The organism is Streptomyces sp. NPDC048419, assembly GCF_043200415.1.
GTDB lineage: Bacteria > Actinomycetota > Actinomycetes > Streptomycetales > Streptomycetaceae > Streptomyces.
Window position 1 is genome coordinate 387303 of record NZ_JBICXT010000005.1, and the last position, 56557, is coordinate 443859.

At 70.9% G+C, this 56557-nt stretch carries 51 protein-coding genes and 1 tRNA gene (2 of these 52 only partly in view); 15 read left to right on the forward strand and 37 right to left on the reverse strand.

The annotated features are described in order from the left end of the window. Positions 1-1250: the 3' portion of a tetratricopeptide repeat protein gene (locus ACGFYN_RS14590; RefSeq protein ID WP_393866158.1), read on the forward strand. It extends 211 nt beyond the left edge of the window; 1250 of the gene's 1461 nt are visible here — the last part of the coding sequence; its start codon lies beyond the left edge, outside the window; the stop codon is at positions 1248-1250. 1 nt (position 1251) lies between these two features. Here the strand turns inward: ACGFYN_RS14590 and nthA are convergent, their stop codons facing one another. The 5 genes from nthA to hppD all read right to left on the reverse strand — a co-directional run bounded on the left by nthA (position 1252) and on the right by hppD (position 4537). Next, a complete protein-coding gene (gene nthA / locus ACGFYN_RS14595) occupies positions 1252-1833 on the reverse strand; it encodes a nitrile hydratase subunit alpha (RefSeq protein WP_393866159.1) in 582 nt (193 codons plus the stop codon). Next, the gene (locus ACGFYN_RS14600; protein WP_393866160.1) at positions 1823-2119 is read right to left on the reverse strand and encodes an SH3-like domain-containing protein; all 297 of its coding nucleotides are present in this window, start codon (positions 2117-2119) and stop codon (positions 1823-1825) included. The genes nthA and ACGFYN_RS14600 overlap by 11 nt, the downstream gene beginning before the upstream one ends. Continuing rightward, positions 2112-2393 carry a hypothetical protein gene (locus ACGFYN_RS14605; RefSeq protein WP_393866161.1) on the reverse strand — a complete coding sequence of 94 codons (282 nt, stop codon included), beginning with the start codon at positions 2391-2393 and terminating at the stop codon, positions 2112-2114. The genes ACGFYN_RS14600 and ACGFYN_RS14605 overlap by 8 nt, the downstream gene beginning before the upstream one ends. Positions 2394-2402: 9 nt before the next feature. Then, complete coding sequence (locus ACGFYN_RS14610; protein WP_393866162.1) at positions 2403-3281, reverse strand: Teichoic acid biosynthesis protein C (Precursor); 879 nt, start codon at positions 3279-3281, stop codon at positions 2403-2405. A gap of 110 nt (positions 3282-3391) precedes the next feature. Then, on the reverse strand, positions 3392-4537 hold the full coding sequence (gene hppD / locus ACGFYN_RS14615) for a 4-hydroxyphenylpyruvate dioxygenase (RefSeq protein WP_393866163.1): 1146 nt from the start codon (positions 4535-4537) through the stop codon (positions 3392-3394). Between the two features lie 126 nt (positions 4538-4663). Here hppD and ACGFYN_RS14620 point away from each other — a divergent pair, with 126 nt between their 5' ends. Genes ACGFYN_RS14620 through ACGFYN_RS14640 form a run of 5 tightly spaced genes read left to right on the forward strand, consistent with a single transcriptional unit; the run spans position 4664 to position 8832 of the window. Next, complete coding sequence (locus ACGFYN_RS14620) at positions 4664-5143, forward strand: Lrp/AsnC family transcriptional regulator (protein WP_384250063.1); 480 nt, start codon at positions 4664-4666, stop codon at positions 5141-5143. 21 nt (positions 5144-5164) lie between these two features. Beyond that, a complete protein-coding gene (locus ACGFYN_RS14625) occupies positions 5165-5812 on the forward strand; it encodes an ABC transporter permease (RefSeq protein ID WP_393866164.1) in 648 nt (215 codons plus the stop codon). Then, complete coding sequence (locus tag ACGFYN_RS14630) at positions 5805-7055, forward strand: betaine/proline/choline family ABC transporter ATP-binding protein (protein WP_393866165.1); 1251 nt, start codon at positions 5805-5807, stop codon at positions 7053-7055. Before ACGFYN_RS14625 ends, ACGFYN_RS14630 begins: the two co-directional genes overlap by 8 nt. Beyond that, complete coding sequence (locus ACGFYN_RS14635; protein ID WP_393866166.1) at positions 7052-7870, forward strand: ABC transporter permease; 819 nt, start codon at positions 7052-7054, stop codon at positions 7868-7870. Before ACGFYN_RS14630 ends, ACGFYN_RS14635 begins: the two co-directional genes overlap by 4 nt. Further along, positions 7867-8832, forward strand: a complete 966-nt coding sequence (locus tag ACGFYN_RS14640; protein WP_393866167.1) for a glycine betaine ABC transporter substrate-binding protein — start codon at positions 7867-7869, stop codon at positions 8830-8832. Before ACGFYN_RS14635 ends, ACGFYN_RS14640 begins: the two co-directional genes overlap by 4 nt. 1 nt (position 8833) lies before the next feature. Here ACGFYN_RS14640 and ACGFYN_RS14645 read toward each other — a convergent pair whose 3' ends face one another. Genes ACGFYN_RS14645 through ACGFYN_RS14655 form a run of 3 tightly spaced genes read right to left on the reverse strand, consistent with a single transcriptional unit; the run spans position 8834 to position 11535 of the window. Further along, positions 8834-9625 (reverse strand): PDZ domain-containing protein, encoded by a 792-nt coding sequence (locus ACGFYN_RS14645; RefSeq protein ID WP_393866168.1) that lies wholly within the window; start codon positions 9623-9625, stop codon positions 8834-8836. Between the two features lie 9 nt (positions 9626-9634). Next, positions 9635-10777 carry an o-succinylbenzoate synthase gene (menC, locus tag ACGFYN_RS14650; RefSeq protein ID WP_393866169.1) on the reverse strand — a complete coding sequence of 381 codons (1143 nt, stop codon included), beginning with the start codon at positions 10775-10777 and terminating at the stop codon, positions 9635-9637. After that, complete coding sequence (locus tag ACGFYN_RS14655; protein WP_393866170.1) at positions 10774-11535, reverse strand: chorismate synthase; 762 nt, start codon at positions 11533-11535, stop codon at positions 10774-10776. Before ACGFYN_RS14655 ends, menC begins: the two co-directional genes overlap by 4 nt. Positions 11536-11640: 105 nt before the next feature. On the opposite strand from ACGFYN_RS14655, the gene ACGFYN_RS14660 reads away from it, so the two are divergent. Continuing rightward, the gene (locus ACGFYN_RS14660; protein WP_393866171.1) at positions 11641-13182 is read left to right on the forward strand and encodes a PucR family transcriptional regulator; all 1542 of its coding nucleotides are present in this window, start codon (positions 11641-11643) and stop codon (positions 13180-13182) included. Here the strand turns inward: ACGFYN_RS14660 and dapE are convergent. The 4 genes from dapE to ACGFYN_RS14680 all read right to left on the reverse strand — a co-directional run bounded on the left by dapE (position 13163) and on the right by ACGFYN_RS14680 (position 18682). Continuing rightward, complete coding sequence (gene dapE, locus ACGFYN_RS14665) at positions 13163-14218, reverse strand: succinyl-diaminopimelate desuccinylase (protein WP_393866172.1); 1056 nt, start codon at positions 14216-14218, stop codon at positions 13163-13165. The two genes, ACGFYN_RS14660 and dapE, sit on opposite strands and share 20 nt — an antisense overlap. Next, positions 14215-15675 carry an amino acid permease gene (locus tag ACGFYN_RS14670; RefSeq protein WP_393866173.1) on the reverse strand — a complete coding sequence of 487 codons (1461 nt, stop codon included), beginning with the start codon at positions 15673-15675 and terminating at the stop codon, positions 14215-14217. Before ACGFYN_RS14670 ends, dapE begins: the two co-directional genes overlap by 4 nt. A 233-nt stretch (positions 15676-15908) precedes the next feature. Next, complete coding sequence (locus ACGFYN_RS14675) at positions 15909-16550, reverse strand: IclR family transcriptional regulator (RefSeq protein ID WP_393866174.1); 642 nt, start codon at positions 16548-16550, stop codon at positions 15909-15911. A gap of 329 nt (positions 16551-16879) precedes the next feature. Then, positions 16880-18682, reverse strand: coding sequence for a DEAD/DEAH box helicase (locus tag ACGFYN_RS14680; RefSeq protein ID WP_393866175.1), 1803 nt, complete (start codon positions 18680-18682; stop codon positions 16880-16882). Between the two features lie 303 nt (positions 18683-18985). Here ACGFYN_RS14680 and ACGFYN_RS14685 point away from each other — a divergent pair. Next, a tRNA-Cys gene (locus ACGFYN_RS14685) sits at positions 18986-19057 on the forward strand. Between the two features lie 355 nt (positions 19058-19412). Here ACGFYN_RS14685 and ACGFYN_RS14690 read toward each other — a convergent pair. Further along, positions 19413-19652, reverse strand: a complete 240-nt coding sequence (locus ACGFYN_RS14690) for a hypothetical protein (RefSeq protein ID WP_393866176.1) — start codon at positions 19650-19652, stop codon at positions 19413-19415. 480 nt (positions 19653-20132) lie between these two features. On the opposite strand from ACGFYN_RS14690, the gene ACGFYN_RS14695 reads away from it, so the two are divergent. The 3 genes from ACGFYN_RS14695 to ACGFYN_RS14705 all read left to right on the forward strand — a co-directional run bounded on the left by ACGFYN_RS14695 (position 20133) and on the right by ACGFYN_RS14705 (position 22508). After that, positions 20133-20504 carry a hypothetical protein gene (locus ACGFYN_RS14695; RefSeq protein WP_393866177.1) on the forward strand — a complete coding sequence of 124 codons (372 nt, stop codon included), beginning with the start codon at positions 20133-20135 and terminating at the stop codon, positions 20502-20504. A gap of 1291 nt (positions 20505-21795) precedes the next feature. Continuing rightward, entirely contained in the window at positions 21796-22287 is a 492-nt protein-coding gene (locus tag ACGFYN_RS14700) for a DUF2975 domain-containing protein (protein WP_393866178.1), read from the forward strand. After that, positions 22287-22508, forward strand: a complete 222-nt coding sequence (locus tag ACGFYN_RS14705; RefSeq protein WP_393866179.1) for a helix-turn-helix domain-containing protein — start codon at positions 22287-22289, stop codon at positions 22506-22508. Before ACGFYN_RS14700 ends, ACGFYN_RS14705 begins: the two co-directional genes overlap by 1 nt. 49 nt (positions 22509-22557) lie before the next feature. On the opposite strand, the gene ACGFYN_RS14710 is transcribed toward ACGFYN_RS14705, so the two are convergent. The 11 genes from ACGFYN_RS14710 to ACGFYN_RS14760 all read right to left on the reverse strand — a co-directional run bounded on the left by ACGFYN_RS14710 (position 22558) and on the right by ACGFYN_RS14760 (position 35141). Beyond that, positions 22558-23733 carry an SUKH-4 family immunity protein gene (locus ACGFYN_RS14710; RefSeq protein ID WP_393866180.1) on the reverse strand — a complete coding sequence of 392 codons (1176 nt, stop codon included), beginning with the start codon at positions 23731-23733 and terminating at the stop codon, positions 22558-22560. Between the two features lie 202 nt (positions 23734-23935). Continuing rightward, entirely contained in the window at positions 23936-24076 is a 141-nt protein-coding gene (locus ACGFYN_RS14715; RefSeq protein WP_393866181.1) for a hypothetical protein, read from the reverse strand. After that, on the reverse strand, positions 24073-26382 hold the full coding sequence (locus tag ACGFYN_RS14720) for a xanthine dehydrogenase family protein molybdopterin-binding subunit (RefSeq protein WP_393866182.1): 2310 nt from the start codon (positions 26380-26382) through the stop codon (positions 24073-24075). Before ACGFYN_RS14720 ends, ACGFYN_RS14715 begins: the two co-directional genes overlap by 4 nt. Further along, positions 26379-28160, reverse strand: a complete 1782-nt coding sequence (locus ACGFYN_RS14725) for a 2Fe-2S iron-sulfur cluster-binding protein (protein ID WP_393866183.1) — start codon at positions 28158-28160, stop codon at positions 26379-26381. Before ACGFYN_RS14725 ends, ACGFYN_RS14720 begins: the two co-directional genes overlap by 4 nt. Beyond that, positions 28157-29050 carry an FAD binding domain-containing protein gene (locus tag ACGFYN_RS14730; protein WP_393866184.1) on the reverse strand — a complete coding sequence of 298 codons (894 nt, stop codon included), beginning with the start codon at positions 29048-29050 and terminating at the stop codon, positions 28157-28159. The genes ACGFYN_RS14725 and ACGFYN_RS14730 overlap by 4 nt, the downstream gene beginning before the upstream one ends. A 244-nt stretch (positions 29051-29294) precedes the next feature. Beyond that, entirely contained in the window at positions 29295-30908 is a 1614-nt protein-coding gene (locus ACGFYN_RS14735; protein ID WP_393866268.1) for a beta-N-acetylhexosaminidase, read from the reverse strand. Between the two features lie 13 nt (positions 30909-30921). After that, complete coding sequence (locus ACGFYN_RS14740) at positions 30922-31767, reverse strand: carbohydrate ABC transporter permease (RefSeq protein ID WP_393866185.1); 846 nt, start codon at positions 31765-31767, stop codon at positions 30922-30924. Beyond that, a complete protein-coding gene (locus tag ACGFYN_RS14745) occupies positions 31764-32732 on the reverse strand; it encodes a carbohydrate ABC transporter permease (protein ID WP_393866186.1) in 969 nt (322 codons plus the stop codon). The genes ACGFYN_RS14740 and ACGFYN_RS14745 overlap by 4 nt, the downstream gene beginning before the upstream one ends. Before the next feature lie 8 nt (positions 32733-32740). Further along, positions 32741-34033, reverse strand: a complete 1293-nt coding sequence (locus ACGFYN_RS14750) for an extracellular solute-binding protein (RefSeq protein ID WP_393866187.1) — start codon at positions 34031-34033, stop codon at positions 32741-32743. A 220-nt stretch (positions 34034-34253) separates the two neighbouring features. Then, positions 34254-34538, reverse strand: coding sequence for a DUF3039 domain-containing protein (locus ACGFYN_RS14755; RefSeq protein ID WP_393866188.1), 285 nt, complete (start codon positions 34536-34538; stop codon positions 34254-34256). A 30-nt stretch (positions 34539-34568) separates the two neighbouring features. After that, positions 34569-35141 (reverse strand): YqgE/AlgH family protein, encoded by a 573-nt coding sequence (locus ACGFYN_RS14760; RefSeq protein WP_393866269.1) that lies wholly within the window; start codon positions 35139-35141, stop codon positions 34569-34571. 254 nt (positions 35142-35395) lie between these two features. Between ACGFYN_RS14760 and murA the strand changes: the two genes are divergently transcribed. Continuing rightward, positions 35396-36742, forward strand: a complete 1347-nt coding sequence (gene murA / locus ACGFYN_RS14765; protein WP_393866189.1) for a UDP-N-acetylglucosamine 1-carboxyvinyltransferase — start codon at positions 35396-35398, stop codon at positions 36740-36742. A 129-nt stretch (positions 36743-36871) separates the two neighbouring features. Here the strand turns inward: murA and ACGFYN_RS14770 are convergent, their stop codons facing one another. The 6 genes from ACGFYN_RS14770 to ACGFYN_RS14795 form a co-directional block, all read right to left on the reverse strand. Beyond that, on the reverse strand, positions 36872-37153 hold the full coding sequence (locus ACGFYN_RS14770; RefSeq protein ID WP_007382399.1) for an HU family DNA-binding protein: 282 nt from the start codon (positions 37151-37153) through the stop codon (positions 36872-36874). 345 nt (positions 37154-37498) lie between these two features. Continuing rightward, complete coding sequence (locus ACGFYN_RS14775; RefSeq protein WP_393866190.1) at positions 37499-38911, reverse strand: NAD-dependent malic enzyme; 1413 nt, start codon at positions 38909-38911, stop codon at positions 37499-37501. A 297-nt stretch (positions 38912-39208) separates the two neighbouring features. Beyond that, positions 39209-41533, reverse strand: coding sequence for a HelD family protein (locus ACGFYN_RS14780; RefSeq protein WP_393866191.1), 2325 nt, complete (start codon positions 41531-41533; stop codon positions 39209-39211). A gap of 70 nt (positions 41534-41603) precedes the next feature. Further along, positions 41604-42425 (reverse strand): anti-sigma factor family protein, encoded by an 822-nt coding sequence (locus tag ACGFYN_RS14785; protein ID WP_393866192.1) that lies wholly within the window; start codon positions 42423-42425, stop codon positions 41604-41606. Then, positions 42425-42946 (reverse strand): sigma-70 family RNA polymerase sigma factor, encoded by a 522-nt coding sequence (locus tag ACGFYN_RS14790; RefSeq protein WP_010039908.1) that lies wholly within the window; start codon positions 42944-42946, stop codon positions 42425-42427. Before ACGFYN_RS14790 ends, ACGFYN_RS14785 begins: the two co-directional genes overlap by 1 nt. A 329-nt stretch (positions 42947-43275) precedes the next feature. Next, positions 43276-43872, reverse strand: a complete 597-nt coding sequence (locus ACGFYN_RS14795; RefSeq protein ID WP_393866193.1) for a CGNR zinc finger domain-containing protein — start codon at positions 43870-43872, stop codon at positions 43276-43278. Between the two features lie 189 nt (positions 43873-44061). Here ACGFYN_RS14795 and ACGFYN_RS14800 point away from each other — a divergent pair, with 189 nt between their 5' ends. After that, positions 44062-44589: a DUF1772 domain-containing protein gene (locus tag ACGFYN_RS14800; RefSeq protein ID WP_393866194.1), complete on the forward strand. Its 528-nt coding sequence runs from the start codon at positions 44062-44064 to the stop codon at positions 44587-44589. Positions 44590-44601: 12 nt separating this feature from the next. On the opposite strand, the gene ACGFYN_RS14805 is transcribed toward ACGFYN_RS14800, so the two are convergent. From ACGFYN_RS14805 to ACGFYN_RS14835, 7 genes are all read right to left on the reverse strand, one after another. Beyond that, positions 44602-45762 (reverse strand): uroporphyrinogen-III synthase, encoded by a 1161-nt coding sequence (locus ACGFYN_RS14805; RefSeq protein WP_393866195.1) that lies wholly within the window; start codon positions 45760-45762, stop codon positions 44602-44604. 116 nt (positions 45763-45878) lie between these two features. After that, positions 45879-47231, reverse strand: coding sequence for a nitrate/nitrite transporter (locus ACGFYN_RS14810; RefSeq protein ID WP_393866196.1), 1353 nt, complete (start codon positions 47229-47231; stop codon positions 45879-45881). Positions 47232-47379: 148 nt separating this feature from the next. Next, on the reverse strand, positions 47380-48279 hold the full coding sequence (locus tag ACGFYN_RS14815; protein WP_393866197.1) for a hypothetical protein: 900 nt from the start codon (positions 48277-48279) through the stop codon (positions 47380-47382). 111 nt (positions 48280-48390) lie between these two features. Further along, positions 48391-49707 carry an acyltransferase gene (locus tag ACGFYN_RS14820; protein ID WP_393866198.1) on the reverse strand — a complete coding sequence of 439 codons (1317 nt, stop codon included), beginning with the start codon at positions 49705-49707 and terminating at the stop codon, positions 48391-48393. Beyond that, positions 49704-51899 carry a bifunctional polysaccharide deacetylase/glycosyltransferase family 2 protein gene (locus ACGFYN_RS14825; RefSeq protein ID WP_393866199.1) on the reverse strand — a complete coding sequence of 732 codons (2196 nt, stop codon included), beginning with the start codon at positions 51897-51899 and terminating at the stop codon, positions 49704-49706. The genes ACGFYN_RS14820 and ACGFYN_RS14825 overlap by 4 nt, the downstream gene beginning before the upstream one ends. After that, positions 51899-52729, reverse strand: a complete 831-nt coding sequence (locus ACGFYN_RS14830) for a hypothetical protein (RefSeq protein WP_393866200.1) — start codon at positions 52727-52729, stop codon at positions 51899-51901. Before ACGFYN_RS14830 ends, ACGFYN_RS14825 begins: the two co-directional genes overlap by 1 nt. A 351-nt stretch (positions 52730-53080) precedes the next feature. Then, positions 53081-54052 carry a LysR family transcriptional regulator gene (locus ACGFYN_RS14835; RefSeq protein WP_393866201.1) on the reverse strand — a complete coding sequence of 324 codons (972 nt, stop codon included), beginning with the start codon at positions 54050-54052 and terminating at the stop codon, positions 53081-53083. 84 nt (positions 54053-54136) lie between these two features. On the opposite strand from ACGFYN_RS14835, the gene ACGFYN_RS14840 reads away from it, so the two are divergent. Then, complete coding sequence (locus ACGFYN_RS14840; protein ID WP_393866202.1) at positions 54137-55438, forward strand: MFS transporter; 1302 nt, start codon at positions 54137-54139, stop codon at positions 55436-55438. Between the two features lie 128 nt (positions 55439-55566). Next, positions 55567-56557, forward strand: the 5' portion of a protein-coding gene (locus tag ACGFYN_RS14845) for an ABC transporter substrate-binding protein (protein WP_393866203.1). It continues 308 nt past the right edge of the window; the window shows 991 of its 1299 coding nt (coding positions 1-991); it begins with the start codon at positions 55567-55569; its stop codon lies off the right edge, out of view.

A 56557-nucleotide genomic window follows, 5' to 3' on the forward strand; every position in this document is an offset into this window, starting at 1 on the left:
TGGCGACGCTGATCGGTCAGTGCGAGGCCCTGCTGCGCACGCATCCCGAGGACGCCCGGTCCTGGGCGGTGCTCGGGTCGGCCTACGTCGAGCAGGGGCGGCGCACGGCGGACGCCGGGAACTACCCGCGGGCCGAGAAGGCCCTGCGCACCTCGCTGAAGGTGCTGCCGCAGAAGAACGCCGTGGCGCTGGACGGCATGGCGGCACTGGCGAACGCCCGCCGGGACTTCCGGTCGGCGCGGACCTGGGGCGAGGCGGCGCTGAAGCTCGACGCGAAGCGCTGGACGGCGTATCCGCCGCTGATCGACGCCTACACCGGGCTCGGGGACTACAAGGCGGCCAAGCGGACGCTGGACCGGCTGCTGGAACTGCGCACCGGGGCGGCCGTACAGGGGGTCGCCGCGGCCGTCTACCGCGACCGGGGCTATCGCGAGGACGCGGCGGCGTCCCTGTCCGACGCGGCGGCGGCCGCGGCCCAGCCTGCCGAGCAGGCCGCGTATCTGGAGCGGGCCGGGGAGCTGGCCTTCGAGCGCGGGGACCTGGACGAGGCCCTGCGGCGCTTCCAGGCGGCGGTCCGGCTGGACCCCGACCAGCGGGCGGCGCAGGCCGGGCAGGGGCGGACGCTGGCCGCACTGGGCCGCACGACGGAGGCGCTGAACGCCTACCGGGTGGCGCTCGACAAGCAGCCGTGCCCCCAATACGCGCTGGAGCTGGGCGAGTTGTACGAGTCGCTGGGGCTGGCGCAGGCGGCCCGGGTGGAGTACGACCTGCTGCGCACCCGGGCGGCGGACGACGCCGCGGGCGGGGTGGACGACGAGCTGGTGCTCGGGATCTTCGAGGCCGACCACGGCGACCCGCAGGCAGCCGTGCGCCGGCTGCGCGCGGAGTGGCAACGGCAGCCGGGGATCGAGGTGGCCGACGCGCTGGGGTGGGCCCTGCACCGGGCCGGTGACGACAAGGAGGCCCTGAAGTTCGCCACGGTCGCCACGGACCGGGCGCACGGGGGCGGCGTCCGCAGCGCGCCGTACTCCTACCACCGGGGCATGATCGAGCAGGAGATGGACCTGTCCGCGCCCGCGCGACGGCATCTTCAGGAGGCGCTGCGGATCAACCCGCACTTCTCGCCGCTCGCCGTGCCGCTTGCCCGGCAGGCGCTCGCGGCGCTGGGCGAACCGCCCGACGAGCCGGTGCCCACGGGCACGCCGAGCGAGGACGACGTGGACAACAAGGCGCATGGGCAGGCCCGTTGACTCAGACCGCGGCGGTGCCGATCAGGGCGTTGCGGGTGACGAGGGCGGCCAGCTGCTCCTCCCCGAGGCCGTCCGTGCCCTCCGGGCGGCGCGGCAGCACCATGTAGCGGGTCTCGGCGCTGGAGTCCCACACCGTGATCTCCGTGCCGGCGGGCAGCTCGACGCCGAACTCGGCCAGCACGGCCCGGGGTTCGCGCACCACGCGGGAGCGGTAGGCCTCCGACTTGTACCAGCTCGGGGAGGGTCCGAGCAGCCGCAGCGGATAGCAGGAGCAGAGGGTGCAGACGATGACGTTGTGCGTCGTCCGCGTGTTCTCGACGACCCGCAGGCGCTGGTACGAGCCCTCCATGAAGCCGAGTTCGCGCACGGCCGCGGTGCCGTCCGCCAGCAGCCGCGCCCTGAAATCCGCGTCGGTCCAGGCCCGGGCGACGACCCGCGCGCCGTTCGCGGGCGACGCCCCGGACAGCGACGCGTCGATGATCTCGTCCAGCCGGGCGCCGGAGAGCACGCCCTTCTCCTCCAGCAGGGTCTCAAGGCGCCGCACCCGCTGCGCGATCGTCGCGTCCCCGTGGTCACCGCTCATCGGCTGCATCCTCTTCGTACGCTTCCAGGTAGCTTTCCCACAGGTCCAGTACGACGTGGTGGTCGCCCTCGCCCCACAGGTCGCGGGCCGCGAACCGGACCGCGTAGATCTGCTCGACCGGCGCCTCCCCGCGGCCCTGCGCGCTGACGTCGGCGAGTTCGGCCGGACCCTCCGGCTCGACGACGACGCCCCGCTTGCCGCGGGCGTAGCGCGGCAGGCGGGTGTGGTGCGGCGGGTCGTGGCGGTAGGTGCGCACGGGCGTGCCCGGTGGGAAGCGGTCAGTCATCGAGCTCACCGGGCTTGATCACGCCCTTCTGCTCCAGCAGGGTGCGGACCGCGAGGAACCAGCGCTCGTAGTACGACGTCGACAGGTACTCCGCCGGCGGCATCGACTCGATCGCGTCCCGGAACTCGTTGGTGTTGAAGATCCCCTGGGCGCGCAGGGCGTTGACGAGCCCGACCACGCGCGCCTCCCAGTCCGCGTGGAAGGGCTCCGCGTCGTCGCTGATGTCGATCGCGCCGAAGTTCTGGACGCCGCCCACGTCGTTGATCCTGGCCATGCGGCAAGCCTACGGCCGGGCGGCCGCCGCGTCGTCCTTGACGAGGATCGAGAAGCGGCGCGCCCCCACCGCCCCCGAGGCGAGGCCGAAGTAGACCTTCGGGTCCGCGCCGCCGCGCACGGCCACGCCCTCCGGCTCGCGGTGGCTGAGCTGGTACCCGGCCACCGTGCGCGCCTGCTGGAGGAGCTTGCCGCTGGTGAGGGAGAGACTGGAGAGGTACGCGTTGCCGCGCCCCGCCACCGGGTTGGTCCTCGCGTCGTAGGCGGAGCCCGCGACCTGGTAGATGACGTCACCGTGCAGGGCGTACCCCTGGAACGGGACCGCCGCGTCGGGGTGCGCGCCCACCTGGGCGATGTCCGCGACCGGACCGGCGTAGCGGCCGGCCACGAAGGCGTCCAGGTCCCAGACGCGGTAGCGCGGCCTGTCGGCCCCGTCCCGGTAGCGGACGGCGATGCGTTTCGACGTCATGCACACCGACGGCTGGTTGTTGATCGAATCCGGCACCGGTCGGCGGACGGCGACCTGCGAACGGGTGCGCACGGCGCCGTTCTTGAAGTGGAAGCGGGCGACGCCCTGGCCGAAGCCCCTCTCGGCGTCGGCTTCGGTCCAGATCCAGGTGCTGCCGTCCTTGGCGTCACGCTGGACGCCCATGCTGACGCCGTGCCCGAACCGCCGGAGGTACATGTGGCCGAGCAACGCGCCCTTGTAGTCGAGCCGGTTGAGGCACAGATCGCCGGCCGCGTGACCGGTGGCGGTGATCTGCAGGACGTAGAGGTGCCTGTTCGGCTCGTCGAAGGCGAACGACTGGAGCACCGTCGGCTCCCTCAGCGTGGCCTTCTGCCACAGCCGGCGCTCGGACGGTACGGCGAGATTGATCGCAGCGGACACCGGTCCCCCCACTGTCCCGTGGATGCCACCGCGGCACCCACAGGACAAGAGGTTGTCAATGTCCGTTCAGCGGTTGCAAGTTCTGCGAACTCACAGGTTCCCCACCGGCCTCACAGGTTGCCGCGCTTCTCCTGCTCCCGCTCGATCGCCTCGAACAGGGCCTTGAAGTTGCCCTTGCCGAAGCCCATCGAGCCGTGCCGCTCGATGATCTCGAAGAAGACGGTCGGCCGGTCCTGGACCGGCTTGGTGAAGATCTGCAGCAGATAGCCGTCCTCGTCGCGGTCGGCCAGGATCTTCAGCTCGCGCAGCGTCTCCACGGGCACGCGGGTGTCGCCGACCCACTCGCCGAGGGTGTCGTAGTAGGAGTCCGGGGTGTTGAGGAACTCCACGCCGGCCGCGCGCATCGTGCGGACCGTCTGCACGATGTCGCCCGTGTTGAGCGCGATGTGCTGCACGCCCGCGCCGCCGTAGAACTCCAGGTACTCGTCGATCTGGGACTTCTTCTTGGCGACGGCGGGCTCGTTGATCGGGAATTTCACCTTGAGCGTGCCGTCGGCCACCACCTTCGACATCAGCGCGCTGTACTCGGTGGCGATGTCGTCGCCCACGAACTCCTTCATGTTCGTGAAGCCCATGACCTTGTTGTAGAAGCCGACCCACTCGTTCATCTTCCCGAGCTCGACGTTGCCGACGCAGTGGTCGACCGCCTGGAAGGTGCGGTGGGCGGGCGGCTCGACGATCGTCGCCGCGGCGACGAAGCCGGGGAGGTAGGGGCCGTCGTAGCCGGAGCGCTCGACGAGGGTGTGGCGGGTCTCGCCGTAGGTGGCGATCGCGGCCAGGACGACCGTGCCGTGCTCGTCCTTCATCTCGTACGGCTCGGCCACCGAGCGGGCGCCGTGCTCGATCGCGTAGGCGTAGGCGGCCCGGGCGTCCGGGACCTCGATGGCGAGGTCGACGACGCCGTCACCGTGCTCGGCCACGTGCTGCGCGAGGAAGGTGCCCCAGGTGGTGTGGGGCTTGATGACGGAGGTGAGGACGAAGCGCGCCGAGCCGTTCTCCAGCACGTAGCTCGCGGTCTCGCGGCTGCCGTTCTCCGGTCCGGAGTAGGCGACCAGCTGCATGCCGAAGGCGCTGGAGTAGTAGTGCGCCGCCTGCTTGGCGTTGCCCACGGCGAAGACGACCGCGTCCATTCCCTTGACCGGGAAGGGGTCGGCCTGCCGGGCGGTGTCGGGAGTGTGGTGTGTGGTCTGCGTCATAGCGGCAGCCTGGCCCCCGTACGCAAGGTGCGCAATAGTTTGCGGAATTGCTGGGCAATGTGCTCAGCGAAAGGCCTGCAGCAGCGGCCCTTCTGTACAGGATGCCCACTCGATCGGGAGGCTGATGTGGCGATCGACCAGCTGGACGGCCGGATCATCGTGCTGCTGGCGCGGGAGCCGCGGATCGGGGTGCTGGAGATGTCCCGGCGGCTCGGGGTGGCGCGCGGGACGGTGCAGGCCCGGCTGGACCGCCTTCAGTCGAATGGCGTCATCCGCGGGTTCGGGCCCCAGGTGGATCCGGCCGCCCTCGGATACCCCGTCACCGCCTTCGCCACCCTGCAGATCCGGCAGGGCCAAGGGCCGGACGTACGGGCCCACTTGGCGACCGTGCCCGAGGTGCTGGAACTGCACACCACCACCGGCAGCGGGGACATGCTCTGCCGTCTGGTGGCCCGCTCCAACGCCGATCTCCAGCGGGTCATCGACCGGGTTGTCGGATTTGATGGCATTGTCCGGGCCGCCACCGCTATCGTCATGGAAAATCCCGTTCCGCTGCGGATCATCCCGCTGGTGGAGCAAGCGGCCGAGGAACCGGAGCGGACCTAGCCGATCCTGGGGTGAGCGCACGTGAGCTTCTGGGAGTATCTGAGCAGCCGTCACCAGCAGCTGCTCGCGGACGCCTACCAGCACGCCAGCGCCGTCTTCCAGTGCATGGTCGTGGCGACCCTCATCGGAGTGCTGATCGGGATCGTCACCTACCACACCGAGTGGGCCGCGAGCCTCGCGACCATGACCACCTCGACCATCCTGACCATCCCGTCGCTCGCCATGATCGGTCTGCTCATCCCGCTCGTGGGCCTGGGCGTGGCACCCACGGTCATCGCACTGACCCTGTACGGGCTGCTGCCCATCGTGCGCAACGCGATCGTCGGACTGCGCGGGGTCGACCCCTCCCTGGTGGACGCGGCGCGGGGCATCGGGATGTCGCGGCTGACGCGGCTGATGCGCATCGAGCTGCCGCTGGCCTGGCCGCCCATCCTGACCGGCATCCGGATCGCCACGCAGATGCTGATGGGCATCGCCGCGATCGCCGCCTACGCCTCCGGGCCCGGCCTCGGCAACGAGATCTTCCGCGGCATCGGCTCACTGGGCAGCAAGAACGCTCTCAACCAGGTCCTCGCGGGCACGCTGGGGATCGTCATCCTTGCGCTGCTGTTCGACGCCGCGTACGTCCTGATCGGACGACTGACCATCTCCAGGGGGATCCGTGCCTGATACCTCCGCCGGCCAGGCGGCCACCGGGGCGACCATCGAGCTCGACAGCCTCACCAAGCAGTACCCGGGCAGCCCCGCACCCGCGGTCGACAACGTGTCCCTGGAGATCAAGGCGGGCGAGATCGTCATCTTCGTCGGCCCCTCAGGCTGCGGGAAGTCCACCACCCTTAAGATGATCAACCGGCTGATCGAGCCGACCGGCGGCCGCATCCGCATCGGCGGCGAGGACGTCACCGACATGGACCCGGTGAAGCTGCGCCGCAAGATCGGGTACGCCATCCAGTCCGCCGGTCTCTTCCCGCACATGACCGTCGCCCAGAACATCGGCCTCGTACCGAAGATGGTCGGCTGGCCGAAGGCCCGCATCAAGGCGCGGGTCGAGGAGCTGCTGGACCTGGTCGGCCTCGACCCGGGCGAGTTCCACGGGCGCTATCCGCGCCAGCTGTCGGGCGGCCAGCAGCAGCGCGTGGGCGTGGCGCGGGCACTGTCCGCCGATCCGCCGGTGCTGCTGATGGACGAGCCGTTCGGCGCGGTCGACCCCATCACCCGTGACCACCTCCAGGACGAGCTGATCCGGCTCCAGCACGAGCTGCACAAGACGATCGTGTTCGTCACGCACGACTTCGACGAGGCGATCAAGCTCGGCGACCGGATCGCCGTCCTGCGCGAACGCTCGCACATCGCACAGTTCGACACCCCGGAGGCGATCCTCACCAACCCGGCCGACGACTTCGTGTCCGGGTTCGTGGGCGCGGGGGCCGCCCTGAAGCGGCTCAACCTCACCCGCGTACGGGACGTCGGGATCACCGACTACCCGACCGTCACCCTCGACGACCCGCTCCAGGAGATCTTCAACCGGCTCCGCGGCAGCGGCACCAACGAGATCCTGCTGCTCGACAAGCGCCGCCGCCCCTACAAGTGGCTCAGACGCGGCGATCTGATGCGCGCCCGCGGCTCGCTCGCCCGGGCGGGCACGCTGGTCAGCGACACGGTGACCCGGGACGCGACCCTGCGCGACGCGCTGGAGGCGGTGCTGACCGACAACGCCGGGCGGGTCGCGGTCACCGGGCGGCGCGGCGAGTACGAGGGCGTCGTCGACATGGAGACCCTGATGAACTCCGTGCACGAGCTGCTGGAGGCCGACCGGCTCGAGGCGATGGAGCACCAGCACGAGCTGCAGGAGATCCGCTCCGCCCAGACGCACGCCGAGCAGGAGGGCCCCGGAGGGGTGGTGAAGGCGTGAGTACCCCCGAGCTGGACGAACCGGAGGTGCGGGAGGAGACCGGCACGGCCCCGCCGGCCTCCCCGAGCCGCCCGAAGGCGCGCATCACCTGGCGGAAGCTGACCTTCCTGCCCGCAGTGATCGTCGCCGTCCTGCTCGCCACCTGGCTGTGGTTCCGCCAGGCCGACCTCGACTCCATCTCCGAGAACGCCCTGTCGAACGGCCAGGTCTCCAAGGCCCTGTGGCAGTCGGTCAAGCTGACCGTGATCTCCACCTTCTTCGTGCTGATCATCGCGATCCCGCTGGGCATCCTGCTCACCCGCAAGGCCTTCCGGAAGGCGACCCCGGTGGCCATGACGATCGCCAACATGGGCCAGGCGACCCCGGCGCTCGGCCTGCTGGCGCTGCTGGTGATCTGGCTCGGCACCGGCACGAAGGCGGCCCTGATCGGCATCATCGTCTACGCGATCCTGCCCGTGCTGTCGAACACCATCACCGGCCTCAAGGCCAACGACCCGACCCTGCTGGAGGCGGCCCGCGGCATCGGCATGTCCTCGCTCGGGGTGCTCACCCGGGTCGAACTCCCGCTGGCCGTCCCGCTGATCCTCGCCGGCGTCCGCACCGCCCTGGTCCTGAACGTCGGCACCTCGACCCTGGCCACCTTCGGCGGGGGCGGCGGCCTCGGCGTGCTGATCACCACCGGTATCACCAACCAGCGCATGCCGGTGCTGATGCTGGGCTCGATCCTCACGATCGTCCTGGCGCTCCTGGTGGACTGGCTGGCCTCACTGGCCGAACTCCTGCTGCGGCCACGCGGGTTGGAGGTGGAGGTATGAGACGGGCCACGGGCCTGCTGCTAACCGGCGTGCTGGTGGCCGCGACCGGCTGCGGACTGCAGAGCGGCTCCCCCATGGCCGACTCCGTGCAGCCCGGCACGGTCGGCGGGGGCGAGCCCCTCAAGGGCGCCCATCTGACCGTCACCTCCAAGGAGTTCACCGAGCAGCTGATCCTCGGCGCGATCATGGGCATCGCCTTCCAGGCGGCAGGCGCCGACGTCCTGGACCGCACCGGCATCCAGGGGTCCATCGGCTCCCGGGAGGCGGTGAAGTCCGGGGACGCGGACGGCGGTTACGAGTACACGGGCACGGCCTGGATCACCTACCTCGGCAACAGCAAGCCGATCACCGACCCGCAGAAGCAGTGGGAGGCCGTCCGTGACGCCGACCGGAAGAACGGGGTGACCTGGCTGCCGCCCTCCAAGCTCGACAACACCTACGCACTCGCCATGAACCAGGCCAACTTCAAGAAGTACGGCACGAAGACGCTGTCCGACGTGGCCGCGCTGGCCAAGAAGGACCCCGGTGCCGTGACCCTCTGCGTGGAGGGCGAGTTCGCCAACCGGGCGGACGGGCTGCCGGGCATGGAGAAGGCGTACGGGATGAGCATCCCGGCGAAGAACATCACGCAGATGGACACCGGGATCATCTACACCCAGGTGGCGAAGGGGAAGTGCACCTACGGCGAGGTGTTCACCACCGACGGGCGCATCAAGTCGATGAACCTGGTGGTGATGGCGGACGACAAGAGCTTCTTCCCCAACTACAACGTCGCGCCGATGATCAACACGAAGGCGCTGAAGAAGTGGCCGGCGATCGCCGAGGTCCTCGACCCCATCACGAAGAAGCTGGACAACGAGGTCGCGCAGACGCTCAACGCGAAGGTCGACGTCGACGGGCAGGACCCGCACCAGGTGGCACTGGACTGGATGAAGCAGGAGAAATTCGTGAAGTCGGGCTGAGTCAGCAGGAGGGGACGGAGCCCTTGCCGGTCTCCAGGGAGACCAGGGCGTCCACCGCGCCGTCCAGCGTCTTCACCGGGACCAGCCGCAGCCCCTTGGGCAGCTCGGACTTGGCGTCGGAGCACTCGGCCTTCGGCACCAGGAACACGGTCGCCCCGTCCCGGTGCGCGGCCTGCGTCTTCAGCGCCACGCCGCCTACGGCGCCCACCGTCCCGTCGTCGTCGATGGTGCCCGTACCGGCGATGGTGCGGCCGCCCGTGAGGTCGCCGCCGCTGCCGTTGCCGTCCAGCTTGTCGATGATGCCGAGCGTGAACAGCAGCCCGGCGCTCGGACCGCCGACGTCCGCCAGCTTCAGCGTGACCTTGATCTTGTCGTCGCCGAGGTGCAGATAGTCCAGCGCGGCCTGGGTCGCCGCGTCCTGCGACTCCTTCATCTGGGCGCGGTTGTGCTCCTCGATCTGCTGGGTGGAGTCACCGCTCGGATAGACCGAGTCGCGCGGCAGGACGGCCCGGTCCGTGGCGAACCAGGCACTGACCACGTCACCCAGCGACACATGGGTGTCCGGGCTGGTCGCCTCGATCGTCGTCATCCGCAGCTGCCCGCTGGTCGCCCGGGTCTTCGCACCGGAGATCGTGATCACCGGGGTGCCCGCGTTCTCCCCGAGCACATTCGCCGTCATACCGGGCTGCGCGAGCGAGAACGGCAGCGGCGCGAACACCGCCGTGGCGATCAGAGCCACGACGGGCAGCGCGTATACGGCGAGGGCCTGGGGGCGTGTGAGGCGTGAGAGCACGGGATCAATCTAACGTGGCGGCGACATCCGGCCAGGTGCCGGTCGGCTCACATACAAGTCTCGCCTCTGGCTGGTGAACCGGCGCAGTGCGTGCGGCAGTGGCTCGGTACCGATTCCCGGGGTGGCCGGGACGGGCAGGTGGCCGTCCTCGAGGACGAAGGGCTCGGTGAGGTCCTCGGTGAAGTAGCGGGAGGACGCCGAGGTGTCGCCGGGGAGGGTGAAGCCCGGGAGGGCCGCCAGGGCGAGATTCGGGGCGCGGCCGATTCCCGTCTCCAGCATGCCGCCGCACCACACGGGTACGCCGTGCGCGTGAGCCACGTCGTGGATGCGGCGGGCCTCCAGATATCCGCCCACGCGCGCGGGTTTCACGTTGACGACCCGGCACGCCTCCATCGCGATCGCAGAGGCGGTGTCGCGGGCGCTGTGAAGGGATTCGTCGAGGCAGACGGGGGTGGCGAGGCGCCGCTGGAGCTGCGCGTGGCCGTGGAGGTTGTTCTCCTCCAGGGGCTCCTCGATCAGCAGCAGCCCGAACTCGTCGAGGCGCCGCAGGTGCTCGGCGTCCGCGAGCGTGTAGGCCGTGTTGGCGTCGACCTGCAGGGGCAGGGCGCCGCCGAAGCGCTCGCGCACCGCGCGTACCGGCTCGACGTCCCAGCCCGGCTCGATCTTCAGCTTGATGCGGACGTAACCCTCGGCGAGATAGCGCTCGACGTCGTCCAGCAGGGCGGGCACGGACTCCTTGATGCCGACCGACACACCCGCGGGGACACGGTCGCGGACCGCTCCCAGGTAGGTGGCGAGCGGCATGCCGTACGACCGCAGCTCCGCGTCCAGGACCGCCGTCTCCAGGGCCGCCTTCGCCAGCTCGTGGCCCTTGATCTTCGCCACGGCGGGGGCGATCGCGGCGGCGGTGAGAGCGGGCAGGGCGGCGACGCGTGGCAGCAGGAAGTCGCGCAGCACGAGTTCCGCGCCGGCCACGAACTCGGAGCAGTACAGCGGTTCGGGGTCGGCGGCGAACTCCGACCAGCCGTCGGCCTCGTCGGTCACGACGTGCAGCAGGAAGGTGTCCTTGGTCGTCATCGTGCCGAAGGAGGTGCGGAAGGGGGTGACCAGCGGGATCTCGACGTGCACGATCTCGACGCGTTCGAGCCTCATACGGCGGTGTCCTTCCGGGTCAGCGTGTACCAGCCGTCGCGGGACATGCCCGTGGCCGTGAAGCCCTGCGCGAAGGCCTCCGTGAACACCTCGCGGACGGCGTGCCGCCAGCGCAGTGCGAGGGCCGGGTCGGCGGCGCGCAGCTTCACGATGTCGTCCGGGACCCGACACCACAGGTGCCGGCCGGCCAGGTCGCGGCGGGCCAGGGTGTCGCCGTCGGGCCCCTGGTGCGTGGCGGGCGCGCTCTCGCGCCCTTCGGTCTCATGCGGCGTCCCCGACCGGGTGAGTCCCCAGGTCACCGTCAGCCGGTCGCTCTCGTCGCCGTCGTTCACGCCGTCCGCCATGGGGCCGTAGAAGTCGACGAGGTACTCGGTGCCGGCGGCGCCCAGCTTGGCCAGGTTGAAGCGGGCGTTGCGGCCGACCAGCGGGTCGAAGGTCCAGCGCATGGTGCGGGCGCCGAGGCCGCGGGCCCAGCCGCGCTGGGCCTGCTTGACCTCGTATCCGAGCCCGTGCTCGGCGGCCGCGACCAGGGAGTACGTGTCGCCCCCCGGCCCGAACACGGCGGCCGACGCCCCCGCGAGCCGCGTTCCGTCGTACGCGGCGTGCACGGCGCCGCCCGCGTGGACGAGGCTGTGCAGCACCTCGGCCGGGTAGGGCGGGGCGCTGCGGGGGGTCTGCCAGACGTCGCTGAAGTAGTCGGTGACGGCCGCGAGGCCGCCGACGTCGTGGACGGTGCGGATGCTCACTCCGGGCGTCATGGGTCGAGTCTCACCGGTGGGTGGACCTCCCCACGTTGTGCGGGTGGACAACGGGTGCGTAGGTTCGTTTCGGGATCGGCCAATCAACGCTCCGGGAGGAACCTCATGGACGCCTGCACCCTCGGTGACCTCCTGGACGTCCTCGGTGGTCCCTCCGTACATCTGCACACCGCACCCGCCGGGCTCGCCGTCCCGGTCACCGAGGCTCTGCTGTACGACGCCCACGCCCCGCTGCCGCACGCGCCGGGCGCGCTGCTGCTGGCGGTCGGGGTGCGGGCGGCGGCGGCCGGGCCGCTCGTCCGGACGGCCGCGGAGGCCGGGATGAGCGGGCTCGTGGTGCGCGGCCCGGACGGGCCGGTGGGCGAGGCCGAGGCGTACGGCGTCGCGCTGCTGTCGGTCGACGAGGACGCGGCCTGGCACGACGTCCATCTGCTGCTGTCCTCGGCGATCGGGGCGCGGCCCGCGCCGCCGGCCGGCGGCCTCGGAGACCTGTTCGCGCTCGCGGACGCGGTCGCGGCGGCGACCGGCGGGGCGACGGCCGTGGAGGACCCGCGCCAGCGGCTGCTCGCCTACTCCACCGTGCCCGGCCAGCCGGTCGACGAGGACCGGCGGCAGGGCATCCTCGGCCTCCAGGTGCCGGTCAGCCCGGCCAACACCGAGCAGTACCGGGTGCTGTTCGCGGCCACGGGGCCGGTGCGGCTGCCCGCGCTGCGCGACGGCGACCTGCCGCGCCTCGCGGTCGCCGTGCGGGCCGGCGGCGAGACGCTCGGCTCGGTCTGGGTGGTCGACGACGGCAGGCTCGCGCCGGACGCCGAGGAGACCCTGACGCAGGGCGCGTCCACGGCGGCGCTGCTCCTGCTGCGGGCCAGGGCAGCCCAGGAGCTGGCCCGCCACCAGAACGGCGACCTGCTGCGAAGGCTGCTGGAGGGCACGGCGGACGCGGCGACGGCCGCCCAGCGTCTGGGACTTGAGGGCGCGGTGCGGGTGGCGGCCTTCGTCCTGGACGCCCCGAGCCTGCCGGACGCCGAGCAGACCGCCCTGCGCCTGCTGGACGTCGTACGACTGCAGTGCGAGGCACGGTACGGGCGGCATGCGTGTGTGCTGGTCGACGGGGTGGTGTACGCGGTGCTGCCGGCGCCCGGGGCGCGCCACAGGAAATTGGCCGAGGACATCGTGGGGCGGGCCGGGCAGGCGCTGCGGGTGTCGGTGCGGGCCGCGTTGGGTGAGCTGGTGGCGGGCCCCGCGCAGGCGGCGGCGTCGCGTCAGGACGCCGAGCTGGTGCTGCGTGTGCTCGGGCCGGAGCTGCCGGTGGCGACGGTGGACGAGGTGCGCCCGCGGGTGACGCTGCTGCGACTGGCCGAAGTGCTGGGCGAGCGGCGGGAGTTGAGCGCGGGGACGTGGCGGAGGGTGCTGGCGTACGACGAGGCGAACGGCACCGACTACGCGCGCACGCTGGTCAGCTGGTTCGACGCGGGCTGCGACATGGCGGGGGCGGCAAGGCTGCTCGCGGTGCACCCGAACACCTGCCGCTACCGGCTGAAGCAGGCCCAGCAGCACGTCGGGATCGACCTCGACGATCCCGACGAACGGCTGGTGCTGTGGCTCCAGTTGAGGACGCTGGCGGGGCTCAGCGCAGCCACTGTCTGAGGCGCTCCTCGCAGGTGCGCAGATGCGCGACCGGGACGTACTCCCCCGCCGTATGCGCGAGCGAGGGGTCTCCGGGGCCGTAGTTGAGGGCGGGCGTGCCGAGGGCGGCGAAGCGGGCCACGTCCGTCCAGCCGAGCTTGGGGCGTGGCGTGGCGCCGAGCGCGGCCACGAGGTCCGCGAGGCGGTCGAGGCCGGGAAGGGCGCCCGGCACGACTTCGGTGACCCGGACCTCGTACCCGGGGAAGTGCCTGCGTACGTACTCCTCCGCCTCCTCGGGTGAACGGCTCGGCGCGAAGCGGGAGTTGACGGTGATCACGCACTCGTCCGGTACGACGTTCCCCGCGACCCCGGCCCGCACGGCGACCGCGCCGAGACCCTCGCGGTACTCCAGCCCGTCGATCACGACGCGTTCGGGTGTGTGGTCGGCGAGACGCTGCAGGACGGGAGCGGCGAGGTGCGCGGCGTTGACGCCTGTCCAGGCGCGGGCGGTGTGGGCCCTGGCGCCGCGGACGACGATGTCGGCGGTGAGGACACCCTGGCAGCCGGCCTCGACGCCCGCCTCGGACGGCTCCATGAGGACCGCCAGGTCGGCGTCGAGGAGGGCGGGGCGCTCGGCGGCGATCCGGTGCAGGCCGTTGCGGTCGCCCTCGACCTCCTCGCACTCGTAGAAGACGTAGGTGAGGTCGCGGGCGGGGTCCGGGACACCGGCCGCGAGGCGGAGGGCGACGGCGACCCCGCCCTTCATGTCGCAGGCGCCGAGGCCGTGCACCCGGCCCTCGTGCAGCCGGGAGGGAAGGTTCCCGGCGGCCGGGACGGTGTCCAGGTGACCGGCGATCACGGCTCGTTCTGGGCGGCCCAGGTCGGTGCGGGCGACGACGGAGTCGCCGATCCGCTCGACGCGGAGGTGGCGGAGTCCGCGCAGGGCGGTCTCGACGGCGTCCGCGATCCGGCCCTCCCGGCCGCTCTCGGAGGGGAGGTCGACGAGGGCGCGGGTGAGGGCGACGACGTCGGAGGCGAGGTCGAGGGTGACGGTCACGCGGCGGTCTCCTGCTCCTGCGCCCGGTTGAGCCGGGAGTGCCGGACGCCGTAGCACCCGTAGATCACGAGCCCGACCACCATCCACCCGCCGAACGCGATCCAGGTGTCCGTTCCGAGGCTGAACAGCATGTAGCCGCAGAACCCCACGCCCAGGACCGGGGTCACCGGAGAGAAGGGGACGCGGAAGGAGCGGGGGGCCTCGGGGTTGCGGCGCCGCAGCAGGACGACCGCCATGTTGACCAGCATGAAGGCGAACAGGGTGCCGATGCTGGTGGCGTCGGCGAGGCTGCCCAACGGCACGAGGGCGGCGAGCACGGCGATGAACGAGGAGACGATCACCGTGCCCGCCCGCGGCACTCCCGTGCGCGGGTGCACCTTGGCGAACAGCGGCGGCACGAGCCCGTCGCGGGCCATGGCGAACAGGATGCGGATCTGCCCGTACTGCACGGTGAGCACGACGCTGGTGGTGGCGACGACGGCGCCGACGGACAGCAGGATCGGCCACAGGCTGCCCCCGCCGACGGCCTGCACGAGCACCTGGCTCAGCGTGGCCTCGGTCCCCTCGAACCTCTTCCACGGCATGGCGCCGAGCGCGGCGACCGCGACGAGGACGTAGAGGGCCGTGACGAGGACGAGGGAGAGGATGATCGCGCGGGGCAGGTCCCGCTGCGGGTTGCGGGCCTCCTCCCCTGCAGTCGAGGCGGCGTCGAACCCGATGTACGAGAAGAACAGCGAGGCCGCGCCCGCGCTCATCCCGGCGGCGCCCAGCGGGAACAGCGGCCGGAAGTTCCCGGCGTGGAAGGCGGTGAAGGCGACCGCGCAGAAGAGGACGAGGGCGGCGATCTTGATGCCGACCATGACGACGTTGGCGACGGCGCTCTCCCTGGCCCCGCGCAGCAGGACGACCATGGCGAGCACGACGATGAGGGCGGCGGGGACGTTGAGAGTGCCGCCGAGACCGGGCGGGGAGCTCAGCGACTCGGGGAGGGTCACGCCGAGAGTGAGGTCGAGCAGCTCGTTGACGTACTGCCCCCAGCCGACCGCCACGGCGGCGACGGACACCCCGTACTCCAGGATCAGGCACCAGCCGCACACCCAGGCGACAAGCTCCCCGAGGGTGGCGTAGGCGTAGCTGTACGACGAGCCCGAACCGGGGATCATGCCGGCCAGCTCGGCGTACGACAGCGCCGAGAACAGCGCGGTGACGCCGGCCAGCACGAAGGACACGACGATCGCGGGCCCGGCCTCCGGCACGGCCTGTCCGAGCACCACGAAGATCCCGGTCCCGAGCGTGGCCCCCACACTGAGCAGGGTCAGCTGGGCGACCCCCATGGTCCGCCTGAGCGGACTCCCGGCGGCGGCGTCGACGGCTGCCCCGACACCCTGCCGCCGGGTGAACCGCCCTACGGCGCTGGTGAGTTGTGGTCGTCTGACCTTCGTACCGACTGCGTCCACAGTGCCGTTCCCTCCGCGATTCCGGGGCTTGGCCCCTGATGATGCGGAGAGAGCGACGAACAACGGTAAGCGAATCGACCAAAGGTCGCCACCAAGCTTTAGCCCAGAGGCCAAAGCACCCCTGTTCGGGAGCACGGGGAATCTTTTGGGGGCGCGGGGAACGGCGCGATCAGCCACAACCGACCCGCAGCCGCCCACCCACCCCCACCCGGACAACCCGCCAAAGCCAAGCGCTAGCGCAACGCTTCGGCGACTTCCTTCGCCGCGTCCACCACCCGCTGCCCCACCCGTTCGGGCACCGCGTCGGCCAGCATCACCACACCGACGCTGCCCTCCACCCCCGTGACCCCCAGGAGCGGCGCGGCCGCCCCACTGGCGCCCGCCTCCAGCTCTCCGTGCGTCAGGGTGTAGCCCGGCTCCGCCACCGGCCGGGCGCGCGCGGCGAGAATCGCCTTGCCCGCGGCCCCCCGGTCGAGCGGATGCCGGAACCCGGCCCGATAGGCCACGTGGTAGTCCGTCCACGTCGGCTCGACGACGGCGACGGCCAACGCGTCCGCCCCGTCCACGAGCGTGAGATGCGCGGTCGCTCCGATGTCCTCGGCCAGCGACCGAAGCGCCGGCAGCGCGGCCTCCCGCACCAGCGGATGCACCTGACGGCCCAGTCGCAGTACGCCGAGTCCCACTCGGGCACGGCCGCCCAAGTCCCGTCGTACAAGGGCATGTTGTTCGAGCGTGGCGAGCAACCGGTACACCACGGTCCGGTTCACGCCAAGTCGATAGGAAAGCTCGGTGACGGTCAGCCCGTGGTCCGTATCGGCCAGCAGCTTGAGGACACGCAGTCCCCGGTCGAGCGTCTGAGAGGTCTCCGCGGTCACGACGCCCACTCCTCCAAGTGGTGAGGTCGGCAGACCTCCGAGCAGCGGTACGTCACCGAGTCCCGTCGATGACGCGCAACAGAGGCCGCCGATCGGCCGGCGGCCCGGCCTGTACCGAGCCGCGTCGCTTCACGGCTGCGCTCCGCGGCGGCGCTGCCACGGGGCGTTTGCGTAGCGGGACAGTAGCGAAGGGAGTTCGCTCAGCGGAAGGCTCCGTCCAGAATCCGGGCACCGGTAGGGACGGACTACGTCCGTATGTCGTGATTCGTACGGGGCGCAACAAGCGGCTGCACCAGCATCCTGCGCCCCCTGACCAGGCGTGCGCCGGGTCAGCGCATCCGCGTGGCCCACTCCTGGACCTTGGCGATCCGCTGCTTCAGCTGCCCCGCCGTGGCCTCGGCGCTGGGCGGGCCGCCGCAGGTGCGCCGCAGCTCGGTGTGGATGACCCCGTGCGGCTTGCCGCTCTGATGGACGTAGGCACCGACCATCGTGTTGAGCTGCTTGCGGAGCTCCATCATCTCCTTGTGGGAGACGACGGGCCGGCGCTCGGCGGGCATCTCCAGCAGATCGGCCTCGGAGTCCGGCTTCTTGCGGCTGTGCGCGATCTGCCGCGCCTGCCGCTTCTGGAGCAGCAGCTGCACCTGGTCGGGCTCCAGCAGCCCGGGAATCCCGAGGTAGTCCTGCTCCTCCTCGCTCCCCGGGTGGGCCTGCATGCCGAACTCGGCGCCGTCGTAGAGCACCCGGTCGAAGACCGCCTCGGACTCCAGCGCCTCGAAGGCGAACTGCTCCTGCTCGCCGGTGTCCTCGTCCTGCTCCTTGTTCGCCTCCTCCATCTCCTGCTCGGACTCGGCGTACGGGTCCTCCTCGCCCTCCTTCTTCGGCTTGTCGAGGGCGTGGTCGCGCTCGACCTCCATCTCATTGGCGAAGGTGAGGAGGTCGGGGACGGTGGGGAGGAAGACGGAGGCGGTCTCGCCGCGGCGCCTGGACCGTACGAAGCGGCCGACGGCCTGGGCGAAGAAGAGGGGCGTGGAGATGGTGGTGGCGTAGACCCCGACGGCGAGCCGGGGCACGTCGACGCCTTCCGAGACCATCCGGACGGCGACCATCCACCGGTCGCCGCTGCCGCTGAAGTCGTCGATCCGCTTGGACGCGCCGGCGTCGTCGGACAGGACGAGAGTCGCCTTGCTGCCGGTGATCTCACGGATGAGCTTGGCGTAGGCGCGGGCGGAGTCCTGGTCGGAGGCGATGACGAGGGCGCCGGCGTCCGGGATGCCCTTGCGGACCTCGGTCAGCCGCTGGTCGGCGGCGCGCAGCACGCTGGGCATCCACTCGCCGCGCGGGTCCAGGGCGGTGCGCCAGGCCTGGCTGATCGCGTCCTTGGTCATCGGCTCGCCGAGCCGGGCGGCGATCTCGTCGCCGGCCTTGGTGCGCCAGCGCATGTTGCCGCTGTAGGAGAGGAAGATGACGGGGCGCACGACCCCGTCGGTCAGCGCGCTGCCGTAGCCGTACGTGTAGTCGGCGGCGGAACGGCGGATCCCGTCGTTGCCCTCTTCGTACACGACGAAGGGGATCGGGTTGGTGTCGGAGCGGAACGGCGTACCGGTGAGCGCGAGGCGCCGCGTGGCGGGCTCGAAGGCCTCGAGGCAGGCCTCGCCCCAGGACTTGCTGTCACCGGCGTGGTGGATCTCGTCGAGGATGACGAGGGTCTTGCGCTGCTCCACGCGGTTGCGGTGCAGCATGGGCCGCACGCCGACACCGGCGTAGGTGACGGCGACGCCCTGGTAGTCCTTGCCGAGAGGCCCGGCGCTGTACTCGGGGTCGAGCTTGATCCCTATCCGCGCCGCCGCTTCCGCCCACTGCTTCTTCAGGTGCTCGGTCGGCGCGACCACGGTCACCTGCTGCACGACATGGTGGTGCAGCAACCAGGAGGCGAGCGTCAGCGCGAAGGTCGTCTTCCCGGCGCCGGGGGTCGCGACCGCGAGGAAGTCACGCGGCTGCTCCTGGATGTACTTCTCCATCGCCCCCTGCTGCCAGGCACGCAGCTTGCCGGCGGTGCCCCAGGGGGCGCGGCCGGGGAAGGCGGGAGAAAGGTGGTGGGAGTGCGAGGCGGAGCTGGCGGCGGTGGTAGTCACGGTCTCCGGGGGTTGGGATCGGGCGGCTCGTCGCGCCGGGAGGGTCTCTCGGCTACGAGGTCTCTCGGCTACGTATGACAACCGGGCCACCCTACCGGCGGCCCCCCACCACCCATGCCCGGACGGGGCCGGGTCGGACAGGGGTGCGACTTACTTCACACCGCGCCGCCCCGGCCGCCCGTCTTCATGAACGGGGTGTGGCAGTCCCGTTGCGGCCCCCGCGATTCCCTTGAGCCCCCTTCCCGGCCCGCCGTACGGTCGTCTCACCGGGCCCGGAGCGGACCACAACGCTCCGGTTCCCCCGGCCGTGTGCCCGAGTGGTTCAGGGACTCGCCTGCAAAGCGAGTTACGCGGGTTCGATCCCCGCCACGGCCTCTGGTGCCTGACTAGGCAAAAGAGAGGGCGGCGCCCCGTGCGGGGTGCCGCCCTCTCGGTCGTCCGTCTCAGTTGGCAGGTGCGAGCACGCCGGCCGCCCCGTCGTCTCCATCATCCGGCTGGTCCGTCTCGGGCTGCAGCTACCAGAAGGCGAGCCGCGTCCTCGCCGCCGTCGCGTATGCGCTCGCCAGTGACTACGGGGTGGAGACGGAGCTACTCGACATCGCTCAGGGGCGTACGACCTGGCCGTCGCTGCCTCCGCAGTCATGGAGCCCTGGGAGGCTCTCAAGGACACCTCGCCCGCGCTCGCTCAGGTACTCGCGGAGCTGCACGCTGCCCCACCCGGCGGGCCGGTCTAAGGTCCCTCCACATCCTTCCGGCTGGACACCGCAGCCCGCGCGATCACCGACAACGTCAGCTCTCGCTCCTTGCCGACGACGAGCCAGCCCTTATCCAGGAGGGACTGGAGGAGAGGGCGGACCTCATCGCCCAGCTCCTCCGCCAGGTCATCATCCGTGGGGGAGAGGCCAGACTGGAGGAGGCAGGCCACATGGAAGACCAAGGCCTCCTCCTCCGCGGTGATGTTGAAGTCCATGTACTGAAGCTAGGCGAGTGTCTTGGTTGCGGCACGGCCTGGCCCGCCAGGGCCGCGTGCTCCGCGGTGAGGCGGCCGCCGCACTGCAGCACGGCCACCAACCGCCGGTCGGTGAGGCTCAGTACGGAATCCGCCAATGCGCGCGCCATGAAGGCAAGTTTCGCCCATTAGGCCGCGCTGCGGAGCCAGTCCCGGGGAGCGCGCCCCAAAGATGGATGTCGTCCGCTTCCCCCTGTCCCGGCCCTGCGCCGACGGACCCGAACCGCGGAAGGAGCATTCGATGATCCTCGATCCACGCGTCTGGTTGCCCGGCCTGGTCGGCTGAGCGCCCGCACCATGCGGGCTTCCACCCGCGACCCGGAGAAGGGGCCTGCGGCCCGACGCGACGACGCGTTGCGCCGGGCCGCAACCCGACCTTTCGAGCACGTCCTCTAACTCGAATTCTTAATCCGCCTTCGAAGGTGAACCCTGGAGGGAATCATGAGAATCCGTTACGCCCTTGCGGCTGCGGCCGCTCTGGTCTTGGTTGGTACGGGTACAGCGACCGCGCAGCCAATGCAGCCGTACACCGGCTCAACCGGCTGCACGTCAAGCAACTACTTCCATCAGTACACGCGATACCACGGAACAATCTGCTACACCAATACTGGGAACGACAACCTCGCCACCTCGGGATTCTGGACGACTAAGATGACCGCCGGCAGCAACACCGGCCGCGTCGATTTCTACACGACGGATGGCGTCCGAAGCTGGTGGACCTTCTACCCCGGTGGGGTCTTGAACATATCGGACGTCCATTCAATCCCCGACGGGGTGGTATCGGTCGTAAATCTGTACATCCAGCCCAACTGAGCTTGTTCTGCAACCTCTGCCCCTGGCGCTCCTCTTGATGATTCCGTACGTGCTGCACACCGGGATCCGGTGGCGTTTGCATGCGGACCTGCCGGCCGGGCTCGACGCCGCCTCCCGGCTGGACCGGTGCCCGCGTGGTCGACTCCTCCCACATCAGGCCGCTAGCTCCGCGACATCGCGATGGCCTCCGCGGCACTCGACACGATGAGGTCGGGCTCGCGAGGGCCATCGGCCCATTCACGGCTGCCAGCCACCCAGGCGGTCCGCAGTCCGGCCGCCTGTGCCCCGGCTATGTCCGTCGCGGGGTTGCCCCAGCGCTGTCCGCGAGCCGTAGGACGTCTCGCAGGTAATCGAAGTCTTCGGGGTACGCCCGGTCTCGCAGCCTGGCAGTCACGAGCGCCGCGGCCTGATCCGGCAGTCCACGCGAGCGAGCGAAGGCACCCGCCCATGCATCCAAGCCGCCCTGTCGGTCAATCAGGGTGTTGTCGAGGTCGAAGAGTGCCAGCACACGACGGACGCTACGCGACGACTACTGAGCCAGATCAGCAAAAGCCATGCGCGGGGATCATCGGTCAGCTGCCATGGAACGGACCGAACCCGTTTGGAGGGAAACGCGCACGAGGCGGTCACAGTGCATCCCGACCGCGACAGCGGCGGGAGCCCGCTCGGCACCAGGGGCGGAGACGACGGCTTCGACTTCATCGTGAGCAACCACAAAGGAGCCGCGTTCGTTGGGGCGGTCGCTCGTACCTGATCTCGTTGTCCTGGTCTTTGTCCAGTGCGCTGACGGACGCCAACGTTCACCGCTGTACGCACACCCGGTCTGACCTGCCGCGCGAACCCTCACGGACGCCCCGTACGGCCATGCGGACAGCTGGACAGCGTGCTGGCGACCCCCACGAGATCCCAGTGGGCCGGATCTCTGCGTGCTGGGGTGAGTCGCCGATTCTTCTCGCGCCAGCAGGGATCGTGTCACGGTATCGAGGCGCCGGACCGTCTCAGTTTCCGTCTCATTCATGGCCGTACGCGGCAGTCCGGCACCGTTCACCCTGCCCCGGAGGGCCCTGCGGCCGCACGCAAATGAACGTCGACGTACGAGCCCGGATCATGCCCTGACCAGCACAGACAAACCTGCAAAGCGAGTTACGCGGGTTCGATCCTCGTCACGGCCTCCATCACCCTTGTCCACCGTCCCCCTTGCCCCGCCTATCGAACTTGCCCTGCCTATCGAACTTGCCCTGCCTATCGAAATTCGATAGATTCCCATCGCAACTCGATGGGATGGTGGGTCATGGGAAAGCTGGCCGTGCGTGCGTTGCGCGCCGTGCTCGTGGTGGTGTTCGCCGGCACCGTGTTGGTGCAGGCGGGGATGGTGTGGGTGCTGGTCGCGGGGAACGACCCGGAGGACGGGTCGCTGCCGCTGACCGCGTTTCGCGTGATCACGATCCTGGGCATGGTGTCGGTCCAGGTCGCGCTGGTCTGCGTATGGCGGCTGGTGGCGATGGTGCGACGCGGCACCGTGTTCTCCCACGCCGCCTTCCGCTACGTCGACGGCGTGATCGGCGCGATCGTGTCGGCCGCCCTCCTGTGGTTCGTGGTCACGGCCGTCAACGCGCCGGGGCAGCGGGACGACCCGGGCGTCACCGTCATCATGGGCGGGATCGGCCTGGCCATCCTGGGGGTCGCGCTCATCGTGCTGGTCCTGCGGATGCTGCTCGCCCAGGCCGTCGCGCGCGACGTCGAAGCGGCGCAGATGCAGGCCGAGTTGGACGAGGTGATCTGATGCCGATCGCCGTCGACATCGACGTGATGCTGGCCCGGCGGAAGATGTCCGTGGGCGAGCTCGCGGAGCGCGTGGGGATCACGCCCGCCAACCTGGCGGTCCTCAAGAACGGCCGCGCCAGGGCGGTGCGATTCGCGACACTCGCCGCCCTCTGCGAGGTGCTCAAGTGCCAGCCGGGCGACCTGCTGCGCTGGGAGGCCGAGGACGCCGCGGGCGGATGACCTGCCCCGGGGCGGCGGGCGGTCGGCGCCGGTCCGCGGCGCCGCCCCGTCACCGCACCCCGCCTCCCTCGTCCCGGAACGCCTTCGTCCAGTAGTGGTGGGCCGGGGGCGTCGTCGTGGTGGTCGGGTCGATCGTCGACAGGGTGTGGATCATCGTCAGGGCCAGCTGGTCGTGGGCGTCGGCGGTCAGTTCGCCCGAGAGGTTCGCGTCCATGGCCTTCTCGCGGTGGAGGAGCCAGAGGGTGAAGGCCAGGGTGGAGACGTCCGTGTTCAGCGGGTACAGGGTGGCTTCGGGCTCGCTCCAGTCGAGGACCTCGCCCGTGTCGCCGTCGACGACCAGGCTGTTGCCCTCGACGAGGTGGCCGAGGCGGATCAAGTGCGAGGCCCTGCGCGGCAGTCGGGCCGGGTCGAAGCCGTCGGGGCCCTGGTAGGCGTAGTGCTCGGCCAGGGTCGGCAGCGGTACGTCCGTGTCGAGGCGGAGGAGGGTGCCGTCCTCCGGCAGTCCCGTCTCGCGCAGGAAGCGGCGGGTCGGCTCGTGCGTGAGCGTCGAGGGGAAGTCGAGGTCCTCGAAGCGCCACATCCTGCCGGGGCCGAACTCCCGGTCCAGCAGGCGGGAGGGAAGGTCCAGGGCGAGCCCGGAGGCGGTGCCGGGGCCCGCCACCAGGGCGAGGGGGCGGATCAGGGCCGCCGCCTTCCAGAAGGGCGGGATGTCGCCTCCTGTGCCCTCCTCGAACAACGCCAGCAGGTGGCGTGAGGCCTCCGCCGCCGCCTTCGGGCCGTAACGGCCGGCGTACGAGGCGAACTGGCCCCGCAGACCCGCCAGTTCGTCCGCCGCCGTCGCGAACCGCACCAGCGTGGTGAGGGACGGGGCGAGGGGGCGGCGGTCCATCAGGTCCGGGCGGTCGTACAGGAAGTACGTCGTCGTCACCGCGCCCGTCGCGCCGTCCAGCAGCACCGACTCCCCGGCGGCGCCCCGCGGATCGAGCAGCGCGCCGATGACCAGCTGGTCCCGCAGCTCCGCCGTCAGGCGTCCACCGGAGTCACCCGTGGAGTCCCCGACCGTCCGCAGGCCCTCCCGGCACAGCTCCTCGAAGGTGAACAGGTGGCAGTCGCCCGGCAGTCCGGGTCCCGTCAGCCGGCGGCGCGTCGGCGCGTGCGTGACGTACGGATCGAGTTGGTCCTCGCTCAGGGTGATCGCCGCCATGGCGGCACCGGTCGTGCTCATTGCGTCCCCCGCATGTGCTTGCCCACAGTCCCCGTGCAGGGCACGGCCGGGCGCGCGTCATGACGCCGTTCGGCCCGGACAGCCGTTCCCCACTGCCCAGAACACTACGCCTCGCCACTGACAACGCCCCCGGATCACAGGACGCTCAGAACACCCTCGTCCGTTCCCGCCCGGCAAGGATCATCGGCACCGGCGGGCAGCCCTAGGTGAAGTACACGCCACCGAGCACGACGGCCAGCGCCGCCACCATGAACACCAGGACCCAGACCAGCAACTTGCCGACGCTGGGCGGGGGTTCGTAGCGGGGTTCCTCGGAGCCGGGTCCGGGTTCCGGGTTGGTCATCGGTCCGTCACCACCGCTGCCTGGGGCCTTATCGGGAGGCGGTTCACCGGGCGTCCCGTGGCGGCGCGCACCGCGGAGGCGACCGCCGCCGGAGAGGTGACCACCGGCACCGCGCTGACCGCCTTCGCGCCGAAGGGGGCGACCACGTCGCGCTCCTCGACGAGCTTGACGATCCGGACGTCCGGGGCGTCCAGGGCGGTCGGGAGGGCGTAACCCGTGAGGTCCGGGTGGCGGATCAGCCCGCGCGCGGTGCGCAGGTTCTCCGTCAGCGCGATGCCCACACCCTGGGTGACGCCGGCCTCGATACGGGCGGCCAGCTGGGCGGGGTTGAGCACCCGGCCGACGTCCTGCGCGAGCGCCAGCTCCACGACCCGTACCGAACCGAGTTCGATGTCCACGTCCACCACCGCGCGGATCGCGCAGAAGGCCATGCCCACGAACGCGTCGCCCTGGCCCGCCTCGTCCAGCGGCTCGGTGGGGTGCGGGCGGCACTGGGCGGTGGCCCACAGCTCCTTGCCGTCCATCGCCTCGGTGACGGTGGTCGACAGGACGCCGTCGTACGACGTGATCTTGCCGTCGGTGATCTGCAGCAGCTCCGTCGACATGCCGAACTTGTGGGCGAGGGGCTGCAGGAGCTGTGTGCGGACCATCTTCGCCGCGCGCTCCACCGCCCCGCCCGACACCCAGGTGTGGCGGCCGCGGCAGCCCGCGCCGGCCGGGGGCTGGTCGGTGTCGACGGGTGCGACGTGCACCTCGTCGATGCCCAGGGTCTCCTGGACGATCTGGCGGGCCAGCGTGGTGAATCCCTGGCCGGTCTCGACGGCCGCGCAGAGCACGGTCGCCACGCCGTCCTGGACCTTCACCGTCGCGGTGGAGACCTCGTCGGCTCCCTCCGTGCCGAGCATGTGCACCATGCCCAGGCCGTAGCCCACGCCCCGGCGCACGGCGCCCGGTTCGCCCGCGCCCTCGGGGCCGCCCGGCAGCAGCCACTCGTCCTCGGGGGTGTCCTTGGGCAGCTCCGGCAGCGGGAAGTCCCGTACGGCCTGGAGGAGTTCGGCGACCGGCGCCGGGCAGGTCACCGTCTGTCCCGTCGGCAGGACGTCCCCGGTGGCCATGGCGTTGCGCAGCCGCAGTTCCGCCGGGTCGATGCCCAGCTTCTTGGCGAGCTTGTCCATCTGCGCCTCGTAGGCGGCGCAGACCTGCATCGCGCCCTCGCCGCGCACATGGCCGGAGGGCGGGTTGTTGGTGCGTACCGCCCAGCCCTCGATGAAGGCGTTCGGGACGACGTAGGGGCCGCAGGCGAAGGCCACGGCGGCGGCCAGGGCCTCGGCGGAGGTGTCGGCGTAGGCACCCGCGTCGAGCAGGATCTGCGCCTCGACCTTCACCAGCCTGCCCTCGGCGTCGGCGTGGTGGCGGTAGCGCAGGAGCGTCGGGTGCCGGTGGGTGTGGCCGAGGAAGGACTCTTCGCGCGTCGCGGTGAGCTTGACCGGGCAGCCCGTCCTGAGCGCCAGCAGGCCGAGCGGGAGCTGGAAGCCCTGGTCCTCGCGGTCGGCGGTCGCGCCGGGCACACCGGTGACGACGATCTTGACGCGCTCGGGGTCGAGGCCGAAGCAGGCGGCGGCGGTGTCGCGGTCGGCGTGCGGGTCGGTGGAGGCCAGGTACAGCTCGACGCCGCCGTCGGGGCGGGGCACGGCGAGGCCGGCCTCGGCGCCGATGGGGGCCGGGTCCTGGCGGCCGATGCGGTACTGGCCCTCGACGACGACGCCGCCGACCGCGTCCGGGTCGCCGTGACGCAGCGGGATGTGCCGGATCAGGTTGCCGTCGGGGTGCAGCGGCTCGGCCTCGAAGGCCTGCTCGGGGTCGATCACCGGGTCGAGTACCTCGTACTCGACGATGACGGCCGCGGCGGCCATGCGCGCGGTGTCCGGGTGGTCGGCGGCGACGGCGGCGATGGGCTCGCCGTGGTGGCGCACGACCTCGGAGGCGAACACGGGCCGGTCGGCGTTGCCGCGGCCGTAGCGGGCGTCACCGGGCACGTCCTCGTGCGTGACGACGGCCCGTACGCCGGGCATCTCGCGCGCGTGGGTGGTGTCGATGGAGACGATGCGCGCGTGCGGGTGCGGGGAGCGCAGGACGGCGGCCCACAGCAGGCCCTCGGCCCACAGGTCGGCCGCGTACGGGAAGGTGCCCTCGGTCTTCGCGCGGGTGTCCGCGGCCGGCAGGGACGCGCCGAGACCGTGCGGCAGCGGCTCGGGGGCGGGTGCCGGCTCCGCCGCGGTGGTCGCGGTGGCGGCTTCGTTGCTCACGCCTGGCCTCCGTCCTGGCCGTACGGCTGGTCATGCGGTCCCGGCGCCGCCGGGGCACCGGGTGACTCGAACGCCGACGGGTTGACGCCGCCGGCTCCCGGGCCCGCCTGGTGAGGGATACGGGCTCCGTCGCCGTCGTGTTCGGAGGAGTCGCCCGCGGACAGCGCCTCGCGCTCGGCGACTACCTCCTGGACGGCGTCCACCACGCCGCGGTAGCCGGAGCAGCGGCACAGGTTGCCGCACAGCGCCTGGCGGGTCTCCAGCCGGGTGGGCGCCGGGTTGCCTTCCAGCAGGTCGTGCACGGTCATCGCGATGCCGGGCACGCAGAAGCCGCACTGCACCGCGCCGCACCGGGCGAGCGCGCGCTGCACGTCGGAGGGCTGCCCCTCGACGGCGAGTCCTTCGACGGTGCGGACCTCGCTGCCGGCGGCGGTCACGGCGGGCACCAGGCAGGAGGCCACGAGCCGCCCGTCGACCTGCACGTTGCACGCCCCGCACTCGCCCTGCGAACAGCCGTCCTTGGCGCCCGCGAGGCCCAGCCGCTCGCGCAGCACGTACAGCAGCGACTCGCCGATCCAGGCGTCCGAGACGGGGCGCTCCACGCCGTTGACGCGCAGCACGTAGGAGGCGAGGGGGTGTTCCTCACCGGGGAACGGCGGCGGTGCGTCGTCTTCGGCGTCCTGGCCGTCGGCGGACTCCGGGTCGGCCGAAGTCCCGGGGGAACCGGGCGCGTTGGGGGCGGCGGGTGCGGAGGCGGCGTCCACCGCGGGCTCCGCGCGCCGCTCCACGGCCTCCTCAGGCGCCTGTGCGGGCCTCTGGGCGTCCTCGTCCGCCCCTGATGCCTCAGCGGGCCCGTGCGCGTCCTGTGCGGCGGCCACGGCGGCTTCGGCGGGCGCCTCGGCGTAGGGGCCGTCGGCGGGCGTGTCCGCGTAGGGATCGCCGGTGTGCGGCCGGGCGTGGTCCTCGGCGGCCCGCGCCCGGGACTGCTCGGCGGTGTGCGCCCGCGCGCCGTCCGCCTCGTGCGCGGCCGGGTCCGGCTGCGCGGGCGGGCGGGCGGCGGGTCCGGGCCGCTCCGGTGCGTGCTCGTCGGTGCGGCCGCCGGGGTGCGCCGCGGGGCGCTCGTACGGGTGGCCCGCGCCCGTGGGGTTCTCGGCGGGTGCGTGCGCCTGCCCGGACTCCTCACCGGGCGCGGCCTGCTCCTCGGTCTGCGGGTGCGCCCACTGCTGTCCCGCGCCGTCCGTCGCCCAGGGGGCCGCGGCGCCGCCGGGAAGCGTGGCGGGCGGTGTGCCGCCCCACTGCTGAACCAGGGACGATGTGGTGAACTCGCCCGATTCGTCCGGAAGATCACCTCCGGCGACGGGGATCGACCACTGCCCGGTCACGTCGTGTCCCGGGGCGGACCCGGACTCGGGGCCCGCGGTCTCCCCGAAGTTCCACTGCTGGGTGGTCGCCGGGTTGTACGTGAACCGGTCGTCCCCGCCGTCCCGCGGCACGGCGTTCGGGTCGGGCCACCGGGCACCGTCGGCGGGCGCCCCCCAGGCGCCGGCGGCGTTCGGGTCGGCGCCGTCGGCCGTCTCCGGATCGGGCGTTATCGGCGGCGGTACGTAGCCGTGGCCGGGCGCGGCGAGCGGGCTGCCCTCGGCGGCCAGCAGGGCGTCGATACCGCCCTCCGGGAGCTTCACGAAGGCGGTGGCGCCGTCGTCGTAGTCGCCCTGGGGCAGCGGGTCCCAGCGGCCACCGCTGCGGGGCGTGCCCTCTTCGTGCTGATCGTCGGTCACGACAGCGCCCTCCCCAGTGCTCGTCGGGCCAACGCGGCGACGGTGCGCCGCAGGTGCAGTACCGCGGGCGGAAGCGGCTGGACGGTGCCGTCCGCCTCGGGGACGGGGTCGGGGATGCAGGCCGCGGCGACGTACTCCCCGAAGGCGTTCAAGGCGTCCGGGACGATCGTTCGGCCGTTGTCCCAGTCGATGAGCCGGGCGACCCACTGCTCGGCGTCCAGGGGCCGCAGCGGCATCGGCGCTATGGCCCCGACGGCGCACCGCACTCCGCGCCGGGCGGGGTCGAGGACGAGCGCGACGGAGGCGACCGCGCGCCCGGGGCCGGTCCGGCCGGTCGCCTTCAGGAAGACCTGCGGGGCGTGCAGCAGTGGCACGCGCACGTACCCGATGAGTTCGCCCCCGCGCAGCATGTCCACGCCGGCCAGCAGGTGCGACACCGGGAGCTCACGGCGGGCTCCGCCCGGGCCCGCGATGATCAGCGTCGCCTCCAGGGCGGCCAGCACCGGCAGGGCGTCCCCGGTGGGGGCGGCCGAGGCGATGTTGCCGCCCAGGGTGCCCGCGTTGCGGATCTGCGGCGGGCCGGCCGCGCGTGCGGCCGCGGCGAGCGCCGGGATCAGCGCGGCGAAGTCGGGGCGGCCCATGCGCGCGTGCGTGAGGCCGGCGCCCAGCAGGGCGTGTCCGTCCTGGTACTGCCAGCCGCGGATCTCGCTGATCCTGCCGAGACCGACCAGCGCGGACGGCCGGAGCTGCCCGGAGTTGACGGCGGCCATGAGATCGGTACCGCCGGCCACCGGCACGGCGGTGGGCACGGCGGTGAGCGCCGCCACGGCCTCGTCGAGTGTCGCGGGCAACGTGACGGCCTGCGCCGCCTGCGGTGCGTGCGTGGTCAAACCGGCTGCCCCTTCCCGCTGCCCCACCTGGTCCCACCTGTGTTGCCGTACGGTACGTGCTGACAGGGCGGACGTGGCAACTCTGGCACATCTTCGCAAGGGCCGAAGACAGGGGTCCACTAGGAGGCATTCGCCCGCCTCACCAGCGAGATGGTCCGTTTTCGCACGGCATCACCGATGCTCTCCGATTGGCGCTCTTCGGTGATGCTTACGACGGTTTTGCCTTACCTGTTCGGGAGCTGGGCTATCTGTTCGGGGGCGCTCCCTCGATGGGCCGCCCGAGCACCCCCGGGCGCTGCTGCCAGGGCAGCGGACCGGTCGGCGGCCGGTAGCCCACTCCCAGGGCGTCAAGTCGCCGGTAGTGCGCGGACATCCGCCGCTCGAAGTCTGCGAAGTCCCGCCGGTCCGGGGCGGGCAGGGCGCTCCAGGCCACCTCGGCGAAGGCCGGGAGCCTCGGGTACGTCTGGTAGTCCACGCGCCCCTGATCCTCCATCACCTCGGTCCACACGTTGGCCTGGGTGCCGAGCACATGGCGGGCCTCGTCCTCGGTGAGCTGCGCGGGCACCGGCTCGAACCGGTAGACGTCCTCCAGGGTGCGGACGAAGCCGATCGGCACCGGCTCGTCCGCGCCCGCCGCCTGCCGGTGGTCCAGATACACGTACTGCTCGGGGCACATGACGACGTCGTGGCCCGCCCGCGCGGCGGCGACCCCGCCCGCGTACCCGCGCCACGAGGACACGGCCGCGCCCTTGGCGAGCCCGCCCTCGATGATCTCGTCCCAGCCGATGAGCCTGCGCCCGCGCGCCGTCAGCCACTTGTCGAAGTGTCCGACGAACCAGGCCTGCAACTCGTCCTCGTCCGCGAGCCCGAGTTCCTCGATACGGGCCTGCGCGACCGGGGACCGCCGCCACTGGTCCTTGCGGCATTCGTCGCCGCCCACGTGGACGAACTCCGAGGGGAACAGCTCCAGCAGCTCCTCGAACACCCCCTCGTAGAAGCGCAGGGTGTCGTCGGTGGGGGCGAGTACGTTGGCGGAGATACCCCAGTCGTCCCAGACGGAGAGGGCGGTGGTGTCGATGACGTCGGTGTTGCCGAGTTCCGGGTACGCGGCGATGGCGGCCTGCGAGTGTCCCGGTACGTCGATTTCGGGGACGACGGTGATATGCCGCTCGGCGGCGTAGGCGACGATCTCGCGGATGTCGTCCTGGGTGTAGAAGCCTCCGTGCGGCTTGTCCTCCCACAGCGGTGAGGCGCGGTGGCCGAATTTGGTGCGCGCCCGCCAGGCGCCGGTCTCCGTCAGCTTCGGGTACCGCCGGATCTCGACGCGCCAGCCCTGATCATCCGTCAAGTGGAAGTGGAGGACGTTGAGTTTGTGCGCGGCCATCAGGTCGAGATGGCGCAGGACGCCTTCCTTGGGCATGAAGTGCCGGGCCACGTCGAGCATCAGGCCCCGCCAGCGGAAGCGCGGCGCGTCCTCCACGGTCACCGTCGGCACCTCCCAGTCCTGCCCGGGCCGTACGGGAGCCCGGCGGAAGGCGTCGGGGCCGAGCAGCTGACGGAAGGTCTGGGCGCCCCAGAAGACGCCCGCCGCGCTGCCGCCCTCGATGCGGTACGGGCCACCGTCGCCGACGAGCCGATACCCCTCGGGCGGCAGGTCCGCCGCGACGGCCAGCACGACGCGGTTGCGGGCGTCGCCCGTCTCCGGGAAGGGCAGGCCCGTCGCCGCGCCGACTGTCGCCCGCAGCCAGCGCGCGACGCCTTCGGTGCCGGGCCCGGCCTCCAGTGCCGTGGCGCTGTCCAGGCTCGTGTATCCGGCGGGGTTCCAGGAGCAGCGGGCCGGGGCGGGGATCAGATCCATCGTGTCGGTCACATCAGTCCTTTACCGCTCCGCCCAGTCCGGAGACCAGGCGTCGCTGTACGAGTACGAAGAACACCAGCACCGGAATCGTCATCACCGTGGAGGCGGCCATGACCCCTCCCCAGTCCGGGTCGTCCGGCTTGTAGAACACCAGCAACGCCATCGGCAGGGTCGACTGTGAAGTGTCGCTGATGATGAAGGACTTGGCGTAGAGGAAGTCGTTCCAGGCGGAGATGAAGGAGAACACGCTCGTCGCCACAAGGCCCGGCAGGACGAGCGGGAAAAGAATCTGCCACAGAAATCGCGCACGGCTCGCGCCGTCGATGTACGCGGCCTCCTCCAATGCCTCCGGTACCGCCTTCACGAACCCCCGCAGCATCCAGATCGCGAACGGCAGCGAGAAGGCGATGTGCGGCAGGATCAGCGAGCCGAGGGTGTTCAGCAGGCCGAAGTCCCGCATCTGGAAGAACAAGGGGATGGTGAGCGCCTCCACCGGCACCATCTGGGCCACCAGAAACATGATCAGCAAGGTCGTCCGGAAGCGGAAGCGGAATCGCGTCACGGCGGTCGCGGCGAGAAAGGCGATGAAGGCCGAGACGAGGACGACACTGCCCGCGACCACCAGGCTGTTGACGAAATACCGGCCGAAATCCTGCTGCCCGAACACCCGCCGGAAGGAATCCAGGGAAGGCGCCGTGGTCCACGGCCGCGGCTCGGTCGACTCGATCTCTCCGGCCGGCTTGAAGGCGCTCAGCACCATCCAGTACAGCGGGAAGGCGACGACGACCGCGATCAGCAGCGCCGACGCCTCCGCGGCGAGCCGCCCCGGGCGCCGCACACGCACGCGCGGAAGATTCACAGCTCCTCCCCCTGGCGGCGCAGCAGCCGCAGGTACACCAGCGTCACGGCGAGCAGGATCAGCAGCATCACGACACCGATCGCGGAGCCGAGGCTGTACTGCGAGGACGCGAACGCCTGCTGATAGGCGTAGACGTTCAGGACCAGGTTCTGGCCAGCGATGCCGCCGCCGCCCGTCATGACGTAGATCTGCGTGAAGACCTTGAAGTCCCAGATGACCGACTGGATGGTGACGACGGTCAGGATCGGCCGCAGCATCGGCGCGAGCACCGAGCGCCAGATGCGCCACTGCGAGGCGCCGTCCAGCGCGGCGGCCTCCAGCACCTCGGCCGGTACGGCGCGGATACCGGCGTACACCGTGACCATCACGAACGGGAAGGAGCACCAGACCACTTCGAGCAGTACGAGGAGGAAGGCGCTCAGCCGCCCGTACGTCCACGAGTGGTCGCCGAGCCCGAGTACGCGGTTCACCGGCCCGAAGTCGGGGTCGAAGAGGAACAGCCAGACCGTCGAGCCCGTCACCGCCGGGGTCGCCCACGCGCCCAGCGCGGCCAGCATCAGCGCCAGCCGCGGCAGCGCCCGCACCCGTGTGAGCAGCACCGCGAGCGCGCATCCGACGGCGAGCGTCGAGACCACACAGGCCGCCGCGAACAGCACGGTGGCCAGCAGCACCCGCCAGAACTCACCGTCGGAGAACAGCGCCGAGTAGTTCCCGAACCCCTCGAAGGTGGTCGGCTCGCCCCCGCTGACCTGTGCCTGGGTGTACCGGAAGAACGAGATCAGCCCGAGCTGGTAGATCGGGTAGAGCAGCAGACCTCCGAGGACGACGAGGGCCGGGGCGAGATAGAGCCAGGGAGCCTTTTGACGCCGGCCACGGTGCCCCTTCAGGGGGCGCGGGGAACTGCGCGACAAGCCACGGACCACCGGCGGCCGCACACGCTGCGCAGTCTCCGAGCTGTTGGGCATCAGCGGCCTCACCCGGCGGAGCCGAACGCCGCGTCCATCTTGTGCGCCGCCTCCTCGGACGCCGCTGCAACACCCTTCTTCCCGCTGATGATCTCCTGCAGCATCGTCGGCAGGACCAGCTGGGAGTCGATCTGGGACCAACCCGCCGAGGCCGGCACGAACTTGGTCCCGGCGGACAGGGTCTGCGCGAAGGGCTTCACGTACGGCTGCTCGGCGGCGGCCTTGGCGCGGACGTCGGCGAACGTCGGCAGGAAGCCCATCGCGTCGAACATCTCGGCCTGCGTCTTCTTCGACGTGAGCTGTTCCATCAGGTCCACGGCGAGGGTGCGGTGCGAGGTGCTCTTGAGCACGCCGATGTTGTTGCCGCCCGCGAAGGCGGGCGCGATCGATCCGGACTTCACCCCGGGCAGCGGCACGACCGCGTACTTGCCCTTGACCTTCCCGGCCTCGACGGCGGTGTGGCTGAAGTCGCCGCCGATCGCCATGCCCGCCTTGCCGGCCGCGAACGCGGTGATCGTGTCGTTGCCGCCCATGCCCGCGCACTTGGCCGCGGGGCAGTTGGCGTCGCCGAAGAGCGAGGTGTACGCCTTGATGCCCTTCTGCGCGGCCGCGCCGTCGATGGCGGAGGCGTACGAACCGCCCTTTCCGGTGGCGAGTTCACCGCCGTTGGCCCAGACGAAGGGCATCGCGCCGTAGGTGTACGCGCCGCCGACGACGATGCCGTAGAGGCCGGGCTTCGCGGTGTGGATCCTGCGGGCCGTGGACGCCAACTCGTCCATGGTCTTCGGGGGTTGCAGCCCCAGCTCCTCGAAGACGTCCGTGCGGTAGTACAGGGCGCGGACGCCGACGTAGTACGGGGAGCCGTACATCCTGCCGTCGACGGTGACGGACGTCTTGGCGGTGGGGTCGGCGTCCTTGGACTCACTCCAGGCGCCGAACTCCTTGGTGACGTCGAGGAGTCCGCCGTCCTTCACATAGCCGGCCGTGTCGGTGTTGCCGAACTCCATCACGTCGGGCGCGGACTTCGGGTCGTTGAAGGCGGCCTTGACGCGCTGGGCCCGGGTCTCCACCGGGATGTACTCGACGTGGACCTTGGTGCCCTTGTGGGCCTTCTCGAAGGCGGCCACCACCGAGTCGACGGCCTTCTCCTTCGGCTTGTTGCCGACCTCCTGGAAGAGCCAGACCCGCAGCGTGCCGGTCTTCTCGTCCTTGTCGGAGGAGGAGTTGGAGGAGGTCTGGGGGGCGCAGGCGGTGACGGCCAGGGCCGTGAGCAGGACGGCGAGGCGTGGGGACAGCTTCATGGAGTGACCCTCCGGGCAGGCGTTGCAACATATGCAATGACGGTTTCGCTCTGCACAACACCACGGAGGCTAGGGATCACATGAACATGACCACAAGAGGTCTCAACCACTTCGTGACCGGCCGACGCATCCCCTGCAACGGCGGGCAGCACAAAGGCCCCCGAAGCGCGTCAGAACGCACCCCGAGGGCCTCGCGGTTCTCAGGCGGGAGCGAGCGGGACTACTTGTCGCCGCCCTTGCCGTCGTCGTCGCCGCCGGCGCCCATGGACTCGTAGATCTCCTTGCACATGGGACACACGGGGTACTTCTTCGGATCGCGGCCGGGCACCCACACCTTGCCGCACAGCGCCACGACGGGGGTCCCGTCGAGGGCACTCGCCATGATCTTGTCCTTCTGGACGTAGTGGGCGAAGCGCTCGTGGTCGCCGTCGCCGTGGGACACCTGTGGCGTCGGCTCAACGAGGGTCCCCGTACCAGTCCCGCGCTCGGGCTCAAGAGTGCTCATAAGTGCCAAGGGTACTGAAGGTCACCCGGATCAGTTGAGCGACGGGTCGTCCGGGTACGTGGCCACCATCGCCAGCTCGTTGCGCTGACGGCGCAGGACCTCGCGCCAGAGTCTTTCCGGCGACGGGGACGAGACGTCGCCCGGCTCCGACTCGACGACGTACCACGCGCCCTCGACCAGCTCGTCCTCCAGCTGGCCCGGGCCCCAGCCGGCGTACCCGGCGAAGATCCGCAGGGAGCCGAGGGCCGAGGCGAGCAGCTCCGGCGGCGCCTCCAGGTCGACCAGTCCGATCGCGCCGTGCACTCTGCGCCAGCCCAGCGGCGCCCCGTCCGCGCCCACTCCGCCGGGGATGACCGCGACCCCCAGCGCCGAGTCCAGGGACACCGGGCCGCCCTGGAAGACGACGCCCGGCTCACCGGCGAGGTCCGCCCAGCCCTCCAGGATGTCCCCGACGTCCACCGGGGTCGGGCGGTTGAGGACGACACCGAGGGAGCCCTCCTCGTCGTGGTCGAGAAGAAGCACCACCGCACGGTCGAAGTTCGGGTCCGCCAGGGCGGGCGTTGCCACGAGCAACCGCCCTGTGAGCGAGGACACCTCGGTCATGGCAGACATGATCCCGCATCTTGCCTGGGCTCGGGGAGGCAATGCGGGTAAGAAGGGTGATTGCAGCTCAGGGCGGAAGGAAGCATCCAGGGCGCACAATGGGCACCGGTGACCCCATGTGCCCGGCCAGGAGCGGTTCGTGTTGTGACGAAGCTATGACGTAGCTGGGTGGGCCTTGGGCTTACAGAAGGGGGGTAGGCGGCGATTACCCTTTCCCTTCCGGCCCCTGTCCCACTCATCGGAACGCGAGATACATGACCGTCAACGGCTCTGACGATGTACTGCTTGTCCACGGCGGAACCCCGCTTGAGGGCGAGATCCGTGTCCGCGGTGCGAAGAACCTCGTACCGAAGGCCATGGTCGCCGCCCTGCTGGGCAGTGGACCGAGTCGACTGCGCAACGTTCCGGACATCCGTGACGTTCGTGTCGTACGCGGACTCCTCCAGCTGCACGGGGTGACGGTCCGTCCGGGTGAGGAGCCGGGCGAGCTGGTGATGGACCCCTCCCACGTGGAGAGCGCGAACGTCGCTGACATCGATGCCCACGCGGGTTCGTCGCGCATCCCGATCCTCTTCTGCGGTCCGCTGCTGCACCGCCTGGGCCACGCCTTCATCCCGGGCCTCGGCGGCTGCGACATCGGCGGCCGGCCCATCGACTTCCACTTCGAGGTGCTGCGGCAGTTCGGCGCGCGCATCGAGAAGCGGGCGGACGGTCAGTACCTGGAGGCGCCGCAGCGGCTGCGCGGCACGAAGATCCGGCTGCCGTACCCGTCCGTCGGCGCGACCGAGCAGGTGCTGCTCACCGCGGTGCTCGCGGAAGGCGTCACGGAGCTCTCGAACGCGGCCGTGGAGCCGGAGATCGAGGACCTGATCTGCGTCCTGCAGAAGATGGGCGCCATCATCGCGATGGACACCGACCGCACGATCCGCATCACTGGTGTGGACAAACTGGGCGGTTACACCCACCGTGCCCTCTCCGACCGCCTGGAGGCCGCCTCCTGGGCGTCCGCCGCGCTCGCGACCGAGGGCAACATCTACGTCCGCGGCGCCCAGCAGCGCTCGATGATGACGTTCCTCAACACCTACCGGAAGGTGGGTGGCGCCTTCGAGATCGACGACCAGGGCATCCGGTTCTGGCACCCCGGCGGCCAGTTGAAGTCCATCGCGCTCGAAACGGACGTGCACCCGGGCTTCCAGACGGACTGGCAGCAGCCGCTGGTGGTCGCCCTCACGCAGGCGACGGGCCTTTCCATCGTCCACGAGACGGTCTACGAGTCCCGTCTCGGCTTCACCTCCGCACTCAACCAGATGGGTGCTCACATCCAGCTGTACCGCGAGTGCCTGGGCGGCTCGGACTGCCGCTTCGGCCAGCGCAACTTCCTGCACTCGGCCGTCGTCTCGGGCCCCACCAAGCTCCAGGGCGCCGACCTCGTCATCCCCGACCTGCGCGGCGGGTTCTCCTACCTCATCGCCGCCCTCGCGGCCCAGGGCACGTCCCGCGTCCACGGCATCGACCTCATCAACCGCGGCTACGAGAACTTCATGGAGAAGTTGGTCGAGCTGGGCGCCAAGGTCGAACTGCCGGGCAAGGCCCTCGGCTGACGCCGGCTCCTTTGTACGACGATGGGGCGGCACCCGAAAGGGTGCCGCCCCATTGGCGATTCTTCGCGCCGTACATCGTCCGGACGTGCTACGCGCCGTACATCGTCAGGTGATGCACAGACGGCGGGGTCACTTGCCCTTTGCGGCTTCCTTGAGCTTGCTGCCCGCGGAGACCTTCACGCTGTAGCCGGCCGGGATCTGGATCGGGTCGCCGGTCTGCGGGTTGCGGGCGGTGCGAGCGGCACGGTGGGTGCGCTCGAAGGTCAGGAAGCCAGGGATGGTGACCTTCTCGTCGCCCTTGGCGACGATCTCGCCGACGGTCTCGGCGAACGCGGCCAGCACGGCGTCGGCGTCCTTGCGGGTCACCTCGGCGCGGTCGGCCAGCGCGGCCACCAGCTCACTGCGGTTCATGTTGTTACTCCCGTGTTCTTCTTGCCGTTGAGGCGTGCCACGCGGCGGAGCCGCGAGAGGGCACGGTGAAGCCGATGCTGCCAGGGCCCTTGGTGAGGCCCCGGACCCGGGTCCGACGTCAGACCCTCGCGCCCAGAGACGCATCCTGCCCCCACCTGCGGCGCGAAAGCCAATCCGGCACCCGCAGGAGTCGTGAGAACACCCTTGGGAGTCACACGAAAAGAGGGCCTGAGCCTGGCCGACACGATAAACGGCGATCGGCAGGCCCTGGTTCCACGACGCGCCGGTGCAAGGCCTTGCCGTGGCGATACTCACAGCCTACGCACATCCGCGCCGCCGCCGCGATTACGACGCCGCCGCGGCCTTCGCCGCGTCCCGCACCGCACCCGCCACCGCGCCCGCGACCTTGTCGTTGAAGACGCTCGGGATGATGTAGTTCGGGTTCAGTTCGTCCTCGCTCACCACGTCCGCGAGGGCGGTTGCGGCAGCGAGCATCATGTCGGTGTTGACCGTGCGGGACTGAGCGTCCAGCAGACCGCGGAACACGCCCGGGAAGACCAGCACGTTGTTGATCTGGTTCGGGAAGTCGGAGCGGCCGGTGGCCACAACCGCCGCCGTCTGACGGGCGATTGCCGGGTCCACCTCGGGGTCGGGGTTCGCGAGCGCGAACACGATGGCGCCCTCCGCCATGGCGGCCACGTCGTCGCCGTCCAGCACGTTGGGGGCCGAGACGCCGATGAACACGTCGGCGCCGCGCACGGCCTCCTTCAGCGTGCCGGTCAGGGCCTCGGGGTTGGTGTTGTCGGCGATCCAGCGCAGCGGCGAGTCGGCCGGGGCCGCGCGCAGGTCCTCTCGGCCGGCGTGCACCACACCGTGGATGTCGGCGACGACGGCGTTCTTCAGGCCCGCGGCGAGCAGCAGCTTCAGGATGGCCGTACCGGCCGCACCGGCGCCGGACATGACGACCCGGATGTTCTCGATCGCCTTGCCGGTGACGCGCAGTGCGTTCGTCAGGGCGGCGAGGACGACGATCGCGGTGCCGTGCTGGTCGTCGTGGAAGACGGGGATGTCCAGGGCCTCGCGCAGCCGAGCCTCGATCTCGAAGCAGCGGGGCGCGGAGATGTCCTCGAGGTTGATGCCGGCGAAGCCCGGGGCGATCGCCTTCACGATCTCGACGATCGCGTCGGTGTCCTGGGTGTCCAGGCAGATGGGCCAGGCATCGATGTCGGCGAAGCGCTTGAAGAGGGCCGCCTTGCCCTCCATGACCGGCATGGCGGCCATCGGGCCGATGTTGCCGAGGCCCAGTACCGCGGAACCGTCCGTCACGACCGCAACGGTGTTGCGCTTGATGGTCAGCCGGCGGGCGTCCTCGGGGTTCTCCGCGATCGCCATGCACACGCGGGCCACACCGGGCGTGTAGACCATGGACAGGTCGTCGCGGTTGCGGATCGGGTGCTTCGACGCCATCTCGATCTTGCCGCCGAGGTGCATCAGGAACGTACGGTCGGAGACCTTGCCGAGGGTGACGCCCTCGATGCCGCGCAGCTGCTGGACGATCTCGTCGGCGTGGGCCGTGGAGCTGGCCGCGATGGTGACGTCGATACGGAGCTTCTCGTGGCCGGAGGCGGTCACGTCGAGGCCGGTCACCGAGCCCCCGTGGGACTCCACGGCGGTCGTGATCTGGGAGACCGCGGTGCCGCTCGCGGGCACCTCCAACCGGACCGTAATCGAGTAGGAGACGCTGGGCGCCGTTGCCATGGCCGACTTCCTCTGCTTTCACCGTGACGCTGATATGCCGTCCGATGGTCGCACCTACTGTCGAGTAGGCGTTAGTCGCCCCGGATTGCGAACGTTTTGTTCACGCAACGAAGAGGCCCGCGTCACATCGTGACGCGGGCCTCCCGCAGTTCAAGTGGCACCGACCCGCCATGCTCGCCTCGCGGCAAGTGGTCGCTCGTAGCGACGAAGGTTGGGCCCGGGGGCTTGGATCGAGCCGGTGCCACGCCCAGGCTAACAAACAGATCCCGTACGGCGATTCCCGTACCGTGACTTCATTCAGTTCTCATCGCGGAGCAGGTCCGGCACCCCTCGCGCGTCCGGCTCGTCGCGGTCCGCCGAGACGATCGTCAGCTGCTGGGTGGCTCGGGTCAGGGCGACGTAGAGCACGCGCAGGCCGGCCGGTGACTCGTCGGCGATCTCCGCGGGCGAGACGACGACCGTCGCGTCGTACTCCAGGCCCTTCGCCTCCAGGCTGCCGAGGGCCGCGACCCGGTCGCCGAGCCCGGCGAGCCAGCGGGCGGCCTCCTCCCGGCGCTGCATGGCGACGACCACGCCGACGGTGCCGTCGACCAGGTCGAGGAGCCGGGCGGCCTCCGCGCGGACGGTCTGCGCGAGGGAGTCCCGTACGCCGCCGGGTCCGCCGCCGGTGGTCACGAAGCGCGGTTCGACGCCGGTGGAGCGGACGGCCGTGGGGGACTCGGCGCCCGGCATGGCGAGGGCGAGCACCTTGGCGGCCAGCTCGGCGATCTCGGCCGGGTTGCGGTAGTTCACCGTCAGCTGGAAGCGGCGGCGGGGGCGGGTGCCGAGGGCCTCGTCGCGGGCCTCGGCCGCCTCGTCCACGTCGGACCAGGAGGACTGGGCCGGGTCGCCGACGACCGTCCAGGTGGCGTGCCGGCCGCGGCGGCCGACCATGCGCCACTGCATCGGCGTGAGGTCCTGCGCCTCGTCGACGATGACGTGGGCGTACTCGGTGCGCTCCTGCGCGAGGCGCTCGGCGCGCTCGCGCTGCGACTCCTCGCGGACCGGCATCAGCTCCTCCAGGCCGGTCAGCTGGTCGAGCGGGTCCAGCTCGCGCCGCCTCTTCGGGCGGGCCGGGACGCCGAGGATCGACTGGAGCTCGTCGAGCATGGCGATGTCGTGCACCGAGTGGCCGTCCCGTCTGAGCGAGCGGGCCACCCGGCGGACCTCGCCGGGGTTGAGGATCCGGCGGCCCCAGCGGCCCAGGCGCCGCTCGTCCGCCATCGCCTCCAGCACGGCCCTGGGGGTCAGCTCCGGCCACCAGGCGTCGAGGAACTCGATGAAGGGGTCCTCGGTGGAGATGTCGTCGTCGAAGGAGGAGCGCAGTTCGGCGGCGAGTTCCGGGTCGGTGTGGCGGGCTGCGGACCCCGACTGCTCCCACAGGGCGTCGAGCAGCAGCTTGCGGGCGCGGGGGCGCAGCAGGTTCACGGGCGCGGTGCCGCCGAGGGCGGCGCGGCGGATACGTTCCAGCGCCTCCCCCTCCAGCTCCAGGCGGCGCCCGAAGGCGACCACGCGCAGCCGCTTCGGCGAGCCGTCCGCCTCCAGCGTTCCCCGTGCCGCCTTCCGCAGCACCTTGAGCATGCGGTACGAGCCCTTGGCGCGGGCGGTGGCCGGGGAGTCGTAGAGCGTGGCCTCGGCGCCGTCGACGAGCGAGCCGATCGCGCGGATGGCGACCTGGCCCTCCTCGCCGAGCGAGGGCAGCACGCCCTCGGTGTACGCGACCAGCAGCGGGGTCGGGGAGACGATGAGGATGCCGCCCGCGTAGCGGCGCCGGTCCTGGTAGAGGAGGTAGGCGGCGCGGTGCAGGGCGACGGCCGTCTTGCCGGTGCCGGGGCCGCCCTCGACGTAGGTCACGGAGGCGGCGGGGGCGCGGATGACCAGGTCCTGCTCGGCCTGGATGGAGGCGACGATGTCCCGCATGGTGTGGCTGCGGGCCTGGCCGAGCGCGGCCATCAGGGCGCCGTCGCCGATCACGGCCAGCTCGTCACCGTCGAGGAAGGCCTTGAGCTCGGGGCGCATCAGGTCGTCCTCGACGCCGAGTACCTTGCGGCCCTTGGAGCGGATGACGCGGCGGCGCACGACCCGGCCGGGATCGACGGGGGTGGAGCGGTAGAAGGGGGCGGCCGCGGGCGCCCGCCAGTCGATGACGAGCGGCGCGTACTCGGAGTCGAGGACACCGATCCGCCCGATGTGCAGCGTCTCGGCGATGTCGGCCGTGCCGTCCTCGCGCACGGCGCCTTCGGCGGGTTCCACGGCGGTGTAGGCGCCGTCGGGCCCCTTCTTCCCGTCCTTGCCGGGCAGCAGGTCGATCCTGCCGAAGAGGAAGTCCTCGAACTCGTTGTTCAGACGGTTGAGATGGATGCCGGCCCGGAAGACCTGGGCGTCCCGTTCGGCGAGGGCGCCGGGTGTGCCGACCTGGCCGCGCCGGGCCGCGTCGTTCATCAGGAACTCGGCTTCGTGGATCTTCTCCTCGAGGCGCCGGTACACCCAGTCCAGGTGTTCCTGTTCGACGCTGATCTCCCGGTCACGACGTGAGTCGTGCTCCGAGCCGACCGCGGTTTCCTGCTGAGCCTGAGCGGCCACCGGGCCCCCTTCTGACGTGCTGGGCAGCCGTCAACCGTACGCGAAGGGGACCCGGCAAAGCTACGTATCACTACGCGTCGATCTGTACGAGCCTCTTGCCGTCGAAGGTCATGACCTCGAAGTGGTCGATCTGGTTGGGCTGGAATGCGGCGCCGCCCTGGGCGTAGAGGGGCAGCTTGGCCTCCGGTGCCTTGGCGTTCGGGATGCCGTAACCCCACTTCGGGACGGACCAGGAGGACATCGTCTCGCGCTCGCCGTTCTTGCCCACGGCGATGAGTGAGCACTTCAGCGGGCCCTTGACGTTGCTCAGCTCGACGACGCCCCAGGTGCCCCAGTCCTTCTTCTCCATCGCCACGGTCGCCTTGACCTTGGTGGAGGCGTCGGTCGCCGTCACCTTGTCGGAGATGGTGCCGAAGGCCGCCTTGGCGCCTGCCGCCAAGGGGGTGGCCTGGGTGCCCGAGTCGTTGCCGCCACTCGCCGCCATGACCGTCAGCGGGCCGCCGATGATCAGCGCGGCCGCGGCCGCCACGAGGTAGAAGCTCTTGCGGCGCTTGTGCGCCCGGCGCTCGGAGACCTCGTCGACGAGCTTCTCCGCGAGCCGTGGGCTGGGCCGTGCGGAGAGGGACTCACCGATCGCGGGCGAACCGGTGCCCGGCAGATCCGCGAGGGCGGCCAGCATGGGCTCCATCCCGGCCAGCTCGTCGAGCTGCTGGGCGCACCATTCGCAGGTGGCGAGGTGCGCCTCGAAAGCGCTGGCCTCGGCGTCGTCCAGGATGCCGAGGGCGTAGGCACCGACCGTCTCGTGCTCGCTCGGGCCCGGTGATCCCATCATGGAGCCAGACATACCCGAACCACCTGTGCCGAATCCCTGGTTACCCCCGTAAACACTCATCACGCCGTCACCCCCCGCTCCTCCAGTGCCAGCTTCATCGACCGCAGGGCGTAGAACACCCGAGACCGCACCGTGCCACTGGGAATGCCCAGCGTCTCAGCCGCCTCATTGACGGTACGCCCCTTGAAATACGTCTCGACGAGTACCTCCCGGTGGGCCGGGGTCAGGTCGTCCAGCGCGTCCGACAGCGTCATCAACCACAGCGCCTTGTCGATCTCGTCCTCCGCGGGGATGACCTCCAGCGGCGACGGATCGACCTCCTGCGGCCGGGCCTGCCGGCTGCGGTGGCCGTCGATGACGATGCGGCGCGCGACCGTCACCAGCCAGGGGCGTACCGATCCGGTCGCCCGATTGAGCTGACCGGCGTTCTTCCAGGCACGGATTAGCGTCTCCTGAACCACGTCCTCGGCACGTTGCCGGTCTCCGGCCACGAGCCGGAGGACGTACGCAAGGAGAGGTCCGGCGTGCTCTCGATACAGGGCACGCATCAGCTCCTCATCTGGTTCCGAGGGCTGGGACATGCGATGTCGGGCCCTCGATCCACGTTCATTGGCCACGACGGAATCCTTGCGCACGCCCACCTCCGATGTCCGGGGGTTCCCCCAGCCGGTCGCTCGCCCACACGTACGGATGTGGTGCGCGCCATGTTCAAAGTGGGGTGACAGTTTTCTGCGGCGTGACGTGACGAGGGGGGACATGCGACCACATACCCCCCGTGCGATCTTTACATTTCCGCCACACTGGCAAGATCCGGGCCGCTTCCCGTGTCACGCCTGAGGCAAACGGTGTGTAATCGAAATCACTTCGACAACCGTTTCACAGAAGCACCACAGAGGCGACATATGGGACGTCACGCGCGCGCCAGTGCGGCCCTCCGGCGGTGCCGGGCCACCCTTTCGCGGTTCCCACAGACCTCACTGGAGCACCAGCGCCTCCTGCGTCCCCGGGACGAATCGACGTAGACGATCGGGCAGTTGTCGCCCTCGCACTGCCGCAGTCCGGCCCGCGCGACGGGGTCGGTGAGCAGCTCCACGACGTCCCGGGCGACCGCTCCGAGCAGCTGCGCGCAGTCGGGGGGCGCGTCCAGCTCACGGACGAGCGATCCGTCCTGGATCAGTACGGCCCGCGGGGCGGGCGGGGCCACGCGCGCGGTCTCGTTCACCCGGGCGAGCGCGATGGCGTACGAGGGGCGGGGCTCGGCCCCGAACCGGCCGCGGATCAACTCGCCCACGTGTCCCCGCAGTTCACGGAAGCCCAGCAGCCAGGACGCGTCCGCGTGGGCCAGCTGCGTGCCGGGCGGGGCGAGGCCTGCCGCGGTGATCCAGGCGCGCAGCACCTCTACGGAGTCAAACCGTTCCTCGGGATGGGTGGTCGCGAGGAGATCCAGGCAGATCCGCCCGGCGTCGAACCGCAACTCGTACGCGACCGTGGCCGTACCCAGTGCCATGTGCCTGTCACCGCCTGGCTAGGGAACCCGAGGGCTGAGGACCTGAGAGCTGAAGAACCGATCCCTCTTACAGTGCATGCCCGTTCGCGCGGCCGGAACCCCTCGTACCGGCGGCCGGTGGACGGCTGCTTATGCGGGTGCGCGTCTCGGCGATGTTCCGGGCCGGGCGCCGTCCGTTGACTTGGGACCATGACAACCCACAGCAAGAGCACGGGACTCGTACTGGGCGCGGCCACGGTCGCCATGGGCCTGATCGCCGGGGTCTACTACATCTTCGCCTGCTGTGTGATGCCGGCCCTGGCCCGCAGCGACGACCGGGTCTACGTCGAGGTGATGCGCGACATCAACGACGTGATCCAGAACCCGGTCTTCTTCCTCAGCTTCATGGGCGCACTGCTGCTGACGGCGGTATCGGCCTGGCAGCTGCGGGACCGGCCGTACCGCTGGTGGGTGTGGGTGGGCCTCGCGGCCTACGCCCTCGGCTTCCTGACCACCGTCGCCGTCAACATCCCGCTCAACGACGATCTCGCCCACATGACCGACCCGACGGCGGCACGCGAGCACTTCGAGGACCCCTGGGTGGCGTGGAACGTGGTGCGTGCGGTGCTGTCGACGGCGGCGCTGGGATGCCTGGCGCGGGCGCTGGTGCTGCACGGTCGCATCTCGCGGGGAACCTCCGAGCACCGGGCAGGCGATCTCAGCCCGTCCGGCGCCTGAGGACGAGGCCGCTCACGCGTCCGCGTACTTCGCGTCCGTCGCCGGATCCAGCGCCAGCCGATACCCCCGCTTGACCACCGTCTGGATCAGCTTCGGAGCCCCAAGTGCCGTACGCAGCCGGGCCATCGCCGTCTCCACCGCGTGCTCGTCGCGCCCGGCACCGGGAAGCGCCCGCAGCAGTTCGGCCCGCGCCACCACCCACCCCGGCCGCCGCGACAGCGCCCGCAGCAGCGACATCCCGGCCGGCGGCACCGGCTTGAGCTCGCCGTCGACGACGACCGCGTGGCCGCGGATCTCCATCCGGTGCCCGGCGACCGGCAGGGAGCGGGCGCGCCCCGGCAGCTCCTGGCAGAGCAGTTGCACGAGCGGCCCGAGCCGGAACCGCTCGGGCTGGACCGTGTCGACGCCCCGGGCCTGCAACGGCAGCGCGGTCACCGGACCGACGCAGGCCGGCAGGACGTCGTGGTGGAGGGCGGCGAGCAGCTCGGCCGTCAGCCCGCGCTCCTCGGCCCGGTCCAGCAGGGACACGGCGGCGGGCGCGCTGGTGAAGGTGATCGCGTCCAGGCCGCGCGAGACGGCGGCGTCCAGCAGCCGGTCCACCGGCCCGAGGTCCTCCGGCGGCATCCACCGGTACACCGGCACGCCGACGACCTCCGCGCCACCGGCCCGCAGCGACTCCACGAACCCGGGCAGCGGCTCGCCGTGCAGCTGTACGGCGACCCGGCGCCCGTCGACGCCCTCCTCCAGCAGCCGGTCCAGCACCTCGGCCATGGACTCGCTCGACGGCGACCAGTCCTCCGTCAGTCCGGCGGCCCGGATCGCGCCCTTGACCTTGGGCCCGCGCGCGAGCAGCTCGACCTCGCGCATCCGTCCGAGCAGCGACTCGCCGAGCCCCCATCCCTCGGCGGCCTCGACCCACCCCCGGAAGCCGATGGCGGTCGTGGCCACGACCACGTCCGGTGCCTGGTCGAGCAGGTCCTTGGTCGCCGCGAGCAGTTCGCTGTCGTCGGCGAGCGGCACGATGCGCAGGGCGGGTGCGTGCAGGACGGCGGCTCCCCGTCGCTGCAGCAGTGCGCCCAGTTCGTCGGCGCGGCGCGCGGCCGTCACACCGACCGTGAAGCCGGAGAGCGGCCCGTGCCGGGCGGTGTCGGGTTGCTGCTGTTCGTCGTACATGGCTCTCGTCCCGAAGAGTCGTCGTACATGCAGTACGGCGGTACTGCCTGCATGCCGATCGAGCCTGTCAACGGTCCGTGACAGGCTCGGTTCGGCTTGATGTCGCCGGTGTTACGTCACACCTCGGCATAGCTGAGCTGGGGCTTCGCCTCTGCGGCGGCCGTCGCGCCGCTCCGCGCGGCCGAGCGGCGAAGGTATACGGCCCAGGTCACCCCGAAGCAGACAGCGTAGTAGGCGAGGAAGGCGACGAAGGCGCCCGTGCCCGAGCCGTAGGAGAGGAACGACTGCCGGAACGCCATGTTGATGCCTACGCCGCCGAGCGCGCCGACCGCGCCGATGAGCCCCATGGAGGCGCCGGAGAGGCGACGCCCGTACCTGACGGCCTCCTCCCCCTCCAGTCCGTTGGCGAGGGCCTTGGCCTGGAAGATTCCCGGGATCATCTTGAACGTGGAACCGTTTCCGATGCCGGTCAGCGAGAACAGCACGACGAAGGCGGTCACGAACAGGGGGAGCGACTTCTGCATGCTGGCGACGACCAGGACGGCGGTGGCGGCGGCCATGGCGACGTAGTTGTAGAGGGTGATCTTCGCTCCGCCGTACTTGTCGGCGAGCCGGCCGCCCACGGGCCGGATCAGTGAGCCGAGCAGCGGGCCGACGAAGGTGAGGTACGTGGCCTGCAGCGGCGTACGCCCGAACTGATTCGTCAGCACCTGCCCGAAGGCGAAGCTGTAGCCGATGAAGGAGCCGAACGTCCCGATGTAGAGGACGGACATGATCCACGTGTGGGCGTCCCTCGCGGCGTCTTTGGCGGCCCCGGTGTCGTTCCTGACGTTCTCGATGTTGTCCATGAAAAGCGCCGCGAGGACACCGGCGACGACGATGAGCGGGATGTAGATCCCGAGCAGCACGCGCGGCCCGCCACTGGCACCGATGACGGCGAGGGCCACCAGCTGGATCGCGGCCACACCGATGTTGCCCCCACCGGCGTTGAGCCCGAGGGCCCACCCCTTCTTCCGCAGCGGGAAGAAGGCGTTGATGTTGGTCATGGAGGAGGCGAAGTTGCCGCCGCCGATGCCGGCCAGGAGACCGATCCACAGGAAGGTGTCGAAGGACGTCCCCGGCTTCATCACCGCGAACGCGGCGACCGTCGGGACCAGCAGCAGGCCGGCGGAGATGACCGTCCAGTTCCGGCCGCCGAAGATCGCGACGGCGAAGGTGTAGGGGACGCGGACGACGGCGCCGACCAGGGTCACCATCGACGTCAGCAGGAACTTGTCGGCCGGAGTGAGCCCGTACTCCGGACCCATGAAGAGCACCAGCACGGACCACATGGTCCAGACCGAGAATCCGATGTGCTCGGAGAGCACGGAGAAGAGGAGATTGCGTCGTGCGATCTTCTCTCCGGACTCCTTCCAGAAGGTCTCGTCCTCGGGATCCCATTGCTGGATCCAGCGGCCAGCGGCTGTCATGACGCCTCCACGTGCTCCGGGGTGATGTCCCGAAGTTAGGGAGACAGAGTTTCCTCGCTGTGGCACCGGGTGACCGGAAGGGAACGTTGCTCTCACCCCGCGCGGCCGCGGGATGAGAGGTACCTCGCCCGTACGTTACGAACAGCTCTCAGCGCTGGGGCGACTGCCAGTTGGGGTTCTGCTGGGGGTAGGGCTGCTGCGGCGGGTACGGCTGCGGCGGGAAGGGCTGCTGCGGGGAGGGCTGCTGCGGGGCGTACGGGCCCGGGGCCTGCGGGGGTTGGCCGTAACCCTGCGGCTGGCCATATCCCTGCGGCTGGGCGTAGGGCTGGGGAGGCTGCTGGGGATATCCGTACGGCTGCTGCGGCTGGGGCGGCTGCGGCTGGCCGCCGTAGGGCCCGCTCGCGAAGGGGTTGCCCTGGCCCGGCATCGGCATCCCCGGCATCTGGCCCGGCGCCTGCGTCCCGGGCGGCAGGTACCGCAGCCGGCCCGTCTCGTCCGTCATCGGTACGAAGCCGGCCGCCTGGAGCCGCCGGGAGAACTTGGCGTTGCGCCTGCGGTTCACGAGCAGGCCGATGCCGAAGATCCCCATGAGCAGGACCCAGACGATGCCCGCGACGACGAAGTCGAGGACCTCGCCGCCCGCCCGGACCCCGGCGATCGCACAGGCGACCGTGACACCCAGCGCCCCGTACCCCATCCGCTTCTCGGCGTTCTTGCCGGTGAGGTCGAACTGGATACGGGCCTTGAGGAGTTCGAGGGCGTCGGGAACGAGCGGCGGCAGGGACACCCCGTCCGAGGCGTTCGGATACTGCGCCCAGTTCTGCGCGGCCCGCGCCCGCGCCTGCGGGCTCGGGTCCGGCACGATCAGCATCTTCAGCTGGTTGTTGCGGGAGCCGGTGTGCCGGGTGTCCAGGTACTCGTAGCCGAACTGCTGGGCGATGAAGGCGAGCCGGGACAGTTTCTTCACGGACGCCATCGGACTGGTGAGCTCGACGGGCTCCCCCCCGGCCATCAACCGCAGCATCTTCTGAACCTGCCGCTTACTCATCGCTCCTGCTCCCCCGTGGGCACGCTGTTCACTTCAGCAACGCGAGCAGTCTCCCACGGGGTTGCGCGGGCGCGGCGCCGCGGGCGGTCCGCTTGACCCGGCCTTGACCACTCAGGCCTTGTGCCGGCTCCCGCCCCGCTTCGCCCCGTTCGGCCACAGTCGGGGGCTTCGCTTCGCCGCGATGTCCTCGATCCAGCCGAAGGAGATGATCGCCAGGCCGATCAGGGGCCAGACGAGGACGAACATCCACAGCATGTAGGTGGCGTCGAGGGTCGAGGAGGCCCGGGCGCTCTGCATGAAGGGGAGGTTGTAGGCCTGGTCGATGACCGGGACCGTGGCCATGATCAGCAGGTTGTGCCAGAGGTAGATGGTGACGGCCCGGTTGTTGGCCAGGGTCACCAGCTTGTCCCACTTCGCGAGGCGGCCCGGGAGTTGCTGCCAGGACGGCGAGTACTGGAGCAGGATCACGACGAAGCCGAAGGACCAGGTCGCCTGGGCCAGCGGGATGTCGTTGAGGTCCCAGCCGTCGGGGCCGAGGTGGCCCGACGCCCACCACAGGCCGAACGCCATCACCAACGCCGCGCAGGAGACGGCGAGATAGCGCGGGACGCGCTGCAGCATTCCCTCGTGGTGGGCGAAGCCGAGCACCCAGCAGCCGCCGTAGACGGTGAAGTCGGTGATCGCGTTGCCGGTCTCGCCGGGGATGGACACCAGGCCCGTGCCGACGATCGCGGTCAGGGCCGGCGGGGCCAGCAGCGTCGCCCACGGCACGCGCCGGAACGCCCACAGCAGCAGCGGCGAGGCGACCACGAACCACAGGTACGCCCGCAGGTACCACAGCGGGCCGCACGCCTGCACCGCCCAGCTGTTCTCCAGCAGACCCGACTCGGAGCCGAGGTGCCCCGGGTAGGGCGGGGCGCCGATCGGCACGATGTAGTTGAACAGATCGACGATGCCCCAGGTGCCGCCGGTGTCCGGGTCCTGCACCGGGTTGTAGCCGCCGGCGAACATCATCACCAGCACCACCGCGCTGAACGCCCACAGCGGCGGCAGCAGCCTGCGCAGCCTGCCCCGGATCACGCTCGCCGCCGGGCGGCTCAGCGACCGCGCCATCAGCGAGCCCGCGAGCGCGAACATCACGCCCATGGAGGGGAACAGGACCGACAGCCAGGCCCAGCCGAACAGGTGGTAGACGACCACGCGGACCAGCGCGATGGAGCGCAGCAGGTCGAGGTAGCGGTCCCGGCCCGGCTTCTTCGGCACCGGGGCCGCTTCGGGCGCCACCGTGGCTGCGGGTGCCGCAACGGTCGTGGGCGCCGGCGTCTCGGGGCGGGCCGGCTCGGGCCAGGCCGGCTGCTGCTGCTGCTGCTGCGGGACGCCGTATGCCGGCGTCGACTCCGGGGTCCCGGTCGTGTATCCGTGGGTCATGCCACGGGCCTCCGATCACTGCTGCGCGTCCGCTGGGACGGCACCGGGCCGCCGGGTGCCTCCACGACACCCGTGCGCCGCAGCTTCTGCCAGCGCAGGCGGCCGCCGGTGAGCGCCGTGATCCAGGACTGGAGCAGCACGACGTACATGAGTTGGCGGTAGAGGATCTGCTGCAACGGCAGCGAGATGAGATGGGTCATGCGTTCGCGGTCGAGGCGGAAGGCGTACGCCGCGCAGACCAGCTGGACGGCCAGCACGCCGAGCCAGGCCACGATCGTCTTCTGCGTGGGGCCGAACACGACGCCGTACACCAGGAAGATGTCGATGAGGGGCGCGAGCAGCGGCGCCACGACCATGAACATCGCCACCAGGGGCAGGCCGACCCGGCCGAAGCGGCCCGAGGGGCCCTTCTCCACGATCGCCCGGCGGTGCTTCCAGATCGCCTGCATGGTGCCGTACGACCAGCGGTAGCGCTGCGACCAGAGCTGCTGGACCGTCTCCGGCGCCTCCGTCCAGGCCCGCGCGTTCTCGGCGTAGACGACGCGCCAGCCGTCGCGGTGCATGGCCATCGTGATGTCGGTGTCCTCGGCGAGCGTGTCGTCGCTCATGCCGCCGACCCGCTCCAGCGCCGAGCGCCGGAAGGCGCCGACAGCGCCGGGGATCGTCGGCATGCAGCGCAGGACGTCGTACATGCGGCGGTCGAGGTTGAAGCCCATGACGTACTCGATGTGCTGCCAGGCGCCGATCATCGAGTCCCGGTTGCCGACCTTGGCGTTGCCCGCCACCGCGCCGACCTTCGGATCGCCGAAGGGCTGCACCAGCTCCCGTACGGTGGCCGGCTCGAAGACGGTGTCGCCGTCCATCATCACGATGATGTCGTGACTGGCGTTCGCCAGACCGCGGTTGAGGGCGGCCGGCTTGCCCGCGTTCAGCTGGCGGACGACCCGGACGTTCGGCAGGCCCATCGCCTCCACGATGCGCGCCGTGCCGTCGCCGGAGCCGTCGTCGACGACGATCACCTCGACGGGGTGCTCGCTCGCCATCAGTGAACGGACCGTGTTCTCGATGCACTTGGCCTCGTTGTACGCCGGCACCAGCACCGTCACCGGTTCGGTGACGGGCGGCCCCCAGCTGAAGCCCCTGCGGCGCACCCGGCGCGCATGGGCCCCCGACAGCAGGAGCATCAGCACGAAGCGGCCGATGACCGTGGCGCCGACGATCGCCAGGGCGACGACCATCACGCCCGTGATGTCGTCCGAGGCGCTGACCAGGAAGATCCAGGCCTTGCCCTTCCACAGGTCGACGCCGGTGACCGGGGTCAGCGCGCTCGGGGCGTCGAGCGCCTCGGTGAGGTTGTCGAACCGGTAGCCCTTCTTCTGCATCTCGGGCAGGAACTTGTCGAGGGCCTGGACGGTCTGGTGGCGGTCGCCGCCGGAGTCGTGCATCAGCACGATGGCGCCCTTGCCGCCGTGCGGCGTGGCGTTGCTGATGATCTTGTCGACGCCCGGCTTCTGCCAGTCCTCACTGTCGGTGTTGTTGACGACGGTGAGATAGCCCTTGGTGCCGATGTACTGCGTCACCGGCCAGGACTTGTCGTCCATGGCGTCGGCGAAGGAGGAGTACGGCGGCCGGAAGAGCGAGCTGCGGATGCCCGCCGCGCCCGCGAGCGTCAGCTGGTTCTGCGAGAGCTCCCAGTCGATACGGCTCTTGGGCTGGTAGGAGAGGTCGGGGTGGTTGAAGGTGTGCAGGCCCACCTCGTGGCCCTCGTCGACCATGCGCTTGACGAGCTCCGGGTAGCGCGAGGTCATCGTGCCGGTGACGAAGAAGACCGCGTGCCCGTGGTGCTTCTTGAGCACGTCCAGGACCTTCGGGGTCCAGGTCGGGTCGGGGCCGTCGTCGAAGGTGAGCACCATGCGGTGGTCCGGCACCTTCAGGCTGGTGGTGCGGCCGCTGCGGGTGTCGATGACCGGGCCGCCGTCCAGGATCTTCTCCGGGACCTTGTCGGTGGCGGCCTCCGGCTGGATGCGGTGGTCGGCGAGGATCTCGCTGTGCACGTATCCGCGCAGCATCAGCATCGCCACCAGGGCGACGAGAAGGAGCATGGGCAGCAGCAGGCGCATGGGCAGGCGGCGACGCGGGGAGCCGTCACGGACCGTGGTCGCGGGCCCGTGACGGCGGGTGCGGGATGCCATCAGAGGGTTTTCTCCGGGGACGGTACGAAGGAGGCGACGGGCGTGGCCGGGCCCTCGGCGACGGGCGAAGGGCTGCCGGCGCCGTTGGCCACCGGGACGTTGCCGCCCGAGCCGCCGACCGCGGTCTCGGTGGGAGCGACGGTGCTCTCGGTGGGGGTCGGGTCCGGAGTGGCCGGATTCGTCGTGGCGGCCGACGTCGACGGCTTGGGGTCACCCAGGCCGGACGTCGGCTTGCTGGTGGCCTTGGTCGGCTTCACGTCGGGCGTGGCGGACGCGCCAGGCTTGGTGGGGCCGGCGGACGCACCGTGGGACGCGTTGCTCGCGCCCGGTGTCGGGGTCGTGCCGTCACTGGCAGTCGGCGTCGGACCGGCCGGCAGACCTGCGGTGCCGGAGGGCACCGCCGATTCGTCGGGCCGCGAGGTGGGCTCGACCCGGCCGGCCGGCTTCTCGGCCTTCTGGCCGGGCACCGGCAACCAGGGCGCGTCGGAGCTGCCGGAGAGCAGCGTGACGACGATGACCACGGCGTAGACCGCGCAGGCGATGCCGACGGCTATGCCCAGCCGGCGGAAGTGGCGGCTGCGGCGGCCCGACGCGTCGACGAAGACCGGTCTGTCGGAGCTATCGGAACCGCCGCCCGGTTCGCCGGCGGCCTTGCGCAGCCGGGCGTCCTCAAGGCTCACGGCGTCGAGCTGGACGGTCACCTCCTGCGGATCGTGGGAGTGGGCGGTCTCGCCCACCGGGTCCCACGGATCGCGCAGACCGGCGGTCCGGTCGTGCTCGGCCACGGCTCTGGAGCCACCGGCCAGCACCTCGGTACTGTCGGCCGGCACCTGGGTCCGGCCAAGATCGGAGAAGTCGTTGCGGCCGAGATCGGTGAAGTCCCCACGAGAGACTCCGCTTGTCCCGGTGTCCGGAAACGACTGAGTGGTCGACTGCCCTCTGACTTCCCCCGATGTCGGGATGACCTGGGTCCCTGATGCAGCCTCGGGCCACTCCAGTTGGGCGTCTTTCCGCCACTTTTTCACGTGCACGCACATCCCCCCACGGGCTGTTCCGGGTGCGCATGCGACCCGAGCACCCGTCGACCGAACCCAGCCCCCACCGGGTTCGAGCGCCCCCCTTACCACAACGTGCTCGGACGAAGAATGTAGCGCACGCGCGGGTTCTGTGTTGGCCACGTGTCAATTACTGGGACGAGTTATGGCAGCGTCGATGGCCGGAAACCACCCATCAGTGGGCACCTGAAGCCACCCTTGCGCCGCCGACAACTCGCGCGCCGCCCGTCGAAGCGCGTCGAATCCGGGGTGCACCAGGCCCTTCCGCCACACAAGCGACACGGGCGACAAAGGAACAGGCTTCACCAGGGGCCGCCTGACGGTTCCGGGCATGGCCGGAAAATCCACCACGGCCAGAATCGGGATCCGCGACTTGGCCATGATCCGCTGGAACTCCTCGTCCCCGACGGCCAGCGGAACGGATGGCGCGATTTCGATGCGATGGCCATCGAACAGCCGCCGCGCCAGATCGGTCCACTCCGCCGTCCGCGGATTCCCGGCCCCCGCGTACACCGTCTCCCCCGCGAGTGCGGCGAGCGGCACCGCCTCCAGCGCGGCCAGCCGGTGGTCCCCGGGCAGCACGACCGCCATCGGCTCGTACCGCACGAGCTGGTGCTCGAGTCCGGTCCGCAGCGCCGGGTCAAGGCCCGCGAACCGCCCGAAGGACGCGTCGAGGCGCCCCGCGAGCAGCTCACCGGCGGCGCCCGTCAGCCCGCTCTCGTAGCGGGCCATCAGCTCCTGGTCGGGGGCGAGTTCACGGGCCCGGTGCAGTACGCGGCGCGCGGTCACCTGGTCCCGGTAGTTGAGGTCGACCAGCAGGGGCCGGGCCTGCCCGAAGGCGGCGAGCAGCGCATCCTGCGCCTCCAGCACCCGTCGCGCGTACGGCAGCAGCCGCTCGCCGTCTGCCGTCAGCGCCACCTGCCGGGTGGAGCGCACGAACAGATCGGCGCCGAGCTCCCGCTCCAGCCGCCGCACGTCCCGGCTGAGCGCCTGCTGGGCGACGTAGAGCCGGGCGGCGGCGCGGGTGAAGTGCAGCTCCTCGGCGACGGTGACGAAGGCGCGCAGGAGGCGGGGGTCGAGGTGACCGGACGCGGGCATCCGGCGAACTTACAACAGGGGTGCGTCAATCGGCACGCAGAAGGTGTTGGACCCCTTGATCGGGTACGGGCGACGGTGGTGGCCATGCCGCAGCCGACACCCCGGAAAGACCCGCTGTTCACCGTCACCGCCGACACCCTCGTCGCCGTCGACTTCAGCCCCCGTACCGGCAACCGCCCGCCCGGTCCCTACCGCCGCCTCTTCACCGTCCCCGGCGCCCGCGCCTTCACCGCCGGCAACCTCCTGGCCCGCCTGCCCATGGGCATGTTCAGCATCAGCGCGGTCGTGATGATCGCCGGGGCGCGCGGCTCGTACGCGCTCGCCGGTGCCGTCACCGCGACCGGTCTCGCGGCGACCGCGGTGGTGGCGCCGTGGACCGCGCGGCTCGTCGACCGGCACGGGCAGGCGCGGATCGCCGTACCGGCGACGGCTCTCGCCGCGCTCGGTTCCCTCGCCCTCGTCCTGTGCGTGCACCTGCACGCCCCGGCCTGGACGCTGTTCGCCTCCTACGCCGCGACCGCCACGACCCCGAACACCGGCGGCATGTCCCGCGCCCGCTGGGCCCATCTGCTGAAGGGCGACGACCGCGCGCTGCACACCGCGAACTCCTTCGAACAGGCCGCCGACGAGCTGTGCTTCATGCTGGGCCCGGTGCTCGCGGCCTTCCTGTGCGGCACGTTCTTCCCGGAGGCGGGCACCCTGGCCGGGGCGGTGCTGCTGCTGAGCGGCATGCTGCTGTTCGCCGCGCAGCGCTCGACCGAGCCGCCGGTGCGGCGGCACGGCCGCGCCAGGTCCCCGTTCCGTGCGCCCGGCATGCCCCCGCTGCTCGCCGTCTGCCTCGCGACGGGCGGGGTGTTCGGCTCCATGGAGGTCGTCACCATCGCCTTCGCGGACGCGCAGGGGCACCGCTCGGCGGCGGGCGTCGTGCTCGCGCTGCAGGCGGCGGGCTCGTGCGCGGCGGGTCTGCAGTTCGGTGCGCTGCCGCTGACCGGCTCCGCGTCCGCGCGGCTGCCGTGGTGCGTCGCGGCGATGACGGCCCTGCTGACCCTCCCCCTCCTCGCCGCCTCCCTCACCGGCTCGCTCCCGCTGCTCGCGGGCGCCCTGCTGATCGCCGGCATGGCGACCGCCCCGACCATGGTCACGACCATGACGCTGGTGCAGCGGCGCACCCCCGAGGGCCGGCTGAACGAGGGCATGACGCTCGCCGTGACGGGCCTGCTCGGCGGCATCGCCTGCGGCTCCGCGACCGGCGGCTGGACGGTCGACCACCTCTCGCCCGCGGCCGGGTTCGGGGTGCCCACGACGGCGGCGGCCTTGGCGCTGGTGATCGCCCTCGCCCACCGGATCCCCACAGATCCGAACAGGATTTCCCGTCCGATGCATTGACGGGCCCGCAGCCCCCACCTACCTTCGCCCGTCGAAGCGCTTCGACGTCACGCGTCGAATCGATTCGACACGAGGGCAGGATCGCCGCGTGGCGCACTGATACCTGTCCGGCTCTCCTGGAGGCAGGGATGTTGACGGCACGAAGGCGTGTGATGACGATCACGGCCGCGGTCCTGGGCGGATCGCTGGTCATGGCGGGTTGCGGCGGCTCGGACGGCGGCTCGTCCTCCGACGCAAAGACGCTCAGGCTCTGGCACTACGAAGGCCCCGACAGCGCGATGGGCGTGGCCTGGAAGGAGGCGGTCAAGGAGTTCGAGGCGAAGCATCCGGGCGTGAAGGTGAAGATCGAGGAGAAGGGCTTCGAACAGATCCAGAAGACCGCGCCCATGATCCTCAACTCCTCGGACGCGCCCGACATCATGGAGTACAACAAGGGCAACGCGACCGCGGGCCAGCTCTCCAAGCAGGGCCTGCTGACCGATCTGAGCGCGGAGGCGGCCAAGCGCGGCTGGGACAAGAAGCTCAGCGCGGGCGTCGCCACGACCAGCAGGTACGACACGAACGGGGTCATGGGCTCCGGCAAGTGGTACGGCGTGCCCAACTACGCCGAGTACACGATGGTCTACTACAACAAGGACCTCTTCAAGAAGTACGGGATCGCCGAGCCGAAGACGTTCGACCAGCTCACGGCCGCCATGGACGCGTTCGTGAAGAAGGGCGTCACCCCGCTCGCCAACGCCGGCGCCGAGTACATGGCGCAGCAGTACCTGTACCAGCTCGCCCTCTCCAAGGCCGACCGCTCGTGGGTCGACAAGTACGAGCTGTACAAGGGGAAGACGGACTTCCACGACGCGGCCTGGACGTACGGCGCGACCACCTTCGCCGACTGGGTGAAGAAGGGCTACATCAGCAAGAAGTCCACCAGCACCAAGGCCGAGGACGCGGGCGTGTCCTTCATCCAGGGCAAGGCGCCGATCCTGTTCTCCGGCAGCTGGTGGTACGGCCGCTTCCAGACGGAGGCCAAGTTCGACTGGGACTCCACGCTGTGGCCCGGCTCGAACCTGACCCCGGGGTCCGGCGGCAACCTCTGGGTGGTCCCCAAGAACGCCAAGAACAAGG

What these genes read in the sequence shown, in the direction of transcription:
- nthA (WP_393866159.1), bottom strand. Translation starts at nt 1,833, where the DNA reads ATGAGCGGTGACCACGGGGACGCGACGATCGCGCAGCGGGTGCGGCGC.
- ACGFYN_RS14600 (WP_393866160.1), bottom strand. Translation starts at nt 2,119, where the DNA reads ATGACTGACCGCTTCCCACCGGGCACGCCCGTGCGCACCTACCGCCAC.
- ACGFYN_RS14605 (WP_393866161.1), bottom strand. Translation starts at nt 2,393, where the DNA reads ATGGCCAGGATCAACGACGTGGGCGGCGTCCAGAACTTCGGCGCGATC.
- hppD (WP_393866163.1), bottom strand. Translation starts at nt 4,537, where the DNA reads ATGACGCAGACCACACACCACACTCCCGACACCGCCCGGCAGGCCGAC.
- ACGFYN_RS14640 (WP_393866167.1), top strand. Translation starts at nt 7,867, where the DNA reads ATGAGACGGGCCACGGGCCTGCTGCTAACCGGCGTGCTGGTGGCCGCG.
- menC (WP_393866169.1), bottom strand. Translation starts at nt 10,777, where the DNA reads ATGAGGCTCGAACGCGTCGAGATCGTGCACGTCGAGATCCCGCTGGTC.
- ACGFYN_RS14655 (WP_393866170.1), bottom strand. Translation starts at nt 11,535, where the DNA reads ATGACGCCCGGAGTGAGCATCCGCACCGTCCACGACGTCGGCGGCCTC.
- ACGFYN_RS14660 (WP_393866171.1), top strand. Translation starts at nt 11,641, where the DNA reads ATGGACGCCTGCACCCTCGGTGACCTCCTGGACGTCCTCGGTGGTCCC.
- ACGFYN_RS14690 (WP_393866176.1), bottom strand. Translation starts at nt 19,652, where the DNA reads ATGGACTTCAACATCACCGCGGAGGAGGAGGCCTTGGTCTTCCATGTG.
- ACGFYN_RS14695 (WP_393866177.1), top strand. Translation starts at nt 20,133, where the DNA reads ATGAGAATCCGTTACGCCCTTGCGGCTGCGGCCGCTCTGGTCTTGGTT.
- ACGFYN_RS14700 (WP_393866178.1), top strand. Translation starts at nt 21,796, where the DNA reads ATGGGAAAGCTGGCCGTGCGTGCGTTGCGCGCCGTGCTCGTGGTGGTG.
- ACGFYN_RS14705 (WP_393866179.1), top strand. Translation starts at nt 22,287, where the DNA reads ATGCCGATCGCCGTCGACATCGACGTGATGCTGGCCCGGCGGAAGATG.
- ACGFYN_RS14710 (WP_393866180.1), bottom strand. Translation starts at nt 23,733, where the DNA reads ATGAGCACGACCGGTGCCGCCATGGCGGCGATCACCCTGAGCGAGGAC.
- ACGFYN_RS14715 (WP_393866181.1), bottom strand. Translation starts at nt 24,076, where the DNA reads ATGACCAACCCGGAACCCGGACCCGGCTCCGAGGAACCCCGCTACGAA.
- ACGFYN_RS14735 (WP_393866268.1), bottom strand. Translation starts at nt 30,908, where the DNA reads ATGGATCTGATCCCCGCCCCGGCCCGCTGCTCCTGGAACCCCGCCGGA.
- ACGFYN_RS14745 (WP_393866186.1), bottom strand. Translation starts at nt 32,732, where the DNA reads ATGCCCAACAGCTCGGAGACTGCGCAGCGTGTGCGGCCGCCGGTGGTC.
- ACGFYN_RS14750 (WP_393866187.1), bottom strand. Translation starts at nt 34,033, where the DNA reads ATGAAGCTGTCCCCACGCCTCGCCGTCCTGCTCACGGCCCTGGCCGTC.
- ACGFYN_RS14755 (WP_393866188.1), bottom strand. Translation starts at nt 34,538, where the DNA reads ATGAGCACTCTTGAGCCCGAGCGCGGGACTGGTACGGGGACCCTCGTT.
- ACGFYN_RS14760 (WP_393866269.1), bottom strand. Translation starts at nt 35,141, where the DNA reads ATGACCGAGGTGTCCTCGCTCACAGGGCGGTTGCTCGTGGCAACGCCC.
- murA (WP_393866189.1), top strand. Translation starts at nt 35,396, where the DNA reads ATGACCGTCAACGGCTCTGACGATGTACTGCTTGTCCACGGCGGAACC.
- ACGFYN_RS14770 (WP_007382399.1), bottom strand. Translation starts at nt 37,153, where the DNA reads ATGAACCGCAGTGAGCTGGTGGCCGCGCTGGCCGACCGCGCCGAGGTG.
- ACGFYN_RS14775 (WP_393866190.1), bottom strand. Translation starts at nt 38,911, where the DNA reads ATGGCAACGGCGCCCAGCGTCTCCTACTCGATTACGGTCCGGTTGGAG.
- ACGFYN_RS14785 (WP_393866192.1), bottom strand. Translation starts at nt 42,425, where the DNA reads ATGAGTGTTTACGGGGGTAACCAGGGATTCGGCACAGGTGGTTCGGGT.
- ACGFYN_RS14790 (WP_010039908.1), bottom strand. Translation starts at nt 42,946, where the DNA reads ATGTCCCAGCCCTCGGAACCAGATGAGGAGCTGATGCGTGCCCTGTAT.
- ACGFYN_RS14795 (WP_393866193.1), bottom strand. Translation starts at nt 43,872, where the DNA reads ATGGCACTGGGTACGGCCACGGTCGCGTACGAGTTGCGGTTCGACGCC.
- ACGFYN_RS14800 (WP_393866194.1), top strand. Translation starts at nt 44,062, where the DNA reads ATGACAACCCACAGCAAGAGCACGGGACTCGTACTGGGCGCGGCCACG.
- ACGFYN_RS14805 (WP_393866195.1), bottom strand. Translation starts at nt 45,762, where the DNA reads ATGTACGACGAACAGCAGCAACCCGACACCGCCCGGCACGGGCCGCTC.
- ACGFYN_RS14810 (WP_393866196.1), bottom strand. Translation starts at nt 47,231, where the DNA reads ATGACAGCCGCTGGCCGCTGGATCCAGCAATGGGATCCCGAGGACGAG.
- ACGFYN_RS14815 (WP_393866197.1), bottom strand. Translation starts at nt 48,279, where the DNA reads ATGAGTAAGCGGCAGGTTCAGAAGATGCTGCGGTTGATGGCCGGGGGG.
- ACGFYN_RS14820 (WP_393866198.1), bottom strand. Translation starts at nt 49,707, where the DNA reads ATGACCCACGGATACACGACCGGGACCCCGGAGTCGACGCCGGCATAC.
- ACGFYN_RS14825 (WP_393866199.1), bottom strand. Translation starts at nt 51,899, where the DNA reads ATGGCATCCCGCACCCGCCGTCACGGGCCCGCGACCACGGTCCGTGAC.
- ACGFYN_RS14835 (WP_393866201.1), bottom strand. Translation starts at nt 54,052, where the DNA reads ATGCCCGCGTCCGGTCACCTCGACCCCCGCCTCCTGCGCGCCTTCGTC.
- ACGFYN_RS14840 (WP_393866202.1), top strand. Translation starts at nt 54,137, where the DNA reads ATGCCGCAGCCGACACCCCGGAAAGACCCGCTGTTCACCGTCACCGCC.